Raw genomic sequence first — 56,020 nt, 5'->3', positions numbered from 1 at the left:
CAGCGCATTGGTGATGACGGTGTCGGCGGCCCCGGCCGCATTGGTGACTTGGGACTGGCCCATGCCGTCACGGATGACCTTGCCGCCGCCGAACTTCACCTCCTCGCCATAAACTGTGAAGTCGCGCTCGACCTCGACGAATAATTCGGTATCGGCCAGCCGTACTCGGTCCCCCACGGTGGGGCCGAACATATGGGCGTAGGAATGGCGGGACATGCGGGCCATGATGTCAGCCTTCCAACGCGCCGTTGATCTCGCCACGGAACCCGTAAACCACACGCTTGCCTCGCAGCGGGATCAGCGTGACCTCCCGGCTCTGCCCCGGCTCGAACCGCACGGCGGTGCCGGCCGCGATATCCAGCCGATAACCGCGCGCCGCGGCCCGGTCGAAGCGCAGCGCTGGGTTAGTCTCCGCGAAATGGTAATGGCTGCCGACCTGCACCGGGCGATCGCCAGTATTCGCAACCGTTAATTTTACTTCGACGGCACCGGCGTTGATCTCGATATCACCCGCTAGAGGCAGAATTTCGCCGGGAATCATGGGGCCGCTCATCGGATCGGCTCATGCACGGTGACGAGCTTCGTACCGTCCGGGAAGGTCGCCTCTACCTGCACGTCCTCGATCATCTCCGGCACGCCCTCCATCACCTGCGCCCGGGTCAGCACATGGGCGCCCGCCTCCATGAGGTCGGCGACGGAGCGGCCGTCCCGCGCCCCTTCCACTACGAAATCGCTGATCAGGGCGATCGCCTCGGGGTAGTTGAGCACCACGCCCCGCTCCAGCCGCCGCCGGGCGACACTGGCGGCCATGCTGATGAGCAGCTTGTCCTTCTCGCGTGGCGTCAGCTTCATCCGGGCCGGTCTCCCTGCAGAACAGCATGCGGCGCTAGCCTGTCGCCTCCCGCCCCGCCATGCAAGACCTGGGCCCTATCCTCGAGACGCCGTAGTGGTTTGAAGGCGCACCTTCCGCCACAACTCACCAATTCTCAATTGATGCCCCCTCAAGAGTTGGGACGCCCGAAAAAGCGGCGGCTCGCGCCGACTCCGGCACTCGAATGGGAAGCCCGCCATGCCCGATGTCTCCAGAATCCGAAACAACTCTTCAATGCAGCGAACGATTGAGCAGCCCTCGAAGCCGTTCATTCTCAAGCAGAAAGCATCCCCCGAAGTAGAGCCGCAAGCGCGGGCTCAGACGACGGCCCAGCATCTGTCGAGCCTCCCCTCAACCCGAGAAAATGTGCCGAGTTTCGGCAAGATGATCGCGTGCTTCGGGAAAATCCTGAAGGAGACGGGGAAACCTGTGGCGCAATCCGAACGTGGATCGATCGTCGATGCGCGAGGCAGCATGATCTATATTAGAGACAAGACCCAGCCGCATATTCTCGTAAGCCACGACGTTAACGATGACAAAACATGCTTCTGGGACATAAGCGACATGAGCTCCGGTAAGCCGAAGCAACTGAAGGGCAAAGATGAAATAAGGGGCATTAAAGTGATGAAGAAAGCTGCGGTAAGCGCCGCCATCAATCCGTACAGATGGTGGGCGTCTGAATTGTTCTGACCGTCGTTACAACCGCCAAGCGCGCGGCAACGGATCGTCGCCGCGCAGCAGGTTGAGCGTCCCGATCATGCTCCGCCGCAAATCCGCGCCATCTGCGGCGACCGCGCGCATCAGCAGGACACCATTCCGGGCGGAGACTCCGACTTCCACCGCCCCATCCTCCATCCTGCCACCGCCAAAACGCTCGCGGAGGATTGGGACCATGCCCTCTCCGTCCGGCGAGATCATCACGATGGTCGCCAACGCGCGGGCATCGGCCGCGATGGCGGCGCGGGCCATGAGGGCGGCAAGATCGCCCTCCAGCCGCAGCATGTCCTGAAAGACCAGCCAGCCGCCGATGCGAATCGCGATGCGGTCGCGGAACGTCGCGTCGCGCAGCACCTCGCCCATCGCGACCCTCCCGAACAGCAACGTCTCGATGCCCAGGAATTGGGCACCGGCCGCTAAATCCACATTCAGGGTGCGATTGACCCGGCAACCCTCGAAGAGGATCGCCTCCTGAGGCAGCCAGTCGAGCGCTGCGCCTTCATCCACTGTGATCCGCGTGGAGATGGTCGCCGGCGGAGAGCCAGTCGTGGCTCGGTAGAAGCGCTCCGCCGCCTGGGTGGTGATGACGGCCCGGCTCCCCTGGGCAGCGTGGAAATCGAGGGTGAGGTCATCACCGCCCGTAATGCCGCCTGCCGTGTTGAGGATCACCGCCTCGGGCGCGGCACCGGGTTCGGGGCGCGGGAAGCGTACCTTGAGACAACCCTCCTGGCGCAATTGCATGAGTGCCGTCACCGGGCCTCTGCGGCCGAAACCTAGATTGAGGCGGCCCCGGGATCGCTGCGCTCGATGAACGGTGCCGAGAACAGGCAAGTCGGCCACCGGCTGCGTGAAGGACATCCCCCGCCACTATCGGTAGCGGCGAAGGATGTCGAGCGGCATTTTTTTCCAGGGCTGTCCCCGGAGTTTCGCCTCGATCGGGTCAGGGCGTGATGGCGACCTTCAGCACACCATCGCGCTGGTTCGCGAACAGATCGTAGGCCTCCTCGATCTGCTCGAGCTTGAAGCGATGCGTCACCAGACCGCCAAGATCAACGCGACCCGAGGAAATCACGTTGAGCATACGCCGCATCCGTTCCTTGCCACCGGGACACAGCGTCGTCCGGATGGATTTATTGCCAAGCCCCGCGGCGAAAGCGTCGAGCGGGATCTTGAGGTCGGATGAATAGACACCCAGGCTGGAAAGCACGCCGCCGGGCCGGATAACGCGCAAAGCGTTCTCGAAGGTAAGTTGCGTACCCAGCGCCTCGATCGCAACGTCGACGCCCCGGCCATCCGTCAACCGCATGATCGCGTCGACCGGATTTTCTTTCTTGAAATCCACGACGATGTCCGCACCCATGCGCTTCGCCATTTCCAGCCGCGCGGGCACGGTGTCGACCACAATGATCGTCGTCGCGCCCATAAGCTTCGCCCCGGCGGTCGCGCATAGCCCGATCGGCCCCTGCGCGAAGACCGCGACGGTGTCGCCGATCTTGATCTCGCCCGTCTCAGCACCCGCGAAACCCGTGGACATGATGTCGGGGCACATCAGCACTTGTTCGTCGGTCACGTCGTCAGCCACCGGAGCCAGATTGGCCATGGCATCTGGAACGCAGACATATTCCGCCTGGCAACCGTCGATCGTGTTGCCAAATTTCCAACCACCGATCGCCTGCCAGCCATGCTTGGTTCCGGCGCCGTCCTGCGAGCCGCAGCCGCATAGACAAGCATGGCTCCAGCCCGAAGGCGTGATGGCCCCGGCGATGACCCGCTGGCCTTCCTTAAAGCCCTGCACCGACGAACCGAGCTTCTCGATGATGCCAACCGGCTCATGGCCAATCGTCAGCCCTTTGGCGACAGGATATTCGCCTTTCAGGATATGCACGTCCGTTCCGCAAATTGTCGTTGTCGTAACGCGGATCAACGCATCTTGCGGGCGAATATCTGGTATCGGTTTGTCGTCGAGAACTATTCGGCCTTTCTCAACGAATATTGCCGCTTTCATCATCTTGGCCATGTTTTCCTCCCTCTAGGACTTTGTCCTCATTGGCCTTGCTCATTGGCCGAGGCTGTCTCGGTATGCTCCTTCCACATCCTCCTGTCATCCGACGAGACCCCGGCATCACGCTCGGCCGAAGCGCGTTTTTTCGGCACCCGCCACGGATGCAGTCGTTGCACAATTTTGTTTTGAGCACAGCCCTGGTGTCGCATGGACCAAAAAAACGCCCACCTCGCTTAGGAAGCGATAAGGCCTTTTCGGACAGGAACGAACGAGTGGGCGCGGGCCGAGCGGCGTCATGCCCTCACCCCACGCGCTTTCTGATATCCCGCTCAGCGGAGTGAACGGGATATCAGAAATCTGTCCGGCGATGGAATGCCGGGTGGTCAATACAGCAATTTGTCAGCTATTCGCGCCGGACCTGTTCCGGGTGATCTCGAACAGGAACCAGGTCCGCCGCTCGGTCTCGTCGATCCACACTTCCAAGAGGCTAGCCGTCGCCACATCCCCATAGGTGTCGCAGGTGTTGTGGACTTCGCGCATCGCGGTCACCAGATGCTGATTGTCGCCAGCCAATTCGGCAAGCATGGCGTGCGGATCGACATACTCGGCATCATTGTCGAGTATTCTCTGCTGGCGGGAAATATCGCCGATCGAGCGCAGCGTATTGCCGCCAATCTTGCGCGCGCGTTCCGCGATTGGATCGGTCATCGCGAAGATCTGGTCGCCATGCTCGTCGAGGAGCAGATGGTAATCCCGGAAATGCGGGCCGCTCATATGCCAGTGAAAGTTCTTCGTCTTCAGATACAATGCGAAGACATCCGCCAGGAGGCCGCCTAGAGCTGCCGAAATATCCCGCGTGGCCGCGGCCTTCAGATCGGTCGGTGTCGCGAGTTGCTCACGTATATGGGCGACCTCGGCGGATTTATTCTTCGTCATGATGCTCCCTCCTGTCGTTCCGGAGCGGTAGCCGCATCCGGGATGGACCAAGAACTCAGATCCATAAGCACTTTCAGCCCGAAGCCGGGCCGGGTCCTGGCGACCAGGAGTCCGCGAGTCCTGCCACCGGTCGTCTCGCATTGCAAGACTTGGGCAAGGAATGCAAACGACGTGTCACTGTATCGCCGCCGTATCGCCCGCCCGACGTCTACAAGCCCAGATCCGAAAGACCGGGGTGATCCATCGGGCGCGGACCCGACCGGTCCCAGTGATACTTCCGCTCACTCTCCTTGATCGGAAGGTCGTTGATGCAGGCAAACCGTCGCCGCATAAGCCCGTCCTCCCCGAACTCCCAATTCTCATTGCCATAAGAACGAAACCAATTGCCGGAGTCATCATGACATTCGTAGGCGAAGCGGACGGCGATCCTGTTTCCCGTGAAAGCCCAGAGTTCCTTGATCAACCGATAGTCGAGCTCCCGTATCCATTTACGCGAGAGGAACTGAATGATCGCGGGGCGCCCCTGGACGAATTCGGCGCGATTGCGCCAGTAACTGTCGACTGAATAGGCGAGCGCCACACCCTCCGGATTGCACGTGTTCCAGCCATTTTCGGCGCCTCGCACCTTTTGGACGGCGGTTTCGTGCGTGAACGGTGGGAACGGCGGCCGGCTCTCGGACATGGTCTATCTCCTCGACGGTAGGGGCAACCAGAATGTGCCGGGACCTTAGGACTTGGGGCAGCCGAATGTCTTCCGTTTTTGCATGCAACACGTGAGGGCGCCCGGAAGCTCCGCTACGTCGCGCGGCCTTCCCAAGCACTCTCGCGCCAGTCGCCGTTTGAACCGGCGGCCTCCTGAACGGTCCGGCGCGCCGCTAACATGCGAATCGACTGGTGCGGAACCGGCGTACCGGCTAGTGAATCGCTCATCCATAGCGATGCAGCTGTCGAGAAGAGGGATGACGCCAATGTATCCTGCCCGCCTTTTGACAAGTGTCATAACTGTCCCACTGCTGCTTGCGACAAGCTGCGCCTATCACAACACGCCGAACGGCACCGTGCTTGGCACGGCGCCCCTCACTTGGACGTTCCCGGTGGCTCCGCCGCCATCACCCTTCGCTGTGGCAAGCCCGATGGAACTGGGGAATCCATCCCCTAGCGCATTGGGTATCCCGGAGAACCTTCCGCTGCCCGCCCCTGACCTGACCGGCGTCTATTCCGGAACGGCGGTAAGCACGTATAATCCGCGGCCGGCGTCGGACTGCGCGGATATAGCCATCAATCGGTCATTTACCGTCGATGGACGTCGAGCTCGCTTCTTCGCCTTTTCCGGCACGGTGAGCACCGATGGACGTCTTGTGATGCAGGCGGGCGACAAATGGATCAGCGGCAGATTTATCGGCAGAACCTTTCAGGGCGAGCTTCTTCGCAAGTATCCAGCCTGTAGCTGGAACCTTACGCTGAGTGCAACCTAGAGCACCCGCCGAGGTTTTGGAAACCAGCGGCCCCATCGGGGTGATGGGGCCGTTTCGTTGATAGCGCTTCAGCGAATGCCACGCTTGATCAGCGGGATCAAAGCATCGATCGACTGTGGTGTTTCCACCCCCGCGCCCGTATTGATGCTCATGCCGGCGAAATGATAGGCGGCCGACAATACGCATTGAGTGACCGGCAGAAAGCCCTGCAAGTAAAGCTGCTGGTCAAGCGTCGCGGTGATATATTTCCCTTGCAGGCCGGCGATGGTCGAGGGCGCAAGGTCAATGCCACCTACAATGATCTGGCCGGGCGCCTTGCCGGCTTGGCGCAGCGCTTGCGGAATGAAACCCGTCACGCCGCCATGCTGCGTGCCGATCGCCTTGAGTTTCGGATGCGATTCGATGAACGCCACCAGGATCGGCACTGCGAGCGAAGAGTCGGAATCGACTTGCGGGGAGATGTTGAGAGTCGTGACCTTCACCCCAGCCTTTTCCAGCGTATCGCGCAACCCGCGATCGGACTGACTCCGCTCCGTCTCGTTGAAGACGCCATATTCGAGCGCTTCGTCCCCGGCCTTTAACCCAGCCGCGAGCATGGCCTGCGCGGTGATCCCACCGCCAATATAGAGATCGACTCCGGCATAGCCGGCGCCCTTGCCGACATAATTCTTAGCGACCTGGGGCAGCGGGGTATTGCCGACAGTGACGATGATCCCCTGCGCCTCCGCCTTGGCAATGAGGGGGCCGAAGGCAGCGTCACCCGGATGGCCCGTGATCGCGATGCAAGTCGGCCGCGCGGCCAGAGCCTGACGAAACTGATCCAGCATCGTCTCCGGATTCCAGGCCGAATACTGCTCGATCACCTTGATGCCAAACGCATGACTCGCATCGGCGGCACCCACCTGGCGTGGCAGCGTCGCGCCATCCCCAGGATTTCCGCCCATTTGCATATAGATCGTCATGCCGGCGCCGAGCGGACCTGGTGTCGTCGATTGCGTGGCATAAGCAGGTGCCGCCACCGCCAATCCTGCGGCGAGCAGGCCGAAGCCCGCGAGCAGAGCAGTGTTATTCATCTTCATCTCGGTTTCCCTTCGTCGTTCGAGCTGCTTCTACTGGGCAGCATTCGGTGAAATGGTCAGGCCAGAAGCCTAGTTGCGCATTGGTCTCCTCATGATCCGCGCCTGAGGCCGACTAGGCCGCCGATGGCACGAAGCTTCGCGGGATTTTCGACCAGAAGATGCAGCGTGACCGCGGAAACAAACACTACGCCCTCGATCGCTTGCACCCAAAATCCGGCGATGCCTGTCGCCACTACACCCGCCTCCAACATGCCAATGATGAAGGTGCCAAAGAAAGTGCCGACGATCGTCGCCGCACCGCCAAATACGGATGTCCCGCCGATGAAAACACCGGCCAAAGCAGGCAACAAGTAGCCCTGCCCCTGGGTCGAGAAGTAGTTGAGGTTTTCGATGGTGAGAAGCACCGACGCAAACCCACCCAACACGCCCATGAGAGTGAAAAGCTTCACCGTCTCGCGGACGACGTTGACGCCGGCGACCCGCGCAACCGTCCGGCTGTCGCCAATGAAAAGGATGTGTTCGCCGAAACGATGACGGTTGAGAATAAACCAGATGAAGATGGCGATCGCGGCCGCCCAAAGCGACTGCATGGGCAGGAATCCAAACAGGTCCGAGGCGAAGGTCTTGTCGACCGATCCGCCCGATAGCTCTTGCAGCGCCGCGGACTGGCCACCTGACAGGATCGAAGCGGCTCCAGCCCAGAAGAACTGCGTACCGATCGTGACGATAATCGATGGCACCCCAACGATCGCGACGAGAACGCCGTTGACCACGCCGATAAGCGCGCCGCCGGCAAGGGCCGCGAGAACGCCGAGCCATGGATGCCCCAGCGTCGTTTCGCACCAGGCGAAGAGAAAGCCGGAGAATGCCATTACGGAAGGAAAGGAAAGATCGATCTCGCCTGCTGCCACAACCAAGGTGAGGCCAATCGCCAGAATGACCATCGGCGGCACGGTCGTGAGAAATGACAGGTAGATCGGCCAGCCGAGGAAGACCTGCGGCGCCGCGCTCATGAAAAAGACGACGAGAACAACGAAGACCAGAATAATCGGAAGGCCTTCAATCCGCGCAATCGCCGGCAGGAAACCTGTGGCGCTACGGCCAGGCGCCTCGTGCGAAGGGTGAGCGCTCATTGCGCTGGTCCCACCGCGTGGCCGCTATGCTGAAGATCTATCAAGAATGTCGTCAATTGCTCCAGGCTCATCTCCCCGGATCGGATATCCGCGACAATCCGACCCCGATCGAGCACGACAAGCCGGTCAGCAAGCTCATGAACATGCGCGAGATTGTGCTCGATGTAGATGCAGGCCCGACCCGAGGTTTTTATTGAACGCACGAAATCAAGGACTTTCCGGACTTCACTGATCGCGAGAGCAACCGTGGGCTCGTCGAGAATAATGAGGTCGGAATCGAAATGCATCGCTCTGCCGATCGCGATCCCCTGGCGTTCACCACCCGAAAGCTTGGATATCGTGGAATTCGCATCGATTCCCACGCCGCGAAACCCGAGCTGCCGCTTGAGGATGTCGTTCGCAATCCGCCGCTCCTCCGCGACTTTGATAAAGCCAAAGCGATTGGTAATTTGCCGTCCGACGAAAATATTGCGCCAAAGCGGCTGCTTCTCTCCAAGAGATTTTTCTTGGTAGACGGTTTCGAAGCGAAGCCGGTGGGCTTCGCGCACCGAATAACTCGCCCAATCGACAAGCCGGTCACGAATAAACAACCGCCCGGAGGTCGGGCGCAGCACACCCGTCAGAACTTTGATAAGGGTGGACTTTCCCGCCCCGTTGTCACCGATCAGACCAACGATTTCATTATGGCCGATCGCCAGGTCGATCCCCGCGAGCGCCTGGACCTTCCCGTAGGACAGGCTGATATTCTCGGCTCGCACGATATGGTCATAGGATCGCGTCGCCGATGCGCCGCTATCCATGGCGATTGCCTGCTCTCGCAAACCAGGGTCGGGTGTATACCCGACCTCGCAGCAGCGGCATGGCGCCGTCCCTTTATCTGACGCAACCTTCCCCCGGATAGGCAGCCTATCCGTCGTGGTGGGATGAAGGATAGCTTGGGTGGCCATTTCGCAGAAGCGAAAACCGCCCGCGCCGGCGTTCTAGCCGGTCGTCAGTTCGGGGCTATTCGCAGGACGTTCTGTGACGATTCTCACGCCGGGGCCGATATCCCGTGGTCAAGCTTGCGCTGATGGCGCATCCACAGGCTGAACCAGAAATCCGCGCCGGCCGGCTTCTTTGCATCGAACAAGCGGCGAAGGCTCTCCCTGTCCTTCTTTCCGCCATCTTCGACATAGTCCAGATAGATGGCCTGCATCGTCCGGATGCTCCGAGCGAGCGGCTCGTCGAAACCATCCCGAATTACGGAACGGTAGACGTTCGCGAGAATCTCGTCCCTTTGAGTTGGTTCCACCTTGAGGGCTCCTGGCACTACCAGCGCGACGGCGCGTTAGCTTACCCTCATTCTTCGGATCGCTGGGTAGGAGGCAACCTAGCATTTAGGTCCCCTCCTACATTCGGAATGATGATCCTGCCGAGCCGCTTCGGCTAACTCATTGATTCAACGCCTCATTCGAGGTGCGACCTGGGAGCATCCCCCTCCCGCTCACGCTGCCGTCGCTTCCTACAACCTTCCGTCGCTGACGAGAGGCGCCGCCGCACCGGAACGGGCCGATGCGATCGTGTCCGCTCAGGGCCGTGCGCGGGCAGAGAATTTCCTCCATCTCTGACGGCGTGGACACCGCCGTCAGGCCACGTCTCTGAGAAATCCGCGCACGGCCTCGTTGAACTCGAACGGGTTTTCGATCATCGGGTAATGACCCGTTCCCGCGAGCACCGCGATGCGGCTTCCCGGGATCCGGGCCTGAGTTTCCTCCGTGCGACTCTGCGATACGAGCCAGTCCGCGTCACCGCGAAGCAGAAGTACCGGGGAGCGAATGGTCGCGACTTCCTTACGCTTGTCGAAGTTGGCATAGCCGGTGAGGTCGCCGCGCATCGCCTGTGGCGTCGTCCTTGTAATCTGCCATACCACTTCCTTCGCGCGATCCGGCGGCGTGCGGCGGCCTGTCATCGATATAGCCCAGCATTCCAGGATCTGCGAACCATTGAGAAGAAGCATATCCAGAAAAAATTGCGCAACGGTTGGAGTATAGTCCGCGCCCTCCGCTGAAACGACCGCACGATAAGCATCGAGCTTGCGCGCTGCCATTTCAAGAACGAGGTTGCCGCCCATCGAACAACCCATAATCACCGGCCTGTCGAGCTTCAGCGCCGTGATGAGCTTTTCATTTAATTCGGCGTGCTGAGTCAGACTATGAAACGGCCCGGCAGCAGGCTCAATCGTCTTCCCATGCGCCACTGCATCGACGGCGATGACCCGATAGGAATCCGATAGCCCATCGAGAACATGCCGCCACATAAGCGTGTCCTGACAAGCGGCGTGAAAACAGATGATTGGCGGGCCACTCCCCGCCTCCTCGTAGTGAACCCTGATGCCATCGACGTCGATATAGTGCCCCGTCGTCACCGCGCCGGAAGGCTTGGGAGGCGGTGACGATGCTATGGCGGGGGGTGTTTGGTTGACGCGCGCCATAACGGCGAAAGTCAGAGCCATCACCTTCACATCTCGCCAGGCGGCGACAGCGTTGCCGGAAAGCGTAAAATCGCCGAGCCCCGGGGAAAGCCCCTCAAACCAATCAATCTCGCCAGCCAGAAGACGGCGCCACTCCTTGTCTGGACCAGTGACAGTAATATCGGCTCCCATGAGGTCGGCTTCGCCAGAAACCTCCGCATGACTCTGAGAAATCTCTATAACAGCCGCACCTCTATCGTGCCGAAGTTCGAGACGGCCACGAAAATACCGGCTCGCCTCGCGCCATGCCTCATCCGCGTTGAGCGCATTCTCAAGTTTCTGCCACCAGCCTGCTTCAGAAAACATCACTTGGCATCCTCCTAAGTTTTTTGCGGCGTTGGGCCGTCATTTTGTCGAGACGGGTGATGGATCTTCATCAACCGGCGATCGAGTAGCCTCCATCCACCGGAATAGCCGCGCCTGTGACGAAATCTGACGCTGCGCTGGCAAGGAAGACGGCAATTCCCACCATATCGTCAGGCTTTCCCCAGCGGCCGGCGGGCGTGCGCGCAATTACCCGTCCCTCCAGATCCTGCACCTCGGAGCGAGCGGATGCACCCATGGCCGTGTCGATCCAGCCAGGAAGGATCGCGTTCACCTGTATATTGTCCGCGGCCCAAGCGACCGCGAGAGAACGCGTGAGCTGCACCAGGCCCCCCTTGCTAGCGCCATAGGCGGCCCCGAAAGAAGCGCCGAAGAGCGAGAGCATGGAGCCGATATTGATGATCTTGCCCCCTCCGGCGCCCTTCATGGCGGGATAGACATTCTGCGCGCAGAGAAAAGCCGAGGTCAGATTCGTCGCAATGACACTCTGCCATTCTGCGAGGTTCAAATCTTCGGGGCGGTGTCGAGCGACAATGCCCGCATTGTTGATCAGGATATCGACCCGACCCATGCTGCGCTTCGCATCCTCGACCAGTCTCAGACAATCCTCGGGGCGCGAGAGGTCAGCTGTCACAAAACTCACGCGGCCACCGAATTCCTCGACCGCGCCACGAGCCTCAGCGCCCTTCGCGGCGTCCCGACCCGAGAGCACGACATCCGCACCCGCCTGGGCCAATCCACGTGCCATCGCGAGGCCGATGCCTCCGTTACCGCCGGTGACGATCGCGACGCGACCACGGAGATCAAAACGGTCATGCGGCATTGGACATTCCGATCGAGCGTCGAGCGATCATTTCCCCAATCGGGATGGCGGATGTCGCCGCAGGAGATGGAGCGTTGCAGACGTGAAGCATCCGCTCGGTATTCAAAAACAGAAAGTCATGTATCAGTGTTCCGTCTCGCATGACGGCCTGCGCGCGAATCCCTGCCTTGTACGGAAGGAGGTCGGACTCGGCCAAATCTGGACAATATTTCTGGCACTCCGCGAGGTAGCGCCTTTTGGAGAGACTGTTACGCATCTCCGAAATTCCCGATCGCCAGTTCTGGGCGATCACGTTCCAGAATCCCGGAAACCGAAGGAACGTGAGAACGTCCTTCGCATCGACAGAAAACCGGCCGTATCCCTCCCGGGCCATGCCTAGGACGGCATTGGGACCGACCGTCAGGGCCCCCCCTACCATTGGTGTAAGATGGATGCCGAGAAACGGTAGATCGGGATCCGGCACAGGATAAATCATCCGCGTGACGATGTTCGCTTTCTCCGGGCGGACAAGATAGTATTCGCCCCGAAACGGAATGACCTGATGGGTAATCTCAAGCCCACTCAGGCGAGCGAGTCGATCGGATTGAAGTCCAGCGCAAACAACCAGTTTTGCGGCTCGCCACTTTCGTTCACCGGCTGTGATTGTGACCCCCGTGGAGTCTTCGCTAATGCCGTCAACGGCCACGCCCAGTTCGATGGTGCCGCCTGCCACACGAATTTTCGCGGCCATGGCATTGCAGACTAGTCGGTAATCGACAATGCCGCTGTCCCGCACGAACAACGCACCAAGACCGCGGACATTCGGCTCGAAGCTGTGCAGCCCGGCCGCGTCCAACCTCTCAATCGCTATGCCATTTTGCCGCGCATTGACTTCGAGAGCTCCCATCCGCTCAAGCTCGAGTTCGTCCGTGGCAACAACGAGTTTTCCGGGCACGGCGAATGGCACACTATTCTCGCGGCAGAAGGTCTTGGTCGCCTCTGCGCCTTTCCGGCACAAATCGGCCTTCAGGCTACCCGGCTTATAATAGATGCCTGCATGAATGACCCCGCTGTTATGGCCTGTCTGGTGCGCGGCAAGCCCGGACTCTTTCTCCAAAACGACGATGCGCGCGCCGGGCTGCAGGCGACCCAGCTCCAGCGCCGTCGCCAACCCTACGATGCCGCCGCCGATGACACAAACGTCGTGCATCAGGCGGCTGTGGGCTCGGCCACTGCGGCGGGTGCGGTCGCGCTGATTGTCGCTGCCAAAAGGCTATCGCGCGTGAATTTGACACGCGGCAGAAGCGCGGAGATGGCGCCATGGTGGATCACGGCTATCGTTTCCGATAGCGCAAGCAGCTCCTTCACGGAGGTCGAGATGACAATGACGACCGCACCATTGCGCGCCAGTTCGAGTATGATCTCATAAATCTGCCGAATTGCCCCGACATCGACGCCCGAGGTAGGCTCGACGAACACGTAGGCCCTAGCCTCGCGTTTGAGCCACTTCCCGATTACAGCCTTCTGCTGATTTCCGCCGGAGAAATAGCGCATTGCCCGCTCCGGCGCGTCAGGGAGAATTCCCAGACGCTCAACGACGGAACGAGCGTAGCGCCTAGCACGCCCATGTCCGATAAGCCCGACCCGTGACAGATCTCCGAGCGCCGGAAGGGTTACATTCTCTCCAAGGGAAAGATTTGGGAAAAGCGCCTGCTTCCGCCGATCCTCCGGAATCAGCGCGATTCCCGCGGCGCGGGCCTTGGCTGGACTACCGATATCGCAAACCCGTCCATCGATACTGATCGTTCCTCGATAGGCGCCGAGACCGCCCAGGCTTCGCTCGATCTGCTCCATCCCCGCCCCAAGCGGCCCGGTAACTCCGAGAATTTCCCCCGCCCGCAACCGAATCGAGAGCGGCCGGAGCCGATCCGTGGAAAGGTCTTGGAGCTCGAGAATGACCTGAGACTGGGCAAGGCCGGGATTGGAAATGTCAAGTTCCGCCGAGCTGCGATTGACCATCAGTTGGGTCACGACATCTTCGTCGATCTCCTCGCGTTCTAAGGTGCCGGACACCAAACCGTCGCGTAATATTGTCGCGCGATCGCAAAGCTCCTTCACCTCGTTCAGACGGTGGGAGATGTATATGATGGTGATGCCTTCTCTGCGAAAGCGCTCGATAAGACCGAACAGCAGACGCGTCTCTGGCGCCGACAAGCGTGCGGTCGGCTCGTCCAGAATAATCAGCTTGTAGCGCCGATGGAACAGCGTCGCGAGAGTGACCATCTGCATCTCGGCTGCTGTCAGGGTCGAAGCGCGACGGCCAGGATCGATATCCAGGCCGATCTGCTCCATGATGGCGACCGCCTCCCGCCGCATCGCACCTCGGTCGAGCAGTATCCCGCCGGGTTCGTTGCCGAGGACGATATTGTCAGCAACGGTAAAGGAGCCGGCGAGTTCCGAATCCTGATAGACGGCACCGAGCCCAAGGCGATGAGCGTCAATCGGGAGATGTATGGTTACCGGCTTGCCTTCCAGAAGTATTTCGCCGCTCGATGGCGCATAGACTCCGGTCAGAATTTTGATGAGGGTCGATTTTCCCGCACCATTTTCGCCAAGCAACCCATGGATCTCCCCTTGTCTGAAAGAGAGCGAGATCCCCTTGAGTACATGAACACCCGAGAAGTCCTTGCGGACCTCGCGAAGCTCTATGAGAGGCGTTTCCACCAAACCCTCAGATAAACTTGAGGTGAATTTCCTCGCGATTGAGCAGCGCATTTGCGCCAACCGCGAGGATGAGAACGAGGCCGTTGAAAAGCTGACGCGTGGCGAAGGAGATGCCGACCATGTTCATCCCCGAACTCACCATATAGAGGAAGAAGACACCCAGGAGCGTTCCCAGCAAGTGCGGTTTTCCCTTGCCCAGAATTGTAGCGCCGAGGAAGACCGCCGCGAAAGCCTCCAACAGATATCCCTCGCCACCAACCGGCTGGGCTGAGGACGAAATCGAGGTCAGAATAACTCCCCCAATTCCGGCAAAAAGCGCGGAGAGAATAAAAGCCACGATGACCCAGCGATAGACCAGAATGCCCGAGTAATAGGCTGCCATCGGATTGTCACCAACGGCGCCGATATAGTGGCCAGCCCTGCTGCGCGTCGACAGGATGTGCCCCAGGACAAATACGGCCGCGAGCAGGATCACCGGAAATCCGATCGGACCCAAACGCCCCTGCCCTAGAAAACGAAAGGCGACCTGGCCGTAATCCACCGGCACCTGATATCCGTTTGTGAGATACTGATTAATCCCCCCAAGAACGAACATCATTCCAAGCGTCGATACAATCCCTGAAAGTCTGGCGTAGGTGACCAGCAAACCGTTGACCAATCCGATAGCACAGGCAACGACAAGCGCGCCGATGATCGCCAGCTCCCAACCCGTATGAGGAATCAGAAGCGCGGTCGTGATCGAAACCGTGGTCACGACAACACCAATCGAGAGATCGAAGCTCCCCGCCGCGACGACGTAGGTAAGGCCCATCGAGACGAGAGCGCTCACGATCATCGAGAAAAGGATATTGTTGAAGTTCGATACGGTTCCGAAGTAGGGCGACAGAGCCGCAAACAGAAGCCCGACGAGGACGATCACGATGATCGTCCCCCATCGCTTCAGGATGCCGAGCGCGAGGTTCGCTTGACTGCGGACGGCGCGTCGTTCCGCCGCGGAGTTCACCGTCGTGCCCGCCATCTCAAAATCCTCGGAACCGTGGCGCGTTACTAGCCACCATACTGCTTGAGTAGCGCTATGGCCTGATCGTCCATCGACTTGAGTTCAGTCAGCGCCTGAGCTGCCTGGTCCTTGGAGATGAAGGAAATCGGCGTCATGTAGGAGTCGTTCGGTACATCCTGCCCTTGGCCGAGCGCGATGGCGAGTTGCCCGACACGGCCGCCGGCGATGTGATAGGGCACATCGGTGCTGAACTGAATCGGACTATCCGGCGATGCCATCTCACTGAGAAGCTGATTCGAGAAGTAGTGATTAGTTACGATCGCTTTGCGGTTCATCTGCTGAAGTGCCTGCGCGGCTCCGATTGTAAGTGGCCACCACCATGAGGTGATCAACTGCAAACTATTAGGATCGGGGTGCGCCTGTAGCAGCGAGAGGCAATTCTCCCGCCCCTTCGATATCTCATCAGTCGTGGACACGCTGCCCGTCATGAAAGGCAACATCTTCATCCGCGGCTCGTATTTCGTCATGAGGGTGAGCATGTCAACCTCTTGGTCAAACGGCGTGTAGAAACCGCGATCCTCGGCGGTTTGCACAATCGTGCCCTGGCGCTGGAGCTTGTTCTGGATCCAATTGCCCATAATCGCACCTGTGCCCCAGGTATCTTCGAGCACAGCCGGCGAATCCTTCGCGTTGACCATGAACCCAACGGTCTTGATGCCGCGGCGATGTGCGTCATCGACGATATAAGCGGTTTCGGATTCGGTCGAATAAATCCCTAGGACCAAAACGTCGATACCGCGATCCAGAAGCTGCCGTGCGGCGTCCTGCTCACTCTGCTTTGAAGGTTCGCCGCGGATCGTTACAAGTTGGCCGCCCATCTCCTGCACGGTTTTAGCGATCTGCCAACAGCCCCGCCGCCACGGCTGATTGAAAGGTCCGTAGTTGAGGCCGAGGCCAACCTTCACCTTTTTCCCGTTCGACTTGATCGCGGGGAAATCATCAGCGGCAACGGCTTTTCGCGCCGTGCCCGCGAGAATGGCAGCGGCACCCGCGCCAAGTGCGAGACCCGCTAGAATGCGTCTGCGATCCGTTGTGAGGGGTTTCGACGTATTGCCATCTGAAGCGGGAGCGACCTCGGTCATTTGGACTGTCCTTCCTTTCCGAATTCTCACGCCACTCGCTCTTTGTGGCGAGGGCTGGCACGGTATTTAGCGGATATCAATCGTGTTACCACCATTGTCAACAATTTTCTGCAACCCTCTGCGCGCTAACGCTCCCGTCCATAGAGCCCTGGCTCGGGCCCAATGGCCGTTGTATGGCGCTCCGGAGCGTGTTAGCATCATTGTCAACAATCATGTGGGCGGCATTGGCCGACCCTGAGACTCTTGGGTGGGAGCGATGCCGACGGAAAGCTCGACAGCGGAGACGTCTCCAACAGGGCGCGCAGGCGATCGGCGACTTCCAGCAATCGTCAACGCACTGCAGCAGGACATCGTCTTTGGCCGCCTCAAACCGCGCGAGAGGCTGGTCGAGGAAGAACTAAGCGAGCGCTTCGTTGTAGGCCGCCACGTTATCCGGGCGGCCCTCGAGGAACTCGGACGTGCGGGTCTTGTACAGCGACGGCAGAATCGCGGGGCGGTTGTCAGCGACTACACTGCCGAGGAGATTGATGAACTCTATGATATCCGCGTCATCCTTCAGCAAGAGGCCGCGAAGCGCGTGGTGCTGCCCGCATCCGCGGACTTCATACGCGAGTTGCGCGACGTGAACGATGTCTACATGACGAGCGGGAAGAATGGCGATCTGAATTCCGCATCGGCGGCCAACGACACATTCCATCAACTCATCTATGGCAATTGTCGCAACCGGCAGCTTGCCGATCTAATCCAGCAATACTGGACCAAAACGGCAGCGATCCATTGCTATGCAATCGCCCATCCGGCCTTGGCGGAACAGTCGCGGCAGGAGCATTTTCAGATCATCGATGCGATGGAGCGTGGCGACCGCGAGGCATTCGAGTCGCTCTGTATCCTCCACATGCAACCCGCGCTGCAGGCCTTCAAGGCAGCCCATGGCGGTTGGATATCCCGGATGGCAGGCGGTTAAATAGAATGGCCAACGCGTGCGTCGGAGGAGAATGAAGTGCGCAAATCGGCACCGGTCGAGACTATGAATTTCGATTACATCATTGTCGGTGCTGGCTCGGCCGGGTGTGTGCTGGCCAATCGCCTGACAGCATCCGGGCGCCACCGCGTCCTGCTCCTCGAAGCGGGCGGGAAGGACAACAATATCTGGATTCATATTCCCATCGGTTATGGAAAGCTGTTCAAGGACCAGCGCGTCAACTGGATGTATCAGACGGAGCCTGAGCCTGAACTCAATAACCGCCGCATTTTCCAGCCGCGCGGCAAAGTGCTTGGCGGTTCCAGTTCGATCAATGGGCTGGTCTACTTGCGGGGCCAAAAGGAGGACTTCGATCTCTGGCGCCAACTGGGCAATACGGGTTGGTCTTATGACGATGTTCTGCCCTACTTCAAAAAGTCTGAAGATCAGCAGCGTGGCGCCGACGAATATCATGGCGTTGGTGGTCCGCTTAGCGTCTCGGATCCTGCCGCGCCGCATGAATTGGTTGAAGCGTTCATCCGCGCCGCCGGGGAAACGGGCTTACCACGAAACGACGACTTCAACGGCGCGACGCAGGTGGGTGCTGGCTACTTTCAAACAACCTCTCGGCGCGGAAGGCGCTGCAGCGCCGCGGTGGCCTTCCTCCGGCCGGCGATGAAGCGTGAAAATCTTGAAGTCTTAACTCACGCGCTGGCGCATAAAGTGCTCTTTGATGGCAAGCGTGCGATCGGCGTCGAATTCGCCCATGAGGGCAAAATCAAACGCGCTTCTGCGGGCCGCGAAGTCATCCTCTCAGGGGGTGCGATAAACTCGCCACAGCTTCTGCAATTGTCAGGCTGGGGACCGGCCGCGCTACTTCAGGATCATGGTATCCCGGTCGTGCAGGATGCGCTTGGCGTCGGTGCCAATCTGCAGGACCATCTGCAGGTTCGCATGGTATTTAAGGCGCGCAAGAAGATCACGGTTAACGACGCATACCATCACCCACTACGACGGCTTGGCATGGGCGCGGAATACCTGTTGCGAAGAACCGGTCCATTGACGATGAGCGCGGGTTTCGGAACCGCTTTCTTCAAAACAAACGAGCGTTACGCGACACCCGATTGCGAGGTGCATTTCATTCTGTTCAGCACCGACAAGATGGGCGAGGGCCTGCACAAGTTCTCAGGGTTTACCGCCTCTGTCTGTCAGCTTCGCCCGGAGAGCCGCGGGTCGCTGCGAATTAAGAGTCCCGATCCCTCGGTGGCACCGGAGATTCGTGTGAACTACCTTGCGACCGCCACGGATCGCCAAGCCAATGTCGACGCTTTGCGCAGGCTTCGTGCGATCGTCAATGCCCCTGCCATGCGCGACTACCTGAAGGAGGAAGCAGAGCCGGGCGTGAAGGTCGAAACCGACGAGCAACTCCTGGCCTACGCCCGAGCCTCCGGCAGCACCATCTATCATCCGACCTGCACCTGCATCATGGGACCAGGGCCCGAAGCGGTTGTATCGCCTAGGCTCAAAGTGCACGGGGCGGAAAGCCTTCGTGTAGTAGATGGCTCGGTCATGCCGCGCCTGGTATCTGGCAATACGAATGCCGCCATCATCATGATCGGCGAAAAGGCTTCCGACATGATATTGGCCGATGCCAAATCCGCATAGAAACGTGCTGATCCGTATCTGGCAGCAGTCAACGAGCGAGGGAATGTGATGTCCGAAATCCGGTTGTATATGTTCCAGACCGGCCGCATCCGGCAGAAAGAAGTCAACATCAAGCTGGGAGCCGGCCAGGGCGAGTTCTACACGCCAATTCCCTGGTTTCTCATCACACACCCGAAGGGCCATGTCGTCATTGACGGCGGCATCGCCGTTGAAGCGGCTGACGATCCACGCGGCTATTGGGGGTCGATCGTGGATATCTACTGGCCTTTCATGTCGGCCGAGGATGGCTGCGTCAACAGATTGCGGGAAATGGGAATCGCGCCGGAGGATATCCGCTACGTTCTGCAATCACACCTGCATCTCGATCATACCGGCGCCTGCGGACGGTTCCCCAACGCAACCCATATCGTGCAGAAGCTGGAATACAATTATGCCTTCACGGCGGATTGGTTCTCGGCTGGCGGCTATATCCGCAATGATTTTGATAGGCCCGGATTGAAGTGGCACTTTCTAGATGGCCCGCTGACTGACGGCTTCGATCTGTACGGCGATGGCGTCATAAAGATGATTTTCACGCCCGGACATGCGCCGGGACATCAGTCGTTTCTTCTCACGCTGCCCGAAAGCGGCACGATACTGCTCACAGTCGATGCGACCTATACGATGGACCACTGGAATGAGAAATGCTTGCCGGGATTCTTGACCTCGGCAATCGAGACAGCCCATTCGGTTCGAAAATTGCGCATGCTCGCGGAACAGACAAACGCGCTTGTTGTGACGGGCCATGATCCAGACATGTGGCCGAGCTTCAAGAAGGCGCCGGACTACTACGCATGAGCCTTGGTATGAAACACTCCTCGGAGCGGTTCAAGGATAGGGTCGCGGTCGTGACCGGTGGCGCATCCGGTCTCGGGCTGGGGATCGCCGAGCGTCTTACGCAGGAGGGCGCACGCGTCAGCGTTTGGGATCGGGCCGAAGCACTCCACTCATTCCATTCGATTTGCCTGGATGTGACCGATGCCGCTGCGGTGGACGCGGCCGCAGCGCAAACGGTGCAGGCCCTCGGTTCGATCGACATTCTGGTGGCGAGCGCGGGAGTCACTGGCCCGAACGCGGTCGCCTGGGAATATCCTCTCGACGCCTGGCGACAGGTCTTCGAGATCAACGTTCACGGACTTTATTTCTGCAATCGAGCGATTATTCCGCACATGCTGGCAAGCGGCTACGGCCGGATCGTCAATGTTGCTTCTGTTGCCGGAAAGGAAGGCAACCCACACGCCGCCGCCTACAGCTCTTCCAAAGCGGCCGTCATCGGCCTGACCAAATCGCTGGGGAAGGAACTCGCGGAAACCAATATCCGCGTGAACTGCGTTACCCCCGCCGCCGTGGCGACGCCGCTCTTCGCACAAATGACAGAGGCGCAAATCGCCTATATGCTCTCGAAAATTCCGATGAAGCGCTTCGGGGAGGTGTCGGAGGTCGCAGCACTCGTCGCCTGGCTTTGCAGCGAGGAATGCTCGTTTTCGACTGGCAGCGTTTTCGATATATCCGGCGGCCGCGCGACTTATTGAGGCGAGTCTATCTGGCGAGAGAGTTGCCCTCGCCAGACCAACCCGCGTTAGTTCACGGGTGTCGGGGCCGGAGTTTCCCCGCGATGCAGCTCGTGCTGCAGCGCATTGAGCCCAGCGCCCCCCGCCATATGGAACATGAGATCGTCCAGGCTAAGTTCCGAACGGGGCGCATCAAGCTCGACTTCACCACGCGCGAGAACCATGAAGTGGTCGCCGACCATGTAGGCGTGATGCGGGTTGTGGGTGATGAAAATAACCCCGATCCCCTGCTCTCTGGCCGCCTGAGCGATGTAGCGCAACACGATGCCCGATTGTGTCACGCCAAGCGCCGCCGTTGGTTCATCGAGGATCAAAACCCGAGCGCCGAAATGGATGGCGCGGGCGATCGCGACCACCTGTCGCTGGCCACCGGAGAGGGTACCGACGGGCTGCTCCAGATCGGACACGTTGATGCCCATCTGGCGCAACTCGACATCCGTCTTGTCCCACATCCCGGCGACATCGAGGCGTCGGAATGGCCAAGTGCCGGTGGTCATCTCCGAACCAAGGAAGAAGTTCCGCCAGATCGACATGAGCGGAACCATCGCCAAGGTCTGGTATACGGCGGAGATCCCGAGATCCAGAGCCTGGCGCGGCGAGCTGAAGTGAACGGGGTTCCCGTCGACGGCATAGACGCCTTCGTCGTGGCCATGCAGCCCGGCGATAATACTGATGAGCGTCGATTTACCCGCTCCGTTGTCACCGAGAATGCAGGTCACCTCGCCTTGCCGAACGGATATGCTGACGTCCTTCAAAGCACTGAAATTTCCATAGCTCTTGCCAACATTGCTGAGCTGAACGATGGGCGCTGAATCATTCTTCGACATATCATTCACCTCGAGCTTGCTCGGGTACGCAACCAGCCATTGAAGACCGTCGCCAGAAGTAGCATCGCGCCGACGAAGAACATAAACCAGTCCGGGTCCCAATCGGCATAGATCACGCCTTCCGTCGTCATGCCGAAAATAAAGGCGCCCAGGGCTGAGCCAATCGCCGAGCCATAGCCGCCCGTCAATAGACAGCCCCCGACCACCGCCGAGGCGATGTAGAGAAGTTCATTGCCGATACCAGCACCCGATTGCACCGTGTCGTAGGCGAAGAGCATGTGCATGCCGGTGAACCACACTGAAAGGCCAACCAGCATGAACAGGCCGATCTTGACCTTTTTCACCGGAATACCCACGGCGCGTGCACTGTCGCCCTGCCCGCCCACCGCGAAGATCCAGTTGCCGACCTTGGTGCGCAACAGAACCCAGGTGCCGAGAAGTGCGAAGATAATCCAATAGACAATGGCGATGCTGATGGTCACTCCGCCGATGGTCAGGCTCGAAGCGAAGACCGCGTGCGCTGAATTGAATCCGGTCATGCCGGATATGTCGTCAGTCGCGACATTTCCGGTCAGAAGCTTGGTGATAGCGATGTTGAGGCCCTGGAGCATCAGGAAAGTCGACAGCGTCACCAGAAAGCTGTGGAGTTTCGTCTTCACCAGCAGATAGCCGTTGAGCGCGCCGATCCCCAGCGACAGCACCAAAGCCGCCAGAACGCCAATCCATACATTGCCGAAGACCTCGGTCGCGAAAATCGCGGCGGCAAGGGACGAAGCGGTGACCGCAACTCCGGCGCTCAGGTCGAACTCCCCACCGATCATGAGGAGTGCTACCGCCACCGCCGGAATTCCCAGCGTTGCGGACTGATAAAGAATCGTCGTGAAAGCGGCCAACTGCCGGAACGGCGGCGCCATGACATAGAAGAAGATGAAGACGAGAATGACGCCGCCCAGCGCGCCGACTTCCGGCCGCTTGAGCACTTTCTTCCACAATGCCTGATGCGCCACCTGGCGGCGCACAAGACGAGGTTCGATTCCTTGTGTGACTGTGGTCACGTTTCCTCCCCTACGGCTTGTGCCGCCGATGTCACTCCACTGAGTCTACTCAGCGCGTTCCTTGCTTGGCGAACTTCGCGACTTCATCAACATTAGTCTTATCGACAAAGGCCGGACCGGTCAGGATAGGGCCGCCGCCGCCGACGACATCGCCATTGATCTTGTAGAGCCACAGCAGATCGATGGCCTCGTAGCCTTCAACGAAAGGCTGCTGATCAACCGCCCATTGCAGCTTGCCTTCCTGGATGAGCTTCACGGCGATAGGCGTAAGATCGAAAGTCCCCACCTTTGCCTTGCTGTTGGCCATAGTAACGGCGGTGAGTGCGGTCGGTGCGAAAGGCGCGCCGAGCGTTACGACATAGCCGACGGTCGGATCCTGCTGAAGCTTCGCAACGATACGGGACTGGGCAGTCGCCATGTCATAGCCAGCGACATAAAGAACGACGAGGTTGCCCTTGAAGGACTTCTTGATGCCATCGCAGCGCTCTTCGAGCTGGACCGCGCCCTGCTGCTGATCGACGCAGATTGCGCTTTTGACGCCTTCGGCGTTGAGCTTCTCGCCCACCGCTTCACCAGCAACCGTCTCATCCTGCCCGACATAGGACATGAGACCCGCCTGCTTCCAATTGTCCCCGCCGGCATTGAAGCCAATAACCGGAACATTGGCTTCTTCAGCCTTCTTGACCATCGGCGACAAGGTGTCGGGGAAGGCAAGGGTCAGCGCTATGCCGTCAACATGCTGCTGCAGCACGTTGTTCACTAACTGCGCCTCGCCCGACGCGGTCGGATTGGCGAGGTAGATCAGCTTCACATTATCCTTCACCGCGGCGGCCTGGGCTCCCTTGCGGATAATGTCCCAGAAAGTGTCGCCCGGCTGGCCATGGGTGATCATGGCGAAGCTGAAATGCGGCGCGGTGGCCGCCGAACTTGTGGCTGGGCTGAACAGGCCGGCAACGGCAAGCGCTGCACCGGCCGCGACGGCGCAGACCGTTTTCTTGTTGGTGTTAGTCATTCTATTTTCCTTCCCCTTCCGCCCCGCATTATACTTCGCGGCGGAACGCATAAACATCAGATCTTCTTGCAGAATGAAATCCCGCAGAGTTCAACTGGCGCAAAAAGTTTGAATGATCTACTGGCTCCCCTCATCTGGTTTTCTTGATTGGGCGATTGGCAGGGCATAAGGACACATCATTCACATCATGTAAATCAAATTCTGATTTAAATCTCCCCGCAGGATATGATCACGAAGTTACGCACCGCGCCCGGGGCAAGATCATCCATAGGCAAACTGCCCAGATTGGGGTTTGACATGATGGAAAACGCATCATAGGTTTAGAGAGTGCCATACAGCCCCATCATCACGGCCGCTTCCCCGCCCGGAAAAACCTGGCGAGCCCCCACCATTCGCGAACTCGCACAGGCGACGGGGCTGGGAACGGCGACGGTCGACCGCGTGCTGAATAATCGCGGCGGCGTCCGGGAAGCGACGCGCCTCAAGGTTCATGATGCGCTCGCGCGGTTGAACGGTCGCCCCGTGGAGGTCGCCGACGCCATCCAGACCAAGATCGCCTTCCTGAGCGAGGCAGGGGCCAGTTTCAATAGATCGCTAGAAGACGCCATGACGAGCTACGGTGCGGCGCATCCCGAAGTCGCTTGCAGCTTCACGGGTGTGGAAACAGGATCAATCGAGGCGCCGGAACTTGCGGGCCTCATCGAGAGACTCGCGGAACATGTTGATGGCCTCGTACTCGCGGTTCCCGATGGGCTGGCGATCAGTCGCGCGGTGCGCGCCGTCATGGCGCGTGGAATTCCGGTGGTCTGCGTCACGACGGATTTACCCACATCGAATCGCCTCGCCTATGTCGGGAGCGACCAGACCAGCGCAGGGGCAACGGCCGCCTACCTGATGGCAAGACTGCTGTGCCTCCGGCCAGGCAAGTTGCTCCTCGTCGTCAGCGCACCCTTCCGTTGCCAAGAGGAACGTGAGCTAGGGTTTCGCCGCGTTCTTCGCTCGGAGTTTCCGCAGCTCGAAGTAGAGGAGCGGGTCAGCTCGCACGACACCCACGAGCAATCATACGTCAATGTGCGAGATTATATCCGCGAGTTCGGTGCACCAGCCGGCATTTACAACGTGGCTGCCGGCAATGTTGGCGTCGCCCGCGCGCTGCGCGAGGCTGGGCTGCAGGACGAAGTGGTCTTTATCGCCCACGAGCTCAACGCCAATTCGCGCATGCTCCTCGAATCCTCCGTGCTTGATCTTGTCATCGGTCATGATCTTGCTCGTGAGGTAGCGTTGAGCGTGGATGCGATCACCACTTACCTCCGGCAGGAATCCGTGCCCGTGATATCGCCGACGGAGGTCTGCGTCTTCACGAAATATAACTGCAATTGAGGGGCCCTCTGGCTTTGACTCGCGGCCCGAGGATGGTGGATAGCTGTCGATAGGACAGCCGCCGGGCCGGCGCCAGAAGCCGTCGTCGCCACGTAAACAATCGGAGGAAAGTTCAATGAACAAACTCGGTGTCCACGCGTTGGTGTGGGAAAAGGGTTGGAGCCGTGACGAATGCGCCCGTGCGGTCGCGCGCTCGGCTGAGGTCGGTTATGATCTGATCGAGATAGTGGCCCTTGATCCAGAGGCGATCGATGTCGCATTTACGCGTAAGCAGCTCGAGCAGGCCGGGATCGGGGCCACGTCTTCATTGGGGCTGGATGCGGAAAGCGATATCTCGAGCAATGACCCGGATAAGACCAAGCGCGGTCAGTTGCGCCTGGAGCAAGCGGTTGCCATGGCCCGCGACATCGGCGCCACCCATGTCTGCGGCATCCTGCACTCCGCTTTCCAGAAATATGCCGTTCCGACCACCGCCGAGGGCGTGGCCCGGTCGGTGGAAGTGCTACAGCGAGTCGCCGAAATGGCCGCGAAAAGCAGTATCACGCTCGGCTTGGAAGTCGTGAACCGCTATGAATCCAATGTGCTCAACACGGCATCCCAGGCGGTCGAAATGTGCAAGCGCATCGGGGCACCGAACGTCAAGGTGCATCTTGATGTCTATCATATGAACATAGAGGAATCCGATATCCGCTCTGCCATTATAGAGACCGGTGATTATCTCGGCTATTTCCACACGGGAGATTCACACCGTGGCTATATGGGTTCGGGCTCGATCGACCTCGCCGGCGTTTTTCGGGCACTCGTCAAAGCCAATTACCAGGGGCCGATCACCTTCGAGTCTTTCTCATCCCGCGTGGTCGGCCAGCCGCTCGAGGGCATCTTGGGTATCTGGCGCAACCTCTGGGAGGACGGATTCGATCTTGCCTCGCATGCCAAGCAATATACGGAAGCTCAACTCAAAGCCGCGCAGGAAGCCGAGAAACAAGCCACCCGCAGCCGTCTCGTATAGTCGGAGACGTTACGTGAAGATCACGTCCATCGGCACGCGCATCGTCAATGCCGAAATGCGAAACTGGGTCTTCGTAAAGGTCGAGACCGATGAGCCAGGACTTTTCGGCTGGGGCGAGGCGACGCTTGAATGGAAAACCCGCTCGGTCGTTGGCGCAATTGAGGATCTGGCGCCGCTGCTGATCGGACGTGATCCGCGTGATATCGAACAAGCCGTGCGAGTCCTAAAGAAGCACAGCTTCTGGCGCCTCGGCGTGATTGGGATGAGTGCGGTCTCCGGGATCGAGATGGCGCTATGGGACATTTTCGGCAAACATCTGGGCGTGCCGGTTTGGCGCCTGCTTGGTGGCAAGGTTCGCGACAAGGTCCGCGTCTATACCCATCTCGGACTTGGGGACATGCGCGCGGTCTACGAAACTCTAGACGCGGCGCCACTGGTCGAGCGCGCGCATGAGGTTGTCGAGCGGGGTTACCGGGCCTTCAAGGCCGTGTTCATTCCCTACACCCACTATCACGCACCACTTCCAGAAGTGGACAAAGTGGCGCGCATGATGGAGGCACTTCGCAAGGCGGTTGGCCCGGACATCGAAGTCATGGTTGATTTCCACGGCCGGCCCGCCAGCGCCGCGGCGGCCCTTGCCTATATCGACGCGCTGGAGCCCGGCCGTCCCATGTTTGTCGAGGAGCCGGTGCCGCCAGGGGAAACCGGCGCCCTAAGGGTGGTCGCCAGTCGCACCAAGGTTCCCTTGGCGGCCGGCGAACGTCTGGTGGATCGCGCCGAGTTCCATGACCTTTTGGCAACATGGGCGGTCGATATCATTCAGCCGGACATCTGCCATTGCGGTGGTCTCCTTGAGGCCAAGAAAATTGCGGGCATGGCGGAAGCGGTTTCCGTCGGCGTGGCGCCGCACAATCCGCTGGGACCGATCGCAGGCGTCGCGGCGTTGCATTTCGCCGTGTCCACGCCCAACCATGTCATCCAGGAAGAGATGGTCGGCGCGGTGCCCTGGTATTTCGACGTCGTCCAGGGACCAATCCGCATGGTTGACGGCTTCTGGCAAATTCCGACGGCACCCGGCCTGGGTGTCGAGGTCAACGAAGCGGAATGCGCCAAACATCCCTTCCAGCCCGAGGTATTTCACACCCGCAATGCCGTCCTTGACGATGGCACGATCGTCGATTGGTAGTTCACTTCAACACACTGTTGCTCCAAAGGCCATTTCTGCCGTGTTCCAAGGGGAAAAATAGATGACGAATTTTTCGGCTTTCCCGATTGCCGCCCGCTGGCCTGCCGTGCATCCGGATCGAATTCAACTTTATTCCGTGCCGACGCCAAACGGCGTGAAGGCCTCGATCGCGCTGGAAGAAATGGGCCTGACTTACGAGCCTCATTTTATCGATATCAGCAAGAACGAGTCATTCAGCCCGGAGTTTCTCTCGCTCAACCCGAATGGCAAGATTCCGGCAATCATCGATCCGGAGGGGCCGGACGGGGTACCCTTCGGCCTGTTCGAATCGGGCGCCATCCTGCTGTACCTTGCTGAGAAAACCGGCCTGTTTCTTCCGACCGATGCGGCTCTGCGCTACGAGACCATCCAATGGGTGTTCTTCCAAATGGCGGCGGTCGGCCCGATGTTCGGCCAACTTGGCTATTTCCACAAATTCGCAGGGCGCGAGATCGCCGATAAACGGCCGCTCGAGCGCTATCAAAACGAATCAAAACGCCTGCTCGGGGTTCTTGAAACCCGCCTCAACGATCGAAAGTGGATCATGGGCGACGACTACACGATCGCCGACATCTCCTTGCTCGGCTGGGTGCGCAACCTGATCGGGTTTTACGGCGCGGGCGATCTCGTCAATTTCGATACCCTGAAATACGTCCCAGTTTGGCTCGAGCGCGGTCTTTCGCGGCCAGCAGTCCAGCGTGGGTTGGAGATTCCAAAACGCCCGGACGTCGGCGCCTAAGGGACGGCCAAAATCGCGACAGCTCCGGTTGCTCGCAAGAGTGGATCGGGCTGCAGAGCCCCGGTTGCGCCGCGGCGTAGAGCGAATGAGAAGCCTGGACCGTGCCCACCGTTCCGTTGCGGTGCGATCTGGGAAACAAAGACTCGGCGCGCCGTCGGATCGGCAATCTCTTGCGAGATAATATCGCCGATCCGGTCTAAATCCGCCTCGCGGCTCGCGGCTCGTTCCACCGCAAATTCGGCATAGGGGCCGATGATGCCAGCAAGCCGTGATGTGAGATGCTGTAGCGCCATCCTGCGCGATGCTTGACCCGTCTCGGCCAAGGCGAATTCAGCATGGTCTGTGGTGCTGGACAGTTCGAAGCTTATCTCACGCACCGCGCCCTGAAGTAGGATACAGCGGCAGCCTTCCAGCCGGTTCGGTACAACGATGCGCTCCCCCGCCGCGTACAGCAGCAGAGTCCCGATCTCTAACGCAGTCTCCGCTGTCAGGCCGCCGCCGGTCGCGGCGGACAGATGCTCCTCCGTCTCACGCAACAGACGCGAAAGCTCTTCCTTTCGCGACTGCGGTGCAAATCCCCAAGCCAAATACCGAGTGTCGGTCGAAGGAATTATCGGCACCGGCCACTCGATACCTTCACGTTGGAAGGCGTACCAGAGCCGACCGAGAACCTGCTCCTCCACCTCGACGCGATCCTCGAAGGAACGAATCCAATACCGCACGCGATAATGCGCCTGCGCGACTTCAGGTTTGAAGACTGCCGGCGCCACCAGAACCGGCAGGCCGACCGCCACCATGGTGAGGTCCGTCACGATCGTCCCGACCAGAGCGCTGATTCGTTGCGGCTCGACGGTAATCGGCGCGACGACGGTGACTTCCACGCGCAGCGGTGCCCCGCGCGCTACCATTTCGATAGTGCCGTCCAAAATGCGCGAACTCGACATCACGACGAGCGAACCATCGGTCTTTCTTGCAGTCACGGAACGCCAGCCGATCGCGGTCACGATGATGGCCTCGCCGTTCTGGATGACGCCGTCGCCGATTCTCAGCACGCGGTCTGCATGGAGTGTGAATCCGGCGATCAGGCCGCCGAGGGTCGATTGCAGTGCCAGCCCGATGATCGCCGTCAGCACGGCAGACGTCGCGAGTACCGTCGTGATATCGACCCCGAAATGGGCCAGAACCGCGGCAAGGCCTGCAATGCCCAAAAGCGCATAGATTCCGGCACGCTCAAACCCGGTCGGCTGTGCCGCGAGCAGAGTTGCGATTCCGATACCGATTGCCGCTTCAGCAGCGAGAACGACACAGATCACCGCCGTTACCAGGGAGGCAGCGACATTCAGCATGAAGGCGAGCGTTCCGCCAAACAGCGCGAATTGCTGCGCAATGCCCTGGTACCACCAAAGGGCCACGCATAGCGCGACCAAAACGGCAAGCGCCCGCAAGCGTGACATCGCCTAATCCTCCTTTTTGTCGGGGGGAGTTTCGGGCGGCGGCGGTGCTCCACCGGAAAGCTGGCGTAGCGACTTTCGGAGACTGAGGTTGAGCCGCCCGATGGCGCTACTCAACTGCCTGAGTTCGCGAGTGCCGGAATTGGGCAGGGTAACGTGCTCATTCGTCGTTCGGCTGGCCGCGTCAGCCGCGTCGGCCAGCCTTTGCAGCGGCGTCACCAAGGCGGTCTCAAGAGCCGTGGTCAGGGCAATGTAGGTGATCAGAAAGACGAGCAGCAAACCGGCGGCGAGCGTCGCCGCGAGTTCGGCGGTGCCACGCAATTCATCGGTAATCGGAACGCTGAGCTCCAAAATTCCAACGGTGTCGTTCATCGCCCAACCGAAACCATTGGACGGGCCGTATTCAGCCACCATCGCCGCGGGGGCACGGTCGGGAGTCGAATGGCAGACCAGGCATTGCTGATGATTCACCTTGATCGGCTGAGCAAGATAGAAGAAGTCCTTACCCTGCTCTCGGCGAATGCCTTCGATTTCTTTCAGCGCCGGATTGTCTTGGAATCGCTCGGTGAGCTCCACTTCGTGTGGTGTTGGGCGGTCATTTGGATTGGTCGGGTTAAGGGCAGGCTCTCGATAGATGTAATTCGGATAAGTCTCTCGCAGCCGGTGGAATACGGCGTTCGCGGCATAGAACGGCACCAGCTGCTTGTAGAATTTATCGGGCGGAAGCTGGTTCATCAGATGAAAGACCTCATCATCCGTGAACGAGGTTACGGCGACAGCGCTCGTCAGTAGCAGCCGGGCGTCATTCGAGGCCGTTTCGAGCGCCCGGTTTCGCAGGATTTCATAGACCCCCCCGGCCCCGATCGTGAGCGAGACAATCAGGATCGCCAGGAGTATCCGGCGGATGAGGGCGCTCGTGCCCAGTTTGTCGAGCGAGGGGCCGAGCGCCATGCTAGCGCTCCCCGTTTCGCGTGCGTTCGGCAGGGTCCAGCAGTGGCCTCGCCGAATTACATGAACTTCCGATGGCCATGGAGTCCTTCTCCTCAGCGTCAGAGGTCAAGCACGATCGCCAAGCCAGCGAGCTGGCGACCGGGATGCCCATTCTCGTCAAGCAGCATGAGAGCGGCCCTGGATGGAACCCTAGAAGAAGGAATCACATCCCGAATGAGTCGCAGGGCATCGCCAAATCTTGCTCAAGAGTCATACAGCAGACTACTATAGCAGTGCAAAACTTGCTTTTCTGAAGGCCGCCAAGCCGAGCGGCCGGATGATTCAACTGAGAGGAATGCGAATTATGGGAACGTCCTTAACGGGCACTCGTGTCGTTGTGACTGGAAGCGCCGGAGGTGTCGGACGAGCTGTAGTCAAGGGCCTTGTCGCGGAAGGCGCGCGCATCTGCGCGACGGATATCACGAGTTCGGTTGCCAAGCTCGTGGATGACAATCCCGGCGGTGACATCATCACGATCGAAGGCGACGTGACTAAGGCGACGGATGTCGAGAGGATCTACCGGTTTGCGGAGGAGAAGTTCGGCGGCGTAGACGCGCTCGTCAGCAACGCTGGATATATCATTTCCAAGCAAGTGCACGAAACCACGGAAAAGGAGTGGGATAGCGTTCTTGATGCGAATTCAAAATCATTCTTCTTGATGTCGAAACGCGTTCTGCCGGAAATGCTAGTGCGTGGCGCCGGCTGCATCGTTGCCACTGGGTCCATCTCGGGCGTGCTCGGCTTACCAGCTCAGGCCGCTTACTGCGCAAGCAAAGGTGCGCTGCTGCAATTGGTCCGCCAGATGGCGGTGGACTATGCGGGCAATGGGATTCGCGTCAATGCCGTGGGTCCCGGGTCGATTAACACGCCATTCCTTCAAAGATACCTTGATGGGCTTCCGGATCCGGCTGCCGGCATGGCAGAGATCAAGGCGGCCCATCCGATGGGCCGATGGGCCGAACCGCACGAAATCGCTGATGCCATCATTTTTCTTCTGAGTTCGAAAGCCTCATTCATTACCGGTCAGATGCTGATGGTGGATGGCGGCTATTCAGCCAGGTAGCGCGGCTCTGACGAGCCGCTTAGTCGCCGCCTCAGGAGAGCGCGGCGGCGACGCGGCGAATGGGTGTCGACCAGTCGCCCCAGGCAGGCTGGCGATAGATGCGCAATGTCGGATACCAGGGGCTGTCTTCTCTCCCGCTCAACCAGCGCCAGCAATTGTCGTAGCGATCGAGCAAGTGAACCGGCACGCCCATCGCGCCCGCCAAATGAGCAACGGAAGTGTCGACACTGACCACCGCTTCGAGCGAGGCGATGATCGCCGCCGTATCAGCGAAATCCTCCACCTCGCCCATCGGATCACAGATGCCAAAACCGGATGCTGAGCGTTCCATCTGCAAGCTGACCCAACGCAGGCCATGTACTTCGAGCAGGGGCGCCAACTCCCGAGGGTCGATGCTGCGCCTTTGGTCTATCGCCGCGAGGTGCGGGTCTCGATCACGCGTGGAACCAGCCCAGACCAGGCCAATCCGCCTGCCGTCTTGGGATGATGGCAGGCGCTGTGCCCATCGGGCGGCCAGTTCGGGATCGGCGCGCAAATAGGGGACATCGGCCGGTATCGTTTCCAGCCTCGTGCCGAAGACCTCCGCCAATCGCATGATCGGGCAATGCCAGTCGAACTCGGGCCAGGCTCGATCGTCGGAGAACACCTCGGCCACGCCCGCGACCGTGGCGAGCAGGCGATGCAGGGGCTTAGGCACCCAGAGCAGCACGCGCGCCCCGGCCGCCGCGAGCATCGGCAGGTAGCGGGCGAACTGGATGGTGTCGCCAAGGCCCTCGTCATGCGTGACCAGCACCACCCCTCCCTCTAGCCGCACGCCGGAGGCGAGGGTTGGCAGAAGCGATTGCGGTGGCAGCAAAGCATGGTCAGCCAGCCCAAGTCTTCGGTTCAGGCCGGGCCAGCCTTCCGCGAGCCGTCCGGCCTTTAGCAGCGCCATGCCATGGTTTATCGCAATCCGCGCGTGGCCCGGCGCGAGGCGTCTCGCCTGCTCGAATTGGGCGAAGGCCTCCGAGAACCGCCCCTCGACCCCCAGCAGCACACCAAGATTGCCGAAAGCCGCGGCGGTGCCCCCACCACTCGCCACGACCGCGTGTAGCCGGGCCATCGCCTCGTCAATCTTCCCCGCGTCAGCAAGCACCGCCGCGAGGCCCACATGAGCCACCCAAAGATCAGACTGGAGCGCAATCGCCCGCTCTAGCAGTGCTTGCGCCCGCGGCCCTTCACCAATCTCCTGCGCCCGGCTACCGGCGGCGAACAATAGTCGCGCATCCCGCGGCGCGAGCGCCATCGCGGCTTCCAGATAGCCATCAATGGCGTCCGTTCGCCTTGCCACCGTCAGAAGTTGGATCAGATCATGCGCGGGGTGCTGCGCATCGGGTCGTCGCCGGGCCACGTCGTCCAGAAGATCCGCCGCGAGACCCGGATGACCGCAGCCACCGACCGCCAGTCCAAGGAGAAGCGTGACCTCGAGGTCATCCGCTCGCCGATGATACAGCGGTTCGACCAGGCGCGCCGCTTCACCGAAAATACCAGCGCGCAGCAGCGTGAGCGCCGCGCGCAACGCCTCGCTCCGCTCCCTCGCGTTACCTTCCGTAGGAGAACGCGGTAAATCTCGCATGTCCCTAGCCATGGCGTAAGACCGCTGTGCCGAACGCGCTATCGCAAGCCCGGCACCCCAACCTCTCGGCTAGGCATCGTGCAAAAGTTGCTCCGCCAGAGTCGCCCAGTATGAAGCTCCGATCGGTAGGATCTCGTCGTTGAAATCATAGCGCGGATGGTGGACGCCAGCGTCATCCGCGCCACGCCCACCTCCGAGCAAGATGTAGCTGCCTTGCTTCGCGTTCAGCATGAACGAGAAATCCTCCGCTCCCATGGTCGGCCGCGCCATAGGCTCCACCCTCGCTTCACCGGCAACGCTGGCGGCAGCCGCACGGGTCATCTTCGTGGCCTCTTCGTCATTGACCGTCGCCGGATAGGCGCGCCGGAATGAGACCTCCGCACGAGCACCGAAGCCAGCCGCGATCCCCGTCGCGACGCGATGGACGCCAGCATCGAGAAGATCGCCGATCTCTGGAGAGAACCAACGGGCAGTGCCCGTCATAGTTGCGCGCTCAGGAATCACATTCGGAGCGTTGCCGGCGGAAATATGCCCGATGGTGATCACGCCCGCCTCGGTCGGTTCCATATTGCGCGCGACGAGCGATTGCAGCGCGGTTACGATATGGGCAGCGACCAGGATTGGGTCGATGCCCTCATTGGGCTTGGCGCCATGCGCGCCCTTGCCGGTCACAGTGATCTCAATGTGAGCGGTTGCCGCCATGATTGGCCCATTTCTCCAGGCAAAGGTGCCAGCCCGCAGCGTCGGCCAATTATGCAGGCCGAAGACCTGCTGCATGGGGAAGCGCTCGAAAAGTCCCTCCTGCACCATCAGGTTGCCGCCGCCACCCCCTTCCTCGGCCGGCTGGAAGATGACGTAGACGGTGCCGTCGAAATTGCGCGTCTCGGCGAGGTAGCGAGCCGCACCGAGCAGCATCGTCGTGTGGCCATCATGGCCGCAAGCGTGCATCAAGCCCGGGTTGAGGGATTTGTAGGGGAGATCCGTCTCCTCCAGGATCGGCAGCGCATCCATATCAGCGCGCAAACCGATCGCGCGGTCGCTGTTTCCCCGGCCGCGAATAACCCCCACGACCCCAGTTTGGGCGAGACCCGTGACCACCTCATCCAGACCAAACGACTGCAGCTTCTCCTGCACCAAAGTGCTCGTGCGATGCTCCTGGAACCCAAGTTCCGGGTGAGCATGAAGGTCGCGCCGCCACGCGGTCATGTCGTTATGGAAATCGGCGATACGGTTGATGATCGGCATGGATTTGGGAGCTTCCTGGGTGGGGGCCTAGTGATACAGCGCTGCGGCGACCTTGCTTGCGGCCTACCACGCGCTACAGGCACGAACTCCTCGCCGCAACAGCAAAAGCGCGTTCCAACACGGCGGCCACTCTCGCCATCACCCTAACACGCGCAGAGCCGCGGCGACCTCCCGGCCCCGGCCGCCTCGCTCCATAAGCTCCGCGATGTGAGGTCGCTTTCCGATCTGCAATGCATGGAGCGCGTTCGTGGCCGCCACCAGAGTGCCATGTCGCCGCAGCATCGCGTCGCCGTATTCTATCATCCGGAGATTGGGCCAAGCCTTCTCGCGAATATCGTGAACAGAGGCCACGATGGCTCCGGCCGGCTGGTCGGGCATCGCCTCGGCGAGGATCAGCACCATGGCGGCAGTGGAACGAGATATGCCGGCATGGCAGTGGATCAGGAGATGCGCCGTGGGCTGCGGCTCCGCCATGAGGTTTCGCCCGAATGTCAGAAGACGCTCGACATGCGCAGGCTCCGGCGGTTGTTGGCCCGGGGAGGCTTCGATGACGTCGTGGAAGCGCAGTTCCAACTTCTCATGCTCGCCATAGGTGCCAAACGCCTCCGGTATGGGCGCGTCTGGATCGAGAATGGAAAGCACGTGGCTGGCGCCTGTCGCACGATGACCGGCCAATTCGTCAATCCCGCATACTGTAATTCCGAAAGGCAGATCCAAGACCGTCATGGAATTCCTGTTCGTTTTTTGTCAGGCCACGAGTCGATGGCGCCCCACAACAAATCGCGCCCATTCTCGTCTAACCTTGCCCAAGCGTCGCCGCGCGAATGTCGTATTGCTCTGAGGAGGACTGGCGCACACTCACAGAATCCTACATGACGAATGATATATATGCGATGCTGCAATCGTTTAATTTGAGCTGAGGCGTTATCCGCGTATGGCGACCTACAGAGAAATACAGAACTGGGTGCGTATTAAGAGTGGTTTCGTGCCGAAGACCTGCTGGATAGCGCATGTCAAATCGGACCATGGGTTGATCGAGCGCAATGCTCCCAATCGATTTATGCATCCTGTGCGCTTCCATCCTTGCCCGCCCCAACGTCGCTCGGCAATCGAAGCGGCTTTGCGCCATTTTGGCATGGTGTAGGCGACGGCTCTATCGCCAGCATAGCAAAGAGGCTGATTCCACACGCTTCAATCGTGAATATCTACCATAGACGGCGCGAATGCGTGCTGCTCTCGAAATCGCGCCAAGACTAGCCTACTGTCTCCACTACAGGCAAAGGAGGCCGGCATGGCAGACGGTTACGCTCTGACAAAACCCACTGATGCGGGGGCGCCGCTGATTGCTGGCGCCGTGGAGGGTGTCCTCAATTACCTCTCGCCGATTCCAGACAAGCCGCATACCTATAATTACGAGCCGCCCGCCGGAGTGCCTCGGCAGAATTTCGAGAACGAGGCGCATCGTGTCCTCATCGAGGACTTGCGCGGCCGTGAATCATCTTTCACGACCGATGGACAGGGCTTCGCCGCGGTTCGGCACCGCAGCCGCGAGCGTGACTTCGAGGACGACGCGGCGATCCGCAACTACTACTACCCGGAAAGCGAGGCGCTTTTGGCGGAGCTCCTCGGCGCCCATCGTGTGCTGATCTTCGACCACACCATTCGCCGGCGCCTGCCGGGCCAGTGCGAAAACAGCCCCGGCGCGCGCCAGCCGGTCGCCCGCGTTCATGTTGACCAGACGGACCTTTCCGGGGTGGAGCGTGTGCGGCGCCATCTACCGGACGAAGCAGATAGCCTACTTGCCGGCCGGGTCCGCATCGTGAATCTGTGGCGGCCGATCCGTGGACCGGTGCTCGATCATCCGCTCGCGACAGCCGATGGCGGCAGCCTCGCGCCGCCGGATTTGGTGGCGACTGATCTCCTCTACCCCGAGCGCACAGGCGAGACTTATTCGGTCACCTTCAACCCGGCGCATCGCTGGTACTATTGGTCAGGCATGCAGCCGGACGAAGTGCTGCTGCTCAAATGCTACGACAGCGCGCGCGACGGCCGCGTCCGCCTATCGCCGCATACGGCCTTCGCCGATCCGCGGGTGGACGCCTCCGCGCCGCCAAGGCAGAGCATCGAGCTGCGCGCCTTGGTGTTCGGAGGCTAATTCAACCGTCTCGGCTCCGGCGCGGTGACATGGAAAGCGGTCGCTAGATGCAGCGACCGCCATCCACCTCAAGCGCCACGCCGGTAATCATGCTCGCCGCATCCGAACATAGGAACGTCGCGGCGTTTCCCATATCTTGCGGCGTTGAGAAACGGCCGAGCGGGATGGTGGCAAGGAATTTCGCTCGTCGTTCCGGCGTGTCCTCGCCCAGGAAGGTCTTCAGCAGCGGCGTCTCGCCGGCAACCGGGTTCAGCGCATTCACCCGCAGCCCAAAGGGCGCGAGTTCCACCGCCATCGATCGCGTGGCGGTAATCACCCAGCCTTTCGAGGCATTGTACCAGGTCAGATTAGGGCGCGGGCTGACTCCCGCGGTCGAGGCTATGTTGAGAATCACGCCCGACTTCTTCGCCTTGAAGCGCGGCACGACGTGGCGTGCCGCCAGGTAGATGGCTTTGACATTGACCGCCAAAATCCGGTCGAAGGAATCCTCCGTCAAACCCTCGAGCGGCTGCGGCAGGTGGGCGACGCCGGCGTTATTCACCAGGATGTCCAGGTCGCTGAATTTGTCGTAGGCGCTTGCCACCATCACCGCCACGTCCGCGTCTCGTGACACATCGACCGTGACGGCAAAAGCCTGCGTACCCACGGCCGAGGCGACCCGCTCTGCACTGGCGGTATCGCGATCCGCCACAATCACGCGGGCGCCCGCAGCGACGAAGCTTCGAACGATGCCCTCACCAAAGCCCGATCCACCGCCGGTGACGATGGCAACCTTGCCCTCAAGCGACATGATACCTCCTGTCAGACGAACGCACTTGCCGCTCAGTGGCTTCGTGCGGCATCACCGTATCAGGCACCGAGGCACGGCCTTAGTCTACCCACGACGATCCATTTTCCGAAGTCACATGTGAATCGACAAGCCTACCGCGCACATGGCCGCTTCGGCTCAGCCGGTCATGACGGGTCCATGAAAAGCATCGCGGGACATTCCAGCAGTTCCTTGACGCGCTGGATGAAGGCGGCGGCGTCCCAGCCATCGACTACGCGATGATCGAAAGACGAGGAGAGATTCATCATGGTCCGGATCACCATCTGCCTGTCGCGAACCACCGGCCGCTCGATCATCTTGTTCACGCCGATGATGGCGACCTCCGGCTGATTGATGATGGGCGTCGTCGCCAAACCTCCCATCGGACCGAGACTGGTGATCGTAATCGTCGAACCTGTCAGTTCCGCCCTGTCTGCCTTGCCGACGCGCGCCAAGGCAGTCAGCCGCGTGAGTTCGCCCGCCACCTCCCACATCGAAAGCGCCTCCGCATGCCGCAGGACGGTCACGACAAGGCCGTTCGGCGTCTGCGTGGCGATACCCGCGTGAACCGCCCGATGCCGGTGCAGAACGTCGGCTGTGTCGTCGAAGGTCGCATTGAGCTGCGGATGGTCGGGCAGCGCCACGGACAGCGCGCGGATCAGGAAGGGCAGCAGCGTCAACCTCGGGCGACGATCGGCATGCTTCGTGTTGAGAAGCGTCCGAAGTTCTTCGAGTGCCGTGACGTCGATCTCTTCGATGTAAGAGAAGTGGGGGATGCGGCGTTTGGTGTCCTGCAGGCGTTCCGCGATTTTGCGACGAAGCCCGGTCACCGGGATGGCCTCGGTTCCATTCCGCTGCCCCGTCGTTGGAGCCGCCGCATCTTTGCCGCTCCTGCTCGAATGGGTTTGCAGATCATCCATGGTGATGCGTCCGGCCGGACCGGTACCGACAATAACCTGAAGCTCCACGCCCATCTCGCGGGCACGACGGCGCACAGCAGGAGATGCCTGGGGCGCCTCATCCGCGCGCCCGGGGCCGATCGCTCCTGACGCATCTGCGACAGGAGCGGGTTTGGGTTCCTCGCAACTCTCAATCGCTGGCGGCGCTTGCGCAGTCACAGGCGGGACAGGGTAGTCGATGTCGTTCTCCGTCGCACCCCTGACCTCCAGTACGACAAGTTCGGAGCCGATCGGCCGCTTGTCGCCTTTCGCACCGTTGAGGGCTAACACCGTTCCGCTTACCGGCGAGGTGATCTCAACCGTCGCCTTGTCGGTCAGTATATCGACGAGCGGTTGATCCTCCCGCACCACGCTTCCAACCGAGACATACCAGTCGCCAATCTCGGCCTCCGCCATGCCCTCGCCGATGTCGGGAAGCTTGAAAACGTAGCGGCCCATCTAGGACGCCTCCATCACTTGGCGAAGGGCATCGGCCACGCGCGCCGGGCCGGGGAAATAGCTCCACTCCAAGGCATGCGGATACGGCGTGTCCCAGCCCGCAACACGCAGAATCGGGGCGTACAGCGAGTAAAAGCAGTGCTCCTGCACCAGGGCCGCCAATTCCGCTCCGAAACCGCCTGTCAGCGTCGCCTCATGGACGATAACGCAGCGGCCGGTCTTACGCACGGATTCGACGATCGCATCCAGATCGAGCGGCACGAGCGTCCGCAGATCGAGGATCTCCGCGTCAACCCCGCTTTCCTCGACAGCAGCCAAAGCGACATGCACCATGGTGCCGTATGCCAGAACGGTGACAGTCGATCCCTGCCGCGCCGTCGAGGCCTTGCCGAGCTCGACGCGATAATACTCGGCCGGCACCTCGCCGAGCGGGTGGTTAGTCCAGGAAGTGACGGGCCTATTGTGATGCCCGTCGAACGGGCCGTTATACAATCGCTTGGGCTCGAAGAAGATAACCGGGTCGTCATCCTCGATGGCACTGATCAGCAGGCCTTTCGCGTCATAAGGATTGGAGGGCATGACGGTCTTGATCCCGCAGACATGGGTGAAGATCGCCTCCGGGCTCTGGCTATGGGTCTGTCCGCCGTAAATCCCGCCGCCGCATGGTGTGCGCACAGTGATAGGCGCTGAAAACTCCCCACCGGAGCGATGCCGCAGCCGCGCCGCTTCCGAAATCAGCTGATCGGTGGCCGGGTAAATGTAATCGGCGAATTGAATCTCGACCACAGGCCGCAGGCCATAGGCGCCCATGCCGACGGCCACAGCGAGGATACCGCCCTCCGCGATCGGCGTGTCGAAGGTCCGTGTCCGGCCATGCTTGCGTTGCAGCCCCTCGGTGCAACGAAAGACGCCACCGAAATAGCCGACATCCTCGCCGAAGATCACGACATCCGGATCGCGCGTAAGACAGATATCCAGCGCGGAGTTGATCGCCTGCACCATCGTCATCGCTGCCACGATCAATACCCCGCCTGCTGCCGCTGACGCCTGAGGTGCAATGGCATTTCTTTGAAAACATCCTCAAACATGGTGCCGGGACTGTGACCAGGACCATCGCTCAGCGTGCCATAAGACTGTGCCTCGCGATCCGCCGCGCGTACACGTTCAGTCGCCTCCGCCTCAGCCACGCTGTGCCGTGCCTCGCTCCATTCACCCAGTCGAATAAGATGCTGTTTCAGCCGCAGCATCGGGTCGCCGAGCGGCCAGATATCGGCCTCGCCCTTGGGCCTGTATTTGCTCGGATCGTCCGAGCTCGAATGTGCGTCCGCCCGATAGCTGAACAATTCGATCAGCGTCGGGCCGCCATTGCTGCGCGCGCGGTCGGCAGCCCAACGCGTTACCGCATAGACCGCAAGGAGATCATTGCCATCGACCCGGAGCGCAGGAATACCAAATCCCAAGGCACGCGCGGCGAAGGTCGTCTGCTCGGCACCGGCGATTCCGGAAAAGCTGGAAATCGCCCATTGATTATTGACGACGTTGAGGATGACGGGCGCTTTGAAGATCGAGGCAAAGGTCAGCGCGTGGTGAAAATCCGGCTCCGCCGTCGCACCCTCGCCGATCCAGGCGGCGGCGATGCGGTTGTCATGCTTGTAAGCCGCAGCCATGGCCCAGCCGACGGCTTGACTGAACTGCGTGCCAAGGTTGCCCGAGATCGAGAAAAAGCCGGCTTCCTTGCTTGAGTAAAAGACCGGCATCTGCCTGCCCTTCAGCCGGTCGCGGGAGTTGGAATAGACTTGGCACATCATGTCGACGAGAGACCAGTCTCGCGCGATCAATAGCCCTTGTTGCCGGTAAGTAGGAAAAAGCATGTCGTCACGCGACAAGGCAAACGCCTGTCCGACGGCAATCGCCTCCTCCCCCGTGCATTTCATGTAGAATGACGTCTTGCCCTGGCGCTGTCCGCGATACATGCGGTCGTCATAGGCCCGCGTCAGCAAAATCGCGGCGAGTGCCCGGCGCAGCAGCTCGGGCAGGAGTTTCGGATTCCACGCCCCCGTAGCAATGCCATCCGCGTCCAGCACCCGAATGAGGCTGAACGCCAAGTCGCGGATTTCGGAAGGCCGCACCAGCGGATCTGGACAAGCCGTGTCAGCGGGCTCGGGAATGTTGAGATAGCCGAAATCCGGCCTGTCTCCGGGTCGGTGAAGCGGTTCCGGGATGTGGAGCTGCGGCAACGGCTCGTTTTTCATCTTCGGTTCCCGTGACGGCACGCCGGTCTGGGACGAAGCTAGACACTAGCCGGACCCGCCGCCTTACGGCGAGAATAGCCCCGCACGCTGGCATACGCCTCAGGGTATTCACTCAAGACGAGGACAAGAAGGCATAACCTAAGCTTTATGGCCGGATACTAAGCCCCGCACAGATGACCGCGACGCATTGCACGCCCACAATCTGGCGCAAATTACCCTCGACCAGGTGCAGCATTGTCAGCGGCATCGCATCCATCGCGATCTCCAACCTCACAAGCTCGCCATCCCGGCAAGCCTGCACGCGGTCGGGGATGAGATTCCGCCGAGCGAAAGGGGCGAGAGCGCGAGGCAATAGCCCAGGCTCGGCATCGGCCAGCATCTCGTAACTCACCGCTCGGCACGCGGACTCTTCGGGCATGAACAACATGGGAGAACCTGCAACTTGGTTTCGGACGAGGGCGAAACGCCCGGCTGCCGAACCTCAGCGCGCATGCGCCGGACTGGCTAGGCAGCCGGGGTCGTAATTCGCGCGCCTGAGAACCAAACTTGCATGATCGACATCAAGTACCAGCTCGCATCAGCCGCCAACCCACGGCTTCGCGATTCTCCCATGTCCTGGCCGACAGTCAGCGGTTGCCGAAATTCGCCTTACGCTTTTCCACGAAAGCCGCCATGCCCTCCTTCTGGTCGGCCGTCGCGAACATCGAATGGAACAGGCGCCGCTCGAAGCGCAGGCCCTCGGCCAGCGTCACCTCGTAGGAGCGGTTAATCGTTTCCTTGGTCATCATCACGCCCGGCAGCGACATGCCCGCGATCGTCTCTGCCGTCTTCACCGCCTCCGCGACCAGATCGGCGGCCGGGATAATGCGCGAGACCAGGCCGGAGCGCTCAGCCTCCTCGGCATCCATCACCCGGCCCGTTAGGCACATCTCCATGGCCTTCGACTTGCCGACAAAACGCGTGAGGCGCTGGCTGCCGCCCATGCCGGGCATGATGCCGAGCCTGATCTCCGGCTGGCCGAATTTGGCGGTATCCGCAGCCAGGATGAAATCGCACATCATGGCGAGTTCGCAGCCGCCACCCAACGCGTGGCCCGCCACCGCAGCGATGATCGGCTTGCGAACCGCCGCGAAACGCTCCCACTCGCCGAACCAGTCCCCCGCATACATCTCCCCGTAGGTCTTGTCCTGCATCTCCTTGATGTCGGCGCCCGCCGCGAAGGCCCGCTCCGATCCAGTCAGAACAATGCAGCCGATTCCGTTATCGGTATCCATCGCGGAAACCGCCGCGATCAACTCTTTCATCAATTGGCTATTGAGCGCGTTGAGTGCCTTCGGGCGGTTCAGCGTAATGAGCGCGACGCGGCCGATGGTCTCGACGAGGATCGTTTCATAGGTCATCTCAGTTCCTCTTTTCCGAAAGCTGGCCACGCAGGAGGTGAATGATTGCGGAGAAATCCTCCCCGCCATGCCCCAGCTTCTCGAACAACCCATAAAGCTGCGCGGCCTGGGCGCCCAGCGGCGTGGAGGCACCACTCGAAAGCGATGCCTCCTGGGCAAGTTTCAGGTCCTTCAGCATCAGCGCGGCAGAGAAGCCCGGCTTGAAGTCGTTATTAGCCGGCGAGTTCGGCACCGGACCGGGCACGGGGCAATTCGTGGTCAGCGCCCAGCATTGGCCCGAGGATGTGGACGCAACCTCGAATAGCGCCTGATGGGACAGGCCAAGTTGCTCCGCCAGCACGAAGGCCTCGCAGACCCCAGCCATGGACACGCCGAGGATCATGTTGTTGCAGATCTTGGCGGCCTGCCCCGCCCCGGCCTCACCACAACGCACGATACGCTTGCCCATGCTCCGGAGGATAGGTTCCGCCTTTGCGCAAGCCTCAGCCGACCCTCCGGCCATGAAGGTCAGCGTGCCGGCCTTGGCCCCACCGGTTCCACCCGAAACGGGGGCGTCCAGCGTCAGGCATTCCTTCCCGGCGAGAATGCCATGTGCCTTGCGCGCGCTTGCCACATCGATCGTCGAGCAATCGATCAGGAGCGTGCTGGACTTCACCAAATCGGCGAGCGCGGTCCAAACGGTGATCACATGCTGCCCCGCGGGCAGCATGGTGACGACAGCCTCAGCATCGGCCACGGCATTGGCCACCGTTGCGACAATCCGGATGCCCTGAGCTTGCGCTGCGGCGCAGCACGCGGGCGCAAGATCGAAGCCCGCCACCTCGTACCCAGCCTTTACGAGGTTGGCCGCCATGGGGCCGCCCATATTGCCCAGACCAATGAAACCGATCGTCGTGGCCATGCCGTCTCCTCCCTCGTCGAGCGCGCAGGCTTCGCCTTGGCCGTTCAGCCGTGGCCGAGCAGCGACCGCGCCACGATCACCTGCATGATCTCATTGGTTCCCTCGAGTATCTGATGAACCCGCAGGTCACGCACGATCTTCTCGATGCCGTAGTCGCTGAGATACCCGTATCCGCCATGCAACTGCAGCGCCTGATTCGCCACATCGAAGCTGATGTCGGTGACAAAACGCTTCGCCATGGCGCAGAGCTTAGTCGCGTCGGGTGCCTTCGCATCAAGCGCGGCCGCCGCGCGCCAGAGGAAGGTGCGTGCGGCCTCGAGTTCAGTCGCCATATCGGCCAGCCGGAACTGTAGAGCCTGGAACTCGACCAGAGCCTGCCCAAAGGCTTTCCGCTCCGCCATATAGGCAATCGACCGCTCTAACGCCGCTTTAGCACCGCCGAGCGAACAAGCCGCGATGTTGAGACGGCCGCCGTCCAGCCCAGCCATGGCGATGCCGAAGCCTTTGCCCTCGGCGCCCAATCTATTGGCCACCGGCACCCGAACACCCTCCAGAATCACCGCGCGAGTCGGCTGGGCGTTCCAGCCCATCTTCTTCTCGTTGACACCGAACGAGAGACCGGGCGTGTCCTTCTCGACGATGAGAGCCGAGATGCCGCGTGGCCCATCCGCACCCGTCCGCGCCATCACGATATAGACGTCGCTGGTGCCGGCGCCGGAGATGAACTGCTTCTGCCCGTCCAACACATAGTGCTCGCCGTCCAATACAGCCCGGCTCCTCAAGGCCGCCGCGTCCGAACCGGCACCTGGCTCCGTCAGGCAGTAGCTCGCCAAAAGCTCCATCGCCGTAAGGCCTGGAAGCCACTGCCGCCGCTGCGCCTCCGAGCCGAATTGGTCGATCATCCAAGCGCACATATTCTGGATGGAGACATAGGCAGCGATCGCCGGGCAGCCGGTAGCGAGTGCCTCGAAGATTAGAGTTGCGTCCAGCCGGCTAAGGCCAGACCCGCCGAAATCGTCGCGGACATAGATACCGCCAAACCCAAGCGCCCCGGCCTTCCGAAGGGTATCGACCGGGAAATGCTTTGTCTGATCCCACTCGACGGCAAAGGGCGCCAGTTCCTTGGTTGCGAAGCCAAGCGCCATCTCGCGGATGGCCGCCTGCTCCTCGGTCGGGAGAAAGTCCATAGTGACACCCCGCACCCTGCCGCATCCTCAGCGCGCCGCTCACCATGCCCATAGGCACATCCGAGAGGAAGCCACGGGCGGCATGCTGGTCGCGCGCGAACGGCCCAGTTATGTCAATCGCGCGTTAGCTTTTACCGCCAGAGCGTCGCCAAGCGCGATTCGGACCTAAGCGCCAGCGAGCCCCAGGGCTGAGCGCGCCTCGGCGGCCGTCGCTGGACGGGAGCCGGAGCGCGCGATGGCCTCGACAGCGTGCCTGACCAACTCGGCATTGCTCGTGGCCAAGCGCTCGCGGCTGATCCGGATATTGTCTTCCAGCCCCGTGCGCACACCGTCGCCGCCGCGTGCCAGCACCCAGTCCATGACATGTTTCTGGTTCACGCCGATGCCGGCGGCCGTCCAAGTCGCTTTGGGCAGCACCCGCCGCAACTCACCGAGCATGAGGTCCAGCAAATGCTCCTCCGCCGGCAAGGCGTTCTTCACGCCCATGACGATTTGCACATGCGGTCGCTCATCCATGAGTCCCGCCTCGACCAGGCGCTTGGCTCCATGCAGGTGGCTAAGATCGAAGATCTCGATCTCCGGCCGCACGCCAAAGGTCTTCATCTTGGTCGCCAGATCGGCAACCAGCGTGGCCGAGTTCTCATACACGATCGTTGGGAAGTTGACCGAGCCGGTCGAAAGCGAAGCCATGTCCGGCCTCAATTCCAGCGCATTACCGCGCGCCGCAGGATCACGGCCCCGGCCGCCCGTCGAGAACTGCACGATCATGCCCGGGCAGTGCTTGCGCACACCTTCCTGCACCTGGGCGAAGAGTGCCGGATCGCTGGATGAGCTCTCGTCGGGATTGCGGACGTGGATGTGAACTAGGGAGGCGCCAGCCTCGAAGGCCTCGTGAGTGCTTTCGACCTGCTCCGCAGGAGTTGTGGGAATCGCCGGATTGTCCTTCTTACGCGGCACCGAGCCTGTAATGGCAACGGCTATGACGACGGGCTTCATAAGGTCTCCTCTCCAGCTCGGAGCGCCGCGTCGGGCGCGCCACCCTTGCAGGTATTATGGAACCGAGCGAGCGAGGCGCCAAACGCCGCTATCCGCCGCTGTCGCATGCAGATCCGCGGCAAGCTTCAGCTTGACCACGATCGGACGATGGTCCGAGGTTCCTTTCAAGAGAGCCCTGGCTTCCGAACACGCGAGGCCCCGCACAAGACAGCGATCGAGCCGCACAGGCACCATGTCGCCCGCCATATGCGTCGGCTCGCGAGGACCGACGTCACGGAAATCGGGCAGTAATGCCGGGCCAATAAGATTGTAATCACCCACCAGCGCCGCCCGAAAGGGAAGAATCTTCGCGATGGAACGAAGCTGCCGGCGATTGAGAACCTGCCCGTGCGAAAGGTGCACATTCGCGACGGCGAAGTCTCCAAGCTCGATGATTTGGCTAACGCGCTCGAATATTGCGCCTGATGGAAGTTTCAGCACTCTAGGCCGGCGAAGGAGTGGCAAAGCGCTCCACACCGCGAGACCATGCGGGCGGCCCGGCATCGGGCTGCGCAGATACTGGCCGCCGACCCTCGCCACCAGCCCATCCATCTGTTCAGTGGCTTCCTGCATCAGCAAAACGTCCGGCTGCTCCCGCTGGATCAGCCGAACAACATCGTCGAGCGAGGCTCCGGTGAGGCGGAGCAAGTTCCAGCTGATGAGCTTGATCATTACTTGCACCAAATGGGATTAGTCAGCGGTTTGCAACAGCCAGCGTTTCCGTAGGCTGTCCTCTCGACGAAAGAATGCGATTGAGCCAGGCAGCCGCCCCAGGGTCACGAGCGGCGGAGACTTATAGATTCCGCTCACAGATACGGCAACATCAGTCGCGCACCGGCATCTCGGATCTGCACGAGCAATGAACGGGCAGCCAAATCCGCCTCCATGAGCGGCTTGCCACGGCACCCCAACATACCGGTGCTGAGCAACTTCGCCAGACCCCGATCATAGACTTCAACACAGAGTTCGAAGTTCAGCCGAAATGAACGGATGTCCCAATTGCAGCTACCGATCAGACACCACTGCTTATCGACGACCATGACCTTGGAGTGGTGAAACGGTGACGGGCTCTGCCAGATGCGTACCCCTTCAGTCAGTAGCGGCCCGACATTCGCGCGCGTCCCCCAGTCCACCAACGCGTGGTTGCTCTTTTCCGGAATGACAATGTCTATCTCCACCCCGCGCATCGCGGCGAGAACCAAGGCTGTAATGAGCGCCTCGTCCGGCAGAAAATACGGGCTCATTACGGCAATGCTTTCATGGGCACAGGCGACCGCCTGAAGCACCGCGAACTCTACCTTTTCGAGGTCCTCATCCGGCCCGGAATCAATGACCCGAGCCAATGATCCTTCGGACTGAGGCATGCCCGGCGAGAGGTCACCCTCGTCCAGAACCTCATTCGCGACGAAAGCCCAGTCTCGTACGAAGGCATCGGCAAGCTGCGAGACAATCGGCCCCTCGAACCGGAAATGCAGATCCTGCACCGGTGCCTTCGGATGAGTAGCAAGAACGTTCTCGTCCCCCACATTCAACCCGCCCGTGAACCCCACTGACCCATCGACAACAAGTATCTTTTTGTGCGAGCGCAGGTTGATGAATGGCATCCGCCAGGGCAGCAGCGAATGCATAAACCGGGCCGACGTCACACCTGCGCGTCGCAGCCGATGATAGGCGCGCGACAACAGCCAGCCGCCTCCGATTCCATCGATCAGCACGCGAACCGTGACACCGCGCCGCTTGGCTGCAACCAGGGCTTCGATGAATCGCCCGCCCCAGAGATCGTCGCGGAAGATATAAGATGACATGCTCACGCTGCGTTTTGCCGCATCGATTGCCGCCAGCATCAGGGGATAGGCCTCATCACCGTCATGATAGATCGATGTTGTGGTTCCCGCCATCAATGGGCGACCGGTAATGCGTCCAATGCCACGCTCCAAAGGGGCCAGATTGCTGCCAGCGCCCAGAAGCGCGTGCGAGGGCTGATCGTCGGGGCTATCGTCCTGCGGACGCGCCTGACGAGCGCGACGCTTCACGCGGTTGATGCCAAACATCAAATAGGTGATGGCGCCGAGGAATGGCGCGAACCAGACAAGCCCGATCCATCCGACCGCTGACGCCACCTCTCGCTTTCGCAGCAAAATATGGAGCGTGACGATGACGGTGATCAGCGAGCCGACCGCCAGGGTCACATCGGCGCGGACATGGAGCAATAGGAGCCAGATTTCGTCCATAAGCGCGGCAAGCTCTTATCGCAGCTAAGCCTGGAAGCTTAGCGGGAAGGCTATTGCGTGTCGAACGATTAAACCTAGCCTATTTTGACCTGTTCCTAACCTGGAATCTTAACTTAATTGGCATGAGCACGCGTTCGCGCTAAATTCGGCGTTCTTCTGGAGGCGTAGCCATGTTGTCGGCGAGCCAACTGCGCTTCCTGGCCGCTCATCCCGTCGGGCGTCTCGCGACGGCCGACCGCGACGGAGCGCCGCATGTTGTTCCCGTATGCTTTGCGGTGGCTGGCGCCAGCTTGTACATCACCATAGACGAGAAGCCGAAGCGGAACGACAGACCCGTGAAACGTCTGCGCAACATCGCTGAAAACCCAACGGTCGCCATCGTCGTCGATCGCTATGACGAGACCTGGAGTCACCTCGCCTGGATCATGATGCGCGGCCAGGCGGAAATTTTGAACCATGGAGTGGAACACGACGACGCGCAGGCGCTGCTCCGACGCAGATATCCGCAGCTCGGCCCGATGCGAATTGAACATCTCCCGGTCATCGCCGTCCGGATCGAGCGGGTGACGCAGTGGGGCGACTTGTCCTCGACCGCCTAGTTCCGATCCGCGTATAGCCAGGAGGCGCTAGGCCAGCCATACTGAGGCTTCTCACAAGGAGGAAACCACGATGCGCGTCGGTGTTTTCTATTTCCCCACCGATTACGGTATCGATATAATAGAGTTGGCGCAGGCGCTCGAAATACGCGGCTACGAATCTTTGTTCCTATGCGAGCATACACACATTCCGGTCAGCCGCCGCACGCCGTTCCCTGGCGGCGGAGATATTCCCAAGCGCTACATACATACGCATGATCCATTTATCGCCCTGTCTTTTGCCGCGGCCGCCACTACGAAGCTCCTACTCGGCACCGGCGTCTGTTTGGTGCCGCAGCACGACCCTATCGTCCTTGCCAAAACCATAGCCAGCCTCGACCGGTTTTCCAATGGGCGCTTCATCTTTGGAATTGGTGGCGGCTGGAATGTCGACGAGATGGAGAATCATGGCGCCCGCTACGACACGCGCTTCAAGCTCATGCGGGAACGCGTTCTCGCCATGAAGGCGATATGGACACAGGAAGAGGCATCCTATCACGGCGAGATGGTGAACTTCGATCCAATCTGGAGTTACCCAAAACCGCAGCAGCGCCCGCATCCACCAATCCTTCTGGGCGGGGAAACCGATCACACGCTGAAGCGAATTGTAGAATACTGCGATGGCTGGTTTCCGCGCGCTGGGGACGATTTCGATCCGCACAAAGCCGTCGAGCGCCTACGCAAAGCTGCACTAGCGGCCGACCGAGATTTCTCGACATTGTCGACCACGGTATTTCGCGCACCGAGTGACCCGGCGACACTTGCCGCCTATCGTGATGCGGGTATCCAGCGAGCGCTACTTGAAGTGCCCGATCAAAGCCGTGACGAAATCCTCCGGATTCTCGACAAAAACGCGCCGCTTGCCGCCTGAGCAAACCGCTCGCGCGGGCGACCGCGAAAGCACGCTTTACGCTTACGAGAAAATCGCTGCGAGAAAGTCATCGGCGACGATCGCTCCAACGTGCTCTAGTTTCTACGGCAACCATGCTTTGACAGGAGTTCACATGCCCAGCATCACCACTAAGGACGGCACGGAAATCTTCTACAAGGACTGGGGTTCGGGCCAGCCGATCGTGTTCAGTCATGGCTGGCCGCTATCGGCCGATGATTGGGACGCCCAGCTGCTGTTTTTCCTGCATCAAGGCTATCGCGTCATCGCCCATGATCGCCGCGGCCATGGTCGCTCGACCCAAACCGCTGACGGCCACGATATGGACCACTACGCCGATGATCTGGCGGCACTGACGACCCATCTTGATCTGAAGAACGCCATCCATGTCGGCCATTCCACCGGCGGCGGCGAGGTGGCGCGCTATCTGGGACGGCACGGTGAAAGCCGGACGGTCAAGGCAGCGCTCATCAGCGCCGTGCCCCCGCTGATGGTAAAGACGCCGGCCAGTCCACTCGGCCTGCCGAAGGAAGTGTTTGACGGCCTGCAGGCACAACTCGCCGCCAATCGCTCCCAATTCTATCGTGATCTGCCGGTAGGGCCTTTCTACGGCTACAACCGGCCGGGCGCGAAGACCTCTGAGGCCGTCGTCCAGAATTGGTGGCGCCAAGGCATGACCGGCGGAGCCAAGGCGCATTATGATGGCATCGTCGCCTTTTCCCAGACCGATTTCACCGAAGATCTCAAGAAGATCACCATCCCGGTATTGGTTATGCACAGCGAGGACGACCAGATCGTGCCTTATGCCGCGGCGGGGCCTTTGACCGCCAAACTTCTGAAGAACGGAACGCTGAAGACCTATAAGGGCTTCCCGCATGGCATGCCCACGACCGAAGCGGAAACGATCAACGCCGATCTACTGGCGTTCCTCAAAAGCTGAGCCCACCGATCTGCGCCGCAGATTCGACTACTAACGATAACCAGATCGATTGATTTTCCCTCTTCGGCCAGTTCTCGTGTGACACTTGCAGTCGGATCTGGTGGAGGTTGCCGCTTGGGTGCCTCCACCTAATACCTCTGCCCCGATTGCTGAATTTAAAAGGGGAGACATTAAATGGCTGACGTTCTCGTCGTTGGCGCCGGACCGGTCGGCCTTACCATGGCGGCGGAGCTTGCCCGCTACGGCGTCGGGGTCAGGATCATCGACAAGGCATCCCACCCCACCGAGACCTCGAAGGCGCTGGTCCTGTGGAGCAGAACGCTCGAATTGATCGACCGCATGGGATGCACGCCGCACTTCCTGGAAGCGGGTTTTCGAGCCCACGGCGCCTCAATCCGCAGCGGCGGAAGCTTGCTCGGACAAACGCGTCTCGATGATGTCGCCAGCCACTACAATTATGCCCTGATGATTCCGCAGCGGGATACCGAGCGGCTAATGGGCGCGCATCTCGCCACCCTCGGCGTCGAGGTCGAGCGCGAGCTGGAACTGGTCGGATTTTCGGAAGAGGCAAGCGCGGTCGAAGCCCATGTCCGACATGCGGACGGAAGCGATGAGACCGTTAAGGTGTCGTGGCTGATCGGCTGCGATGGTGCTCACAGCGCCGTCCGACACGGCGCAGGCATCGCATTTAGCGGGCAGCCTCAGGGCGACGACTGGGTCCTCGGCGACGTTCGTCTCGACGGGCCCGGCTCCCCACCCACTGACGAGATCGCCGTCTACCTGCACCGCGACGGTGTCCTCACAATTTTCCCGATCCCAGGCGGCCGCGCCCGCGTTGTGGCGACAGTCGGCAAGTCGGACCCCCGCCACCCAAGGCCAGACCCGACGCTCGAGGATATCCAGCGTCTCTGCGACCAGCGCGCCGGCGGCGGCTTTCGGGCCTTCGATCCCGTCTGGCTTTCCAACTTCCTCGTCAACGAGCGGAAGGTCACCCACTACAGTCAAGGACGCATATTCCTGGCAGGCGACGCCGCGCATATCCACAGCCCCGCTGGCGGCCAGGGCATGAACACGGGAATGCAAGACGCGATCAACCTATCCTGGAAGCTCGCAATGGTGATGAAAGGGGCCGCGTCCCCTGCCCTGCTCAACAGCTACAGCCCCGAGCGCAATGCGGTGGGTGAGATGGTACTGCGTAATGCAACCCGTCTGACCGAAATGGCGACGCTTCATAACCCCGCGGCTCAAGCTATCCGCAACGCCGTGCTGCGCTTCGTATTCGGGTTCCACGGCGTCCGGGACAAGCTTGCCGTGACGATGACGGAAATCGAGATTGCCTACGAGAATAGTCCGCTTTCCACGAAAACGTGGCATGCGGGGAACGAATTCGCAGCGGGCTCTCGGCTCGACCCAGCAGTCTATGATGGGCCGGCGCCCGGCACCGGCGACACTCCACGCTTTGTCTTGTTCGCCGCCGATAGGGAAAAGGGTGCGGCGCTAACCGAGCGTTATCCCGACTTACTGGAAGCCACGGTTCGGATACCACCGGACCCGAAACTCATCCTCATCGTCCGGCCTGATTGCTATATCGGGCTATCCGCCGGTGAAGCCGATTGGAAAGAAGCCGGGGCCTACCTCGCGGAGCTGGTATCGTCGCCGCTACGTTGACTCGCCGCCGCGAAAACGGGAAACGCGCTCGACCATGCCGACCATATGCGCGGCGGCCGTGATCGTCAGGGGGTGATGGGTGAACCCAGGCCTCGGCGAAATATAGGCCGCCATCTCGCGCGCAAGAGCGAGCTGGCGGTCGGATGCTTCGGCAAGCAAAGTGATCACAAGATTCTCCAGCGCGATCACCCGGATCCGAAGTTGCACCAGTTCGACATTCGTGAGCGGCAAGGTCTCGGCCTTGGTCTCCCCCAGGCTCGCCGTTTGAGGCATGGGGTGGGACAGGGCACCTCCCTCATTCTCCAAGGTCGAAAGCGCCTCCTGGTACTGCCTCGGATCACTCGGTATGCGGGGCGGCCTTCCAGGCATGACCAAACCTCCTGAACTGAACGCGCCCCGTCCAATCGCTCCGGAGCTACGGGTGGCGGCCATGATTAGTTCACGTGGCAGGCGCATCGACAAGCGATGATGCGCCCTGGGGCCGAGAAGCCGCAGCAGCAGCGGATCTTGAGGCCCGATCGTTTACCCTGGCGTCAATCGGCTCGCGGGTCCCAGAGCCGGCCGGAGAAGTCCGCCTCGTAGCGCTTTCCCCGGGGAAAGCTCACCAACTCCATCTGCATTCCCCAGGGCGAAAGGAAATAAACCCAGGCTTCGCCGCCACTCGGTCCTTCGGTCTTGAATTCTGGCTCGTCCAGGGTGCGCACGCCTTTCTCGCGCAGATAGGCGGTGGCCGAGACGATATCGTCGACGTAGAAGGCGAGATGGTGGCCGCCTATGTCGCTATTCCGGGGTTGGGTTCGGCTTTGATCGTCCACCTCATACTGGAAGATCTCGAAGTTAGCCCCGTTTTTACACCGCACCAGACGGATGTCTCGGATGCGCGCCCGCGGATCGACCCCGAGCTTGTCGCGCATCCGGGTGCCCTTGGCATCCCCTTGCGGGCCAAGCGAGTAGAACACCTCGCAGCCGATGACATCGCGAAAGAAGGCGACCGCCTCCTCAAGATCGGGGACGGTAAAGCCGATGTGGTCTGTGCCCCGCAGACCAGGAATGCCGGGTAAACCCATGGTCGTCCCCTCGTCGGTTCGCGTCTGCTGCATCCTAGCCGCCAGAGCCACGCGGCGTGAAGCGCCCGCAGCGGTCGCTCCGGACGCACTCCCGACTCCAATCGACCGTTCAGTCGAACAGTGTGGGTCTGAGAGGCGGGCATAGGTTCGGAATTCACGTGGCAGCCCGCGCCATCGCCACGCCTGCTAAACGCCGAGCCTAGGGATTAAGCCCAACCTGTGGCGTCTACGCCTCGATCGGCGGACGGCATATGTTCGAGATGACTCATCTTGGTCCGGAGACTGGCGACCGCGCCACCCTGATCGCCATATTCGTGAGACATCCATTTGTCGACGAGAAGAATGGCCCCCGCCGTCATGGCATCTTCTCTCGCATCATAGGTTTCGCGCGGGATCGTCAGGGTGCCTGACGGTTCTTGAATCACGGCTATGGCCCAGGCCCGTGACGCGGACTGGCTGATGACGACCCTTGTCGATCCAAGCTTCGCGGTCTCGTGCCCGTTGAGCGTGAACGACCAAGCAAGCTTTTTAATGTGCTCATTTCTGACCAGACGCCGGCGGGAAGCTCGCTCTTGAGCAACCCGCTCCGACGCCTCAGCGAGATCCGCATCCTCCGTGCCCAGCACAATCCTGCCGCACTTTGGACCAACTAACAGGCCATCCGGATAATCGTCATGTCGCACGTGGTGAAGAATGCCCCCAATCTCAGCTCCGCATAAATCGCACGCATAGTCTCCGAGACCAGCATCGTAGCATCGCAACCATCGCCATCCGGCGAGGGAGACAGCATCAGCCATAGCGACGCTTTTCCTGTTCGATTTTATCCTGCGCCTTCAACGGGAAATCTCTATCCGTTGAGCACGTTAACAGAGTAATCGTAACCGATTATTTCTGGAGCCTGACAATAGTTTGCATCCATTCCCGTCTGGGACACATGCTTTCCAGAGATACCAGACAAGCCAAAACGGTCGGTCCTCGCGAAATATTGAACGGCACCATTCATACACATTTCTAACATAATCTATTCCGCTCGTGTTGTTGCTCCCGGTTGCGTGAAGCGACTAAGCGATAGCGGCCTTAATCAACTCGTTATGCCGAGTCGTGTTGAGGAGCCTTGACGGCTCGTGGCGAACATCAATTGCGGCGGAACGAGGAGGTCTCGATGCGTAGATTACTTTTGGCCTGCGCTGCTGCCGTCAGCGGTGTTGCCGGCATTGCAAGCCTCAACCCAGCCTTGGCGCAGAGCACGTCGGAAAGCGCGGCTCCCGGCACTGTCACGGTTCGGTTGAACGGGCGTGTCAATTGGTATGCTGGCGTCGAGGGGTCGTCAGTCGATAGCCTTCCTGACGGCACCAAGACGAGCACGACAGGGTTCCTTGGCTATATGCGCCTTTATCCTGGTTTCGACGGCGTTGCCGCCAACGGCCTGCATTACGGCGCCGCGGCTGAAATCCGCATCAACGGCGCGAATAATGGCGCCAGTACAAGCGCCAACAACGAGACGCTCTACGTCTTCCAGGCCTATGGCTACCTTGGTTTGCCGCAACTCGGTCAGGTTAGCTTCGGTCAGGAAAACGGGCCGACCGTGATTTTCGAAACCGGCACCTTCGAAGGCTTCAATGATGGTGGCTGGAACGGCGACATTGAGGGACTCGTTCCCGGCCCCGCCAACCCGGTCTATCCCTTCCCGGATAGTGGCGCCGCCTTCAGCCAGACCACGAACAAGATCGTCTACTTGTCGCCCAGTATCGAAGGCTTCCAATTCGGTGTCGGCTTCGAGCCCAATCATGTGCCAGAGAACGTCGGCCCCGTCGTAACCTCTTCACCAACGCCGATCGTCGGTGGTCAGCCGCGCAACCTGATCGATGTCGGCGCACAATACACGAAGACATTCGGTCCGGTCGGCATCCAGGCTGGTGTGGACTACATATCGGCCGGCCAAGCCAACTTTACGGGTGCCGCTCAGCCTTTCACGACGGCGACCAACTACCACAATCTTAATATCGTCTCCGGAGGTTTGACGCTGAGCTACGCTGGCCTCACCATCGGTGGCAACTCCGTCTATGGCGCATTCAATCAGGTCGATGGCGATACCTTCCAGCTTGAACCTCAGGGTGGCAGTAACGCGGCCGGCTGGCTTGCCGGCGCCCAATACACCCTGGGACCGGCCGTGTTCGGCGCGAGCTTCTTCCGCTTCAACACGACAGGCGATCTACCCGGCGGGATCGATGCCGGCAGCACCGCAACGATCAACGCAAATGGCCTGACCAGCGGCCAGCAGCAAAATACCGGTGTCGCGGCAGGCGGAACCTATACCTTGGTGCCTGGCGTGAACCTCTTCGTCGACTATCTGTACGGCTGGCGCAAGCAGAGCGGATTTGACTTCGCGACAGGTGACGCCGGCACCGACCACAACTACGTGCAATCCCAGTTGCTTGGAGTTGGCTCTCAGATTCAATGGTAACGGGGTCGATGATGTAGCAAAGGCGGCGGCTATTTCGTAGCCGCCGCCTTTCTGCGCAGGATGCCGCCGCCGCAGCGGGCTCCTTGAGGGAGCCCGTTTTTGCTATTTGCGTTCCGCCAAATCACCCGCCATCTGCAGCAACTGCTGAGAAACGGCATGATGAAACGGTAGGAGACCCTTCTTCCGTGTTGTCCCGCCGAGCCTCTCCAGTACCGCCACCACGACGGCCACGGCGCTCTCGCGAGATTCGTTGAGCGGCCGCTCCCGCGTCCCCTGGTCGCCTGGCCTCGGCAGGGTGTGGATGACGGTATCCACAAGTGAATCCGCCAAAGAGGTAATGCCAAGGCTTGCGACCTTTACGCTGACTGCATCCGCCGGGATAGCGGCGTTCATGCCTCTGCTGGAAGCGCTTGCATGAATGTGACTTAGT

Annotated in this window: 56 protein-coding genes (1 of these 56 running past the window's edge); 17 read left to right on the top strand and 39 right to left on the bottom strand. The window is 60.5% G+C overall.

The annotated features are described in order from the left end of the window. The 3 genes in view from ureC to GSQ92_RS21410 are tightly spaced (at most 8 nt apart) and all read right to left on the bottom strand, a layout consistent with a single transcriptional unit that may run on beyond the window. On the bottom strand, positions 1-225 hold the start of the coding sequence (gene ureC, locus GSQ92_RS21420) for an urease subunit alpha (RefSeq protein ID WP_158801899.1). It extends 1,482 nt beyond the left edge of the window; the window shows 225 of its 1,707 coding nt (coding positions 1-225); the start codon lies at positions 223-225; the stop codon falls past the left edge of the window. A gap of 4 nt (positions 226-229) precedes the next feature. Continuing rightward, on the bottom strand, positions 230-541 hold the full coding sequence (locus GSQ92_RS21415) for an urease subunit beta (protein WP_158801958.1): 312 nt from the start codon (positions 539-541) through the stop codon (positions 230-232). Positions 542-549: 8 nt separating this feature from the next. Further along, the gene (locus GSQ92_RS21410) at positions 550-852 is read right to left on the bottom strand and encodes an urease subunit gamma (protein ID WP_158801900.1); all 303 of its coding nucleotides are present in this window, start codon (positions 850-852) and stop codon (positions 550-552) included. A gap of 217 nt (positions 853-1,069) precedes the next feature. Here GSQ92_RS21410 and GSQ92_RS21405 point away from each other — a divergent pair, with 217 nt between their 5' ends. Next, complete coding sequence (locus tag GSQ92_RS21405; protein ID WP_158801901.1) at positions 1,070-1,561, top strand: hypothetical protein; 492 nt, start codon at positions 1,070-1,072, stop codon at positions 1,559-1,561. Positions 1,562-1,567: 6 nt separating this feature from the next. Here GSQ92_RS21405 and GSQ92_RS21400 read toward each other — a convergent pair whose 3' ends face one another. From GSQ92_RS21400 to GSQ92_RS21385, 4 genes are all read right to left on the bottom strand, one after another. Beyond that, positions 1,568-2,446 (bottom strand): urease accessory protein UreD, encoded by an 879-nt coding sequence (locus GSQ92_RS21400; RefSeq protein ID WP_158801902.1) that lies wholly within the window; start codon positions 2,444-2,446, stop codon positions 1,568-1,570. A gap of 82 nt (positions 2,447-2,528) precedes the next feature. Further along, positions 2,529-3,605 (bottom strand): NAD(P)-dependent alcohol dehydrogenase, encoded by a 1,077-nt coding sequence (locus GSQ92_RS21395; protein WP_158801903.1) that lies wholly within the window; start codon positions 3,603-3,605, stop codon positions 2,529-2,531. Positions 3,606-3,989: 384 nt separating this feature from the next. Further along, positions 3,990-4,526 (bottom strand): Dps family protein, encoded by a 537-nt coding sequence (locus GSQ92_RS21390; RefSeq protein ID WP_158801904.1) that lies wholly within the window; start codon positions 4,524-4,526, stop codon positions 3,990-3,992. Between the two features lie 208 nt (positions 4,527-4,734). Further along, positions 4,735-5,208 carry a nuclear transport factor 2 family protein gene (locus tag GSQ92_RS21385; protein WP_158801905.1) on the bottom strand — a complete coding sequence of 158 codons (474 nt, stop codon included), beginning with the start codon at positions 5,206-5,208 and terminating at the stop codon, positions 4,735-4,737. Positions 5,209-5,659: 451 nt separating this feature from the next. Between GSQ92_RS21385 and GSQ92_RS21380 the strand changes: the two genes are divergently transcribed. Next, positions 5,660-6,001, top strand: a complete 342-nt coding sequence (locus tag GSQ92_RS21380) for a hypothetical protein (RefSeq protein ID WP_158801906.1) — start codon at positions 5,660-5,662, stop codon at positions 5,999-6,001. A gap of 68 nt (positions 6,002-6,069) precedes the next feature. Here the strand turns inward: GSQ92_RS21380 and GSQ92_RS21375 are convergent, their stop codons facing one another. The 10 genes from GSQ92_RS21375 to GSQ92_RS21330 form a co-directional block, all read right to left on the bottom strand. After that, positions 6,070-7,080, bottom strand: coding sequence for a substrate-binding domain-containing protein (locus GSQ92_RS21375; RefSeq protein WP_158801907.1), 1,011 nt, complete (start codon positions 7,078-7,080; stop codon positions 6,070-6,072). Between the two features lie 89 nt (positions 7,081-7,169). Beyond that, complete coding sequence (locus tag GSQ92_RS21370; RefSeq protein ID WP_158801908.1) at positions 7,170-8,213, bottom strand: ABC transporter permease; 1,044 nt, start codon at positions 8,211-8,213, stop codon at positions 7,170-7,172. Further along, a complete protein-coding gene (locus tag GSQ92_RS21365) occupies positions 8,210-9,013 on the bottom strand; it encodes an ATP-binding cassette domain-containing protein (RefSeq protein WP_158801909.1) in 804 nt (267 codons plus the stop codon). The genes GSQ92_RS21370 and GSQ92_RS21365 overlap by 4 nt, the downstream gene beginning before the upstream one ends. A 230-nt stretch (positions 9,014-9,243) precedes the next feature. Next, positions 9,244-9,408 carry a hypothetical protein gene (locus GSQ92_RS21360; RefSeq protein WP_158801910.1) on the bottom strand — a complete coding sequence of 55 codons (165 nt, stop codon included), beginning with the start codon at positions 9,406-9,408 and terminating at the stop codon, positions 9,244-9,246. 429 nt (positions 9,409-9,837) lie between these two features. Continuing rightward, positions 9,838-11,028 (bottom strand): alpha/beta fold hydrolase, encoded by a 1,191-nt coding sequence (locus tag GSQ92_RS21355; protein ID WP_158801911.1) that lies wholly within the window; start codon positions 11,026-11,028, stop codon positions 9,838-9,840. A gap of 70 nt (positions 11,029-11,098) precedes the next feature. After that, on the bottom strand, positions 11,099-11,869 hold the full coding sequence (locus tag GSQ92_RS21350; protein WP_159013897.1) for an SDR family NAD(P)-dependent oxidoreductase: 771 nt from the start codon (positions 11,867-11,869) through the stop codon (positions 11,099-11,101). After that, positions 11,859-13,058: an L-2-hydroxyglutarate oxidase gene (gene lhgO, locus GSQ92_RS21345; protein WP_216849946.1), complete on the bottom strand. Its 1,200-nt coding sequence runs from the start codon at positions 13,056-13,058 to the stop codon at positions 11,859-11,861. Before lhgO ends, GSQ92_RS21350 begins: the two co-directional genes overlap by 11 nt. After that, positions 13,058-14,572: a sugar ABC transporter ATP-binding protein gene (locus GSQ92_RS21340; RefSeq protein ID WP_174246629.1), complete on the bottom strand. Its 1,515-nt coding sequence runs from the start codon at positions 14,570-14,572 to the stop codon at positions 13,058-13,060. The genes lhgO and GSQ92_RS21340 overlap by 1 nt, the downstream gene beginning before the upstream one ends. A gap of 7 nt (positions 14,573-14,579) precedes the next feature. Further along, positions 14,580-15,590 carry an ABC transporter permease gene (locus GSQ92_RS21335; protein WP_159013896.1) on the bottom strand — a complete coding sequence of 337 codons (1,011 nt, stop codon included), beginning with the start codon at positions 15,588-15,590 and terminating at the stop codon, positions 14,580-14,582. A 29-nt stretch (positions 15,591-15,619) separates the two neighbouring features. Beyond that, positions 15,620-16,714, bottom strand: coding sequence for a substrate-binding domain-containing protein (locus GSQ92_RS21330; RefSeq protein ID WP_158801915.1), 1,095 nt, complete (start codon positions 16,712-16,714; stop codon positions 15,620-15,622). 256 nt (positions 16,715-16,970) lie between these two features. Here GSQ92_RS21330 and GSQ92_RS21325 point away from each other — a divergent pair, with 256 nt between their 5' ends. The 4 genes from GSQ92_RS21325 to GSQ92_RS21310 are packed head-to-tail and all read left to right on the top strand — an operon-like array spanning position 16,971 to position 20,911. Next, positions 16,971-17,678, top strand: a complete 708-nt coding sequence (locus GSQ92_RS21325; RefSeq protein WP_158801916.1) for a GntR family transcriptional regulator — start codon at positions 16,971-16,973, stop codon at positions 17,676-17,678. 36 nt (positions 17,679-17,714) lie between these two features. Next, positions 17,715-19,340 carry a GMC family oxidoreductase gene (locus GSQ92_RS21320; protein WP_254066648.1) on the top strand — a complete coding sequence of 542 codons (1,626 nt, stop codon included), beginning with the start codon at positions 17,715-17,717 and terminating at the stop codon, positions 19,338-19,340. A gap of 48 nt (positions 19,341-19,388) precedes the next feature. Continuing rightward, positions 19,389-20,177 (top strand): N-acyl homoserine lactonase AttM, encoded by a 789-nt coding sequence (gene attM, locus GSQ92_RS21315; protein ID WP_158801917.1) that lies wholly within the window; start codon positions 19,389-19,391, stop codon positions 20,175-20,177. A gap of 8 nt (positions 20,178-20,185) precedes the next feature. Then, positions 20,186-20,911: an SDR family NAD(P)-dependent oxidoreductase gene (locus GSQ92_RS21310; protein WP_158801918.1), complete on the top strand. Its 726-nt coding sequence runs from the start codon at positions 20,186-20,188 to the stop codon at positions 20,909-20,911. A gap of 47 nt (positions 20,912-20,958) precedes the next feature. Here GSQ92_RS21310 and GSQ92_RS21305 read toward each other — a convergent pair whose 3' ends face one another. The 3 genes from GSQ92_RS21305 to GSQ92_RS21295 are packed head-to-tail and all read right to left on the bottom strand — an operon-like array spanning position 20,959 to position 23,844. Then, positions 20,959-21,777 (bottom strand): ATP-binding cassette domain-containing protein, encoded by an 819-nt coding sequence (locus GSQ92_RS21305; RefSeq protein ID WP_158801919.1) that lies wholly within the window; start codon positions 21,775-21,777, stop codon positions 20,959-20,961. Positions 21,778-21,782: 5 nt separating this feature from the next. Then, positions 21,783-22,832, bottom strand: coding sequence for an ABC transporter permease (locus tag GSQ92_RS21300; protein ID WP_158801920.1), 1,050 nt, complete (start codon positions 22,830-22,832; stop codon positions 21,783-21,785). A gap of 49 nt (positions 22,833-22,881) precedes the next feature. Next, positions 22,882-23,844, bottom strand: coding sequence for a substrate-binding domain-containing protein (locus GSQ92_RS21295; protein ID WP_158801921.1), 963 nt, complete (start codon positions 23,842-23,844; stop codon positions 22,882-22,884). Positions 23,845-24,171: 327 nt separating this feature from the next. On the opposite strand from GSQ92_RS21295, the gene GSQ92_RS21290 reads away from it, so the two are divergent. The 4 genes from GSQ92_RS21290 to GSQ92_RS21275 all read left to right on the top strand — a co-directional run bounded on the left by GSQ92_RS21290 (position 24,172) and on the right by GSQ92_RS21275 (position 28,197). Then, positions 24,172-25,224, top strand: coding sequence for a LacI family DNA-binding transcriptional regulator (locus GSQ92_RS21290; protein ID WP_158801922.1), 1,053 nt, complete (start codon positions 24,172-24,174; stop codon positions 25,222-25,224). Between the two features lie 115 nt (positions 25,225-25,339). Further along, on the top strand, positions 25,340-26,233 hold the full coding sequence (locus tag GSQ92_RS21285; RefSeq protein WP_158801923.1) for a sugar phosphate isomerase/epimerase: 894 nt from the start codon (positions 25,340-25,342) through the stop codon (positions 26,231-26,233). Positions 26,234-26,246: 13 nt separating this feature from the next. Beyond that, positions 26,247-27,419: a galactonate dehydratase gene (gene dgoD / locus GSQ92_RS21280; protein ID WP_158801924.1), complete on the top strand. Its 1,173-nt coding sequence runs from the start codon at positions 26,247-26,249 to the stop codon at positions 27,417-27,419. A 61-nt stretch (positions 27,420-27,480) separates the two neighbouring features. Then, positions 27,481-28,197, top strand: a complete 717-nt coding sequence (locus tag GSQ92_RS21275; protein ID WP_158801925.1) for a glutathione S-transferase N-terminal domain-containing protein — start codon at positions 27,481-27,483, stop codon at positions 28,195-28,197. On the opposite strand, the gene GSQ92_RS21270 is transcribed toward GSQ92_RS21275, so the two are convergent. Both GSQ92_RS21270 and GSQ92_RS21265 read right to left on the bottom strand, forming a co-directional pair. Beyond that, complete coding sequence (locus tag GSQ92_RS21270; protein WP_159013895.1) at positions 28,194-29,651, bottom strand: mechanosensitive ion channel family protein; 1,458 nt, start codon at positions 29,649-29,651, stop codon at positions 28,194-28,196. The genes GSQ92_RS21275 and GSQ92_RS21270 overlap by 4 nt on opposite strands. Before the next feature lie 3 nt (positions 29,652-29,654). Further along, positions 29,655-30,599 carry a DUF3365 domain-containing protein gene (locus GSQ92_RS21265; protein ID WP_158801927.1) on the bottom strand — a complete coding sequence of 315 codons (945 nt, stop codon included), beginning with the start codon at positions 30,597-30,599 and terminating at the stop codon, positions 29,655-29,657. A gap of 238 nt (positions 30,600-30,837) precedes the next feature. On the opposite strand from GSQ92_RS21265, the gene GSQ92_RS21260 reads away from it, so the two are divergent. After that, on the top strand, positions 30,838-31,701 hold the full coding sequence (locus GSQ92_RS21260) for an SDR family NAD(P)-dependent oxidoreductase (protein ID WP_216856879.1): 864 nt from the start codon (positions 30,838-30,840) through the stop codon (positions 31,699-31,701). Positions 31,702-31,732: 31 nt separating this feature from the next. On the opposite strand, the gene GSQ92_RS21255 is transcribed toward GSQ92_RS21260, so the two are convergent. From GSQ92_RS21255 to GSQ92_RS21245, 3 genes are all read right to left on the bottom strand, one after another. Next, complete coding sequence (locus tag GSQ92_RS21255) at positions 31,733-33,259, bottom strand: peptide transporter (RefSeq protein ID WP_158801929.1); 1,527 nt, start codon at positions 33,257-33,259, stop codon at positions 31,733-31,735. A gap of 126 nt (positions 33,260-33,385) precedes the next feature. Then, positions 33,386-34,561: a M20 aminoacylase family protein gene (locus GSQ92_RS21250; RefSeq protein ID WP_158801930.1), complete on the bottom strand. Its 1,176-nt coding sequence runs from the start codon at positions 34,559-34,561 to the stop codon at positions 33,386-33,388. A 138-nt stretch (positions 34,562-34,699) separates the two neighbouring features. Continuing rightward, a complete protein-coding gene (locus tag GSQ92_RS21245; protein WP_158801931.1) occupies positions 34,700-35,287 on the bottom strand; it encodes a tyrosine phosphatase family protein in 588 nt (195 codons plus the stop codon). A 565-nt stretch (positions 35,288-35,852) separates the two neighbouring features. Between GSQ92_RS21245 and GSQ92_RS21240 the strand changes: the two genes are divergently transcribed. Further along, a complete protein-coding gene (locus tag GSQ92_RS21240) occupies positions 35,853-36,716 on the top strand; it encodes a CmcJ/NvfI family oxidoreductase (RefSeq protein WP_216849947.1) in 864 nt (287 codons plus the stop codon). A gap of 43 nt (positions 36,717-36,759) precedes the next feature. Here GSQ92_RS21240 and GSQ92_RS21235 read toward each other — a convergent pair whose 3' ends face one another. From GSQ92_RS21235 to cls, 11 genes are all read right to left on the bottom strand, one after another. Continuing rightward, entirely contained in the window at positions 36,760-37,506 is a 747-nt protein-coding gene (locus tag GSQ92_RS21235; RefSeq protein ID WP_158801932.1) for a glucose 1-dehydrogenase, read from the bottom strand. 164 nt (positions 37,507-37,670) lie between these two features. Beyond that, the gene (locus tag GSQ92_RS21230) at positions 37,671-38,921 is read right to left on the bottom strand and encodes a dihydrolipoamide acetyltransferase family protein (RefSeq protein WP_159013894.1); all 1,251 of its coding nucleotides are present in this window, start codon (positions 38,919-38,921) and stop codon (positions 37,671-37,673) included. Further along, the gene (locus GSQ92_RS21225) at positions 38,922-39,929 is read right to left on the bottom strand and encodes an alpha-ketoacid dehydrogenase subunit beta (RefSeq protein ID WP_158801962.1); all 1,008 of its coding nucleotides are present in this window, start codon (positions 39,927-39,929) and stop codon (positions 38,922-38,924) included. Positions 39,930-39,940: 11 nt separating this feature from the next. Next, the gene (locus GSQ92_RS21220; RefSeq protein ID WP_158801934.1) at positions 39,941-41,173 is read right to left on the bottom strand and encodes a thiamine pyrophosphate-dependent enzyme; all 1,233 of its coding nucleotides are present in this window, start codon (positions 41,171-41,173) and stop codon (positions 39,941-39,943) included. Between the two features lie 145 nt (positions 41,174-41,318). Next, positions 41,319-41,600: a hypothetical protein gene (locus GSQ92_RS21215; protein ID WP_254065515.1), complete on the bottom strand. Its 282-nt coding sequence runs from the start codon at positions 41,598-41,600 to the stop codon at positions 41,319-41,321. A gap of 199 nt (positions 41,601-41,799) precedes the next feature. Next, on the bottom strand, positions 41,800-42,573 hold the full coding sequence (locus GSQ92_RS21210; RefSeq protein ID WP_158801935.1) for an enoyl-CoA hydratase: 774 nt from the start codon (positions 42,571-42,573) through the stop codon (positions 41,800-41,802). A 1-nt stretch (position 42,574) separates the two neighbouring features. Further along, entirely contained in the window at positions 42,575-43,474 is a 900-nt protein-coding gene (gene mmsB, locus GSQ92_RS21205; RefSeq protein ID WP_158801936.1) for a 3-hydroxyisobutyrate dehydrogenase, read from the bottom strand. 44 nt (positions 43,475-43,518) lie between these two features. Continuing rightward, positions 43,519-44,661, bottom strand: coding sequence for an isobutyryl-CoA dehydrogenase (locus GSQ92_RS21200; protein ID WP_158801937.1), 1,143 nt, complete (start codon positions 44,659-44,661; stop codon positions 43,519-43,521). Between the two features lie 165 nt (positions 44,662-44,826). After that, entirely contained in the window at positions 44,827-45,657 is an 831-nt protein-coding gene (locus tag GSQ92_RS21195; protein WP_158801938.1) for a 3-keto-5-aminohexanoate cleavage protein, read from the bottom strand. A 54-nt stretch (positions 45,658-45,711) separates the two neighbouring features. Next, entirely contained in the window at positions 45,712-46,368 is a 657-nt protein-coding gene (locus GSQ92_RS21190) for an endonuclease/exonuclease/phosphatase family protein (protein WP_158801939.1), read from the bottom strand. A gap of 134 nt (positions 46,369-46,502) precedes the next feature. Next, positions 46,503-47,927 carry a cardiolipin synthase gene (cls, locus tag GSQ92_RS21185; protein WP_159013893.1) on the bottom strand — a complete coding sequence of 475 codons (1,425 nt, stop codon included), beginning with the start codon at positions 47,925-47,927 and terminating at the stop codon, positions 46,503-46,505. A 170-nt stretch (positions 47,928-48,097) separates the two neighbouring features. Between cls and GSQ92_RS21180 the strand changes: the two genes are divergently transcribed. The 4 genes from GSQ92_RS21180 (at position 48,098) to GSQ92_RS21165 (ending at position 52,059) form a co-directional block, all read left to right on the top strand. Then, positions 48,098-48,526, top strand: coding sequence for a TIGR03668 family PPOX class F420-dependent oxidoreductase (locus GSQ92_RS21180; protein WP_158801941.1), 429 nt, complete (start codon positions 48,098-48,100; stop codon positions 48,524-48,526). A gap of 70 nt (positions 48,527-48,596) precedes the next feature. Next, positions 48,597-49,433: an LLM class F420-dependent oxidoreductase gene (locus GSQ92_RS21175; RefSeq protein WP_158801942.1), complete on the top strand. Its 837-nt coding sequence runs from the start codon at positions 48,597-48,599 to the stop codon at positions 49,431-49,433. A 133-nt stretch (positions 49,434-49,566) separates the two neighbouring features. Next, positions 49,567-50,391 carry an alpha/beta fold hydrolase gene (locus GSQ92_RS21170; RefSeq protein WP_158801943.1) on the top strand — a complete coding sequence of 275 codons (825 nt, stop codon included), beginning with the start codon at positions 49,567-49,569 and terminating at the stop codon, positions 50,389-50,391. Between the two features lie 174 nt (positions 50,392-50,565). Further along, positions 50,566-52,059 (top strand): FAD-dependent monooxygenase, encoded by a 1,494-nt coding sequence (locus tag GSQ92_RS21165; protein WP_158801944.1) that lies wholly within the window; start codon positions 50,566-50,568, stop codon positions 52,057-52,059. Here GSQ92_RS21165 and GSQ92_RS21160 read toward each other — a convergent pair. Together GSQ92_RS21160 and GSQ92_RS21155 are read right to left on the bottom strand one after the other, a co-directional pair. Then, entirely contained in the window at positions 52,051-52,428 is a 378-nt protein-coding gene (locus tag GSQ92_RS21160) for a hypothetical protein (RefSeq protein ID WP_158801945.1), read from the bottom strand. The genes GSQ92_RS21165 and GSQ92_RS21160 overlap by 9 nt on opposite strands. 164 nt (positions 52,429-52,592) lie before the next feature. Further along, the gene (locus GSQ92_RS21155; RefSeq protein ID WP_254065516.1) at positions 52,593-53,159 is read right to left on the bottom strand and encodes a VOC family protein; all 567 of its coding nucleotides are present in this window, start codon (positions 53,157-53,159) and stop codon (positions 52,593-52,595) included. 1,129 nt (positions 53,160-54,288) lie between these two features. Here GSQ92_RS21155 and GSQ92_RS21150 point away from each other — a divergent pair. Next, positions 54,289-55,590 carry a porin gene (locus GSQ92_RS21150; protein WP_158801946.1) on the top strand — a complete coding sequence of 434 codons (1,302 nt, stop codon included), beginning with the start codon at positions 54,289-54,291 and terminating at the stop codon, positions 55,588-55,590. 102 nt (positions 55,591-55,692) lie between these two features. Here GSQ92_RS21150 and GSQ92_RS21145 read toward each other — a convergent pair whose 3' ends face one another. Continuing rightward, positions 55,693-55,983, bottom strand: a complete 291-nt coding sequence (locus tag GSQ92_RS21145; RefSeq protein WP_158801947.1) for a hypothetical protein — start codon at positions 55,981-55,983, stop codon at positions 55,693-55,695. Positions 55,984-56,020: the final 37 nt, after the last annotated feature.

It is taken from the genome of Acidisoma sp. S159 (assembly GCF_009766125.1).
Taxonomy (GTDB): domain Bacteria; phylum Pseudomonadota; class Alphaproteobacteria; order Acetobacterales; family Acetobacteraceae; genus Acidisoma.
Note: the sequence above shows the minus strand (reverse complement) of the source record. Positions and strands in the feature narration are given on the sequence as shown.

What these genes read in the sequence shown, in the direction of transcription:
- GSQ92_RS21195 (WP_158801938.1), bottom strand. Translation starts at nt 45,657, where the DNA reads ATGAAGCCCGTCGTCATAGCCGTTGCCATTACAGGCTCGGTGCCGCGT.
- GSQ92_RS21330 (WP_158801915.1), bottom strand. Translation starts at nt 16,714, where the DNA reads ATGACCGAGGTCGCTCCCGCTTCAGATGGCAATACGTCGAAACCCCTC.
- GSQ92_RS21155 (WP_254065516.1), bottom strand. Translation starts at nt 53,159, where the DNA reads ATGCAGCAGACGCGAACCGACGAGGGGACGACCATGGGTTTACCCGGC.
- GSQ92_RS21410 (WP_158801900.1), bottom strand. Translation starts at nt 852, where the DNA reads ATGAAGCTGACGCCACGCGAGAAGGACAAGCTGCTCATCAGCATGGCC.
- GSQ92_RS21230 (WP_159013894.1), bottom strand. Translation starts at nt 38,921, where the DNA reads ATGGGCCGCTACGTTTTCAAGCTTCCCGACATCGGCGAGGGCATGGCG.
- GSQ92_RS21415 (WP_158801958.1), bottom strand. Translation starts at nt 541, where the DNA reads ATGATTCCCGGCGAAATTCTGCCTCTAGCGGGTGATATCGAGATCAAC.
- GSQ92_RS21245 (WP_158801931.1), bottom strand. Translation starts at nt 35,287, where the DNA reads ATGACGGTCTTGGATCTGCCTTTCGGAATTACAGTATGCGGGATTGAC.
- GSQ92_RS21165 (WP_158801944.1), top strand. Translation starts at nt 50,566, where the DNA reads ATGGCTGACGTTCTCGTCGTTGGCGCCGGACCGGTCGGCCTTACCATG.
- GSQ92_RS21200 (WP_158801937.1), bottom strand. Translation starts at nt 44,661, where the DNA reads ATGGACTTTCTCCCGACCGAGGAGCAGGCGGCCATCCGCGAGATGGCG.
- attM (WP_158801917.1), top strand. Translation starts at nt 19,389, where the DNA reads ATGTCCGAAATCCGGTTGTATATGTTCCAGACCGGCCGCATCCGGCAG.
- cls (WP_159013893.1), bottom strand. Translation starts at nt 47,927, where the DNA reads ATGGACGAAATCTGGCTCCTATTGCTCCATGTCCGCGCCGATGTGACC.
- GSQ92_RS21190 (WP_158801939.1), bottom strand. Translation starts at nt 46,368, where the DNA reads ATGATCAAGCTCATCAGCTGGAACTTGCTCCGCCTCACCGGAGCCTCG.
- GSQ92_RS21145 (WP_158801947.1), bottom strand. Translation starts at nt 55,983, where the DNA reads ATGAACGCCGCTATCCCGGCGGATGCAGTCAGCGTAAAGGTCGCAAGC.
- GSQ92_RS21220 (WP_158801934.1), bottom strand. Translation starts at nt 41,173, where the DNA reads ATGAAAAACGAGCCGTTGCCGCAGCTCCACATCCCGGAACCGCTTCAC.
- GSQ92_RS21360 (WP_158801910.1), bottom strand. Translation starts at nt 9,408, where the DNA reads ATGCAGGCCATCTATCTGGACTATGTCGAAGATGGCGGAAAGAAGGAC.
- GSQ92_RS21405 (WP_158801901.1), top strand. Translation starts at nt 1,070, where the DNA reads ATGCCCGATGTCTCCAGAATCCGAAACAACTCTTCAATGCAGCGAACG.
- GSQ92_RS21285 (WP_158801923.1), top strand. Translation starts at nt 25,340, where the DNA reads ATGAACAAACTCGGTGTCCACGCGTTGGTGTGGGAAAAGGGTTGGAGC.
- GSQ92_RS21150 (WP_158801946.1), top strand. Translation starts at nt 54,289, where the DNA reads ATGCGTAGATTACTTTTGGCCTGCGCTGCTGCCGTCAGCGGTGTTGCC.
- GSQ92_RS21160 (WP_158801945.1), bottom strand. Translation starts at nt 52,428, where the DNA reads ATGCCTGGAAGGCCGCCCCGCATACCGAGTGATCCGAGGCAGTACCAG.
- GSQ92_RS21250 (WP_158801930.1), bottom strand. Translation starts at nt 34,561, where the DNA reads ATGCCGATCATCAACCGTATCGCCGATTTCCATAACGACATGACCGCG.
- GSQ92_RS21400 (WP_158801902.1), bottom strand. Translation starts at nt 2,446, where the DNA reads ATGTCCTTCACGCAGCCGGTGGCCGACTTGCCTGTTCTCGGCACCGTT.
- GSQ92_RS21365 (WP_158801909.1), bottom strand. Translation starts at nt 9,013, where the DNA reads ATGGATAGCGGCGCATCGGCGACGCGATCCTATGACCATATCGTGCGA.
- GSQ92_RS21295 (WP_158801921.1), bottom strand. Translation starts at nt 23,844, where the DNA reads ATGACTAACACCAACAAGAAAACGGTCTGCGCCGTCGCGGCCGGTGCA.
- GSQ92_RS21390 (WP_158801904.1), bottom strand. Translation starts at nt 4,526, where the DNA reads ATGACGAAGAATAAATCCGCCGAGGTCGCCCATATACGTGAGCAACTC.
- GSQ92_RS21225 (WP_158801962.1), bottom strand. Translation starts at nt 39,929, where the DNA reads ATGACGATGGTGCAGGCGATCAACTCCGCGCTGGATATCTGTCTTACG.
- GSQ92_RS21235 (WP_158801932.1), bottom strand. Translation starts at nt 37,506, where the DNA reads ATGTCGCTTGAGGGCAAGGTTGCCATCGTCACCGGCGGTGGATCGGGC.
- GSQ92_RS21380 (WP_158801906.1), top strand. Translation starts at nt 5,660, where the DNA reads ATGGAACTGGGGAATCCATCCCCTAGCGCATTGGGTATCCCGGAGAAC.
- GSQ92_RS21210 (WP_158801935.1), bottom strand. Translation starts at nt 42,573, where the DNA reads ATGACCTATGAAACGATCCTCGTCGAGACCATCGGCCGCGTCGCGCTC.
- GSQ92_RS21385 (WP_158801905.1), bottom strand. Translation starts at nt 5,208, where the DNA reads ATGTCCGAGAGCCGGCCGCCGTTCCCACCGTTCACGCACGAAACCGCC.
- GSQ92_RS21240 (WP_216849947.1), top strand. Translation starts at nt 35,853, where the DNA reads ATGGCAGACGGTTACGCTCTGACAAAACCCACTGATGCGGGGGCGCCG.
- GSQ92_RS21270 (WP_159013895.1), bottom strand. Translation starts at nt 29,651, where the DNA reads ATGTCACGCTTGCGGGCGCTTGCCGTTTTGGTCGCGCTATGCGTGGCC.
- lhgO (WP_216849946.1), bottom strand. Translation starts at nt 13,058, where the DNA reads ATGCACGACGTTTGTGTCATCGGCGGCGGCATCGTAGGGTTGGCGACG.
- GSQ92_RS21395 (WP_158801903.1), bottom strand. Translation starts at nt 3,605, where the DNA reads ATGGCCAAGATGATGAAAGCGGCAATATTCGTTGAGAAAGGCCGAATA.
- GSQ92_RS21370 (WP_158801908.1), bottom strand. Translation starts at nt 8,213, where the DNA reads ATGAGCGCTCACCCTTCGCACGAGGCGCCTGGCCGTAGCGCCACAGGT.
- GSQ92_RS21275 (WP_158801925.1), top strand. Translation starts at nt 27,481, where the DNA reads ATGACGAATTTTTCGGCTTTCCCGATTGCCGCCCGCTGGCCTGCCGTG.
- GSQ92_RS21175 (WP_158801942.1), top strand. Translation starts at nt 48,597, where the DNA reads ATGCGCGTCGGTGTTTTCTATTTCCCCACCGATTACGGTATCGATATA.
- GSQ92_RS21325 (WP_158801916.1), top strand. Translation starts at nt 16,971, where the DNA reads ATGCCGACGGAAAGCTCGACAGCGGAGACGTCTCCAACAGGGCGCGCA.
- GSQ92_RS21375 (WP_158801907.1), bottom strand. Translation starts at nt 7,080, where the DNA reads ATGAAGATGAATAACACTGCTCTGCTCGCGGGCTTCGGCCTGCTCGCC.
- GSQ92_RS21305 (WP_158801919.1), bottom strand. Translation starts at nt 21,777, where the DNA reads ATGTCGAAGAATGATTCAGCGCCCATCGTTCAGCTCAGCAATGTTGGC.
- mmsB (WP_158801936.1), bottom strand. Translation starts at nt 43,474, where the DNA reads ATGGCCACGACGATCGGTTTCATTGGTCTGGGCAATATGGGCGGCCCC.
- GSQ92_RS21355 (WP_158801911.1), bottom strand. Translation starts at nt 11,028, where the DNA reads ATGTTTTCTGAAGCAGGCTGGTGGCAGAAACTTGAGAATGCGCTCAAC.
- GSQ92_RS21170 (WP_158801943.1), top strand. Translation starts at nt 49,567, where the DNA reads ATGCCCAGCATCACCACTAAGGACGGCACGGAAATCTTCTACAAGGAC.
- GSQ92_RS21350 (WP_159013897.1), bottom strand. Translation starts at nt 11,869, where the DNA reads ATGCCGCATGACCGTTTTGATCTCCGTGGTCGCGTCGCGATCGTCACC.
- GSQ92_RS21335 (WP_159013896.1), bottom strand. Translation starts at nt 15,590, where the DNA reads ATGGCGGGCACGACGGTGAACTCCGCGGCGGAACGACGCGCCGTCCGC.
- GSQ92_RS21265 (WP_158801927.1), bottom strand. Translation starts at nt 30,599, where the DNA reads ATGGCGCTCGGCCCCTCGCTCGACAAACTGGGCACGAGCGCCCTCATC.
- GSQ92_RS21310 (WP_158801918.1), top strand. Translation starts at nt 20,186, where the DNA reads ATGAAACACTCCTCGGAGCGGTTCAAGGATAGGGTCGCGGTCGTGACC.
- GSQ92_RS21215 (WP_254065515.1), bottom strand. Translation starts at nt 41,600, where the DNA reads ATGTTGTTCATGCCCGAAGAGTCCGCGTGCCGAGCGGTGAGTTACGAG.
- GSQ92_RS21180 (WP_158801941.1), top strand. Translation starts at nt 48,098, where the DNA reads ATGTTGTCGGCGAGCCAACTGCGCTTCCTGGCCGCTCATCCCGTCGGG.